The sequence below is a fragment of the Bradyrhizobium nitroreducens genome (genome assembly GCF_002776695.1).
In the GTDB taxonomy this organism is placed as follows: domain Bacteria; phylum Pseudomonadota; class Alphaproteobacteria; order Rhizobiales; family Xanthobacteraceae; genus Bradyrhizobium; species Bradyrhizobium nitroreducens.
This window is the reverse complement of the sequence record NZ_LFJC01000003.1, coordinates 6725122-6782792: the sequence shown is the minus strand read 5'-3', so window position 1 is coordinate 6782792 and position 57671 is coordinate 6725122. Positions and strand designations below refer to the sequence as shown.

General features: G+C 64.4%; 49 protein-coding genes and 1 pseudogene (2 of these 50 only partly in view). 24 read left to right on the top strand and 26 right to left on the bottom strand.

What is annotated here, in order from left to right:
• The 3 genes from TSA1_RS32240 to TSA1_RS32235 all read left to right on the top strand — a co-directional run.
• Positions 1–65, top strand: the 3' portion of a protein-coding gene (locus TSA1_RS32240; RefSeq protein ID WP_100179849.1) for a cupin domain-containing protein. It extends 484 nt beyond the left edge of the window; 65 of the gene's 549 nt are visible here — the last part of the coding sequence; the start codon falls outside the window, past its left edge; its stop codon occupies positions 63–65.
• Between the two features lie 186 nt (positions 66–251).
• A complete protein-coding gene (locus TSA1_RS40140; protein WP_174719170.1) occupies positions 252–404 on the top strand; it encodes a hypothetical protein in 153 nt (50 codons plus the stop codon).
• A 103-nt stretch (positions 405–507) separates the two neighbouring features.
• The gene (locus TSA1_RS32235; protein ID WP_100179848.1) at positions 508–2019 is read left to right on the top strand and encodes a lysozyme inhibitor LprI family protein; all 1512 of its coding nucleotides are present in this window, start codon (positions 508–510) and stop codon (positions 2017–2019) included.
• A gap of 72 nt (positions 2020–2091) precedes the next feature.
• On the opposite strand, the gene TSA1_RS32230 is transcribed toward TSA1_RS32235, so the two are convergent.
• The 3 genes from TSA1_RS32230 to TSA1_RS32220 are packed head-to-tail and all read right to left on the bottom strand — an operon-like array spanning position 2092 to position 5895.
• Positions 2092–4353 (bottom strand): xanthine dehydrogenase family protein molybdopterin-binding subunit, encoded by a 2262-nt coding sequence (locus TSA1_RS32230; protein WP_100179847.1) that lies wholly within the window; start codon positions 4351–4353, stop codon positions 2092–2094.
• On the bottom strand, positions 4346–5401 hold the full coding sequence (locus TSA1_RS32225) for an FAD binding domain-containing protein (protein WP_100179846.1): 1056 nt from the start codon (positions 5399–5401) through the stop codon (positions 4346–4348). Before TSA1_RS32225 ends, TSA1_RS32230 begins: the two co-directional genes overlap by 8 nt.
• A complete protein-coding gene (locus TSA1_RS32220) occupies positions 5398–5895 on the bottom strand; it encodes a (2Fe-2S)-binding protein (RefSeq protein ID WP_100179845.1) in 498 nt (165 codons plus the stop codon). The genes TSA1_RS32225 and TSA1_RS32220 overlap by 4 nt, the downstream gene beginning before the upstream one ends.
• Positions 5896–6145: 250 nt before the next feature.
• On the opposite strand from TSA1_RS32220, the gene TSA1_RS32215 reads away from it, so the two are divergent.
• Together TSA1_RS32215 and TSA1_RS32210 are read left to right on the top strand one after the other, a co-directional pair.
• Positions 6146–6781: a TetR/AcrR family transcriptional regulator gene (locus TSA1_RS32215; protein ID WP_100179844.1), complete on the top strand. Its 636-nt coding sequence runs from the start codon at positions 6146–6148 to the stop codon at positions 6779–6781.
• Between the two features lie 65 nt (positions 6782–6846).
• Entirely contained in the window at positions 6847–7254 is a 408-nt protein-coding gene (locus TSA1_RS32210; RefSeq protein ID WP_100179843.1) for a DUF4864 domain-containing protein, read from the top strand.
• Positions 7255–7257: 3 nt separating this feature from the next.
• Here TSA1_RS32210 and TSA1_RS32205 read toward each other — a convergent pair whose 3' ends face one another.
• Positions 7258–8145 carry a LysR family transcriptional regulator gene (locus tag TSA1_RS32205; RefSeq protein ID WP_100179842.1) on the bottom strand — a complete coding sequence of 296 codons (888 nt, stop codon included), beginning with the start codon at positions 8143–8145 and terminating at the stop codon, positions 7258–7260.
• Positions 8146–8252: 107 nt separating this feature from the next.
• Between TSA1_RS32205 and TSA1_RS32200 the strand changes: the two genes are divergently transcribed.
• Positions 8253–8669: a cupin domain-containing protein gene (locus TSA1_RS32200; protein ID WP_100179841.1), complete on the top strand. Its 417-nt coding sequence runs from the start codon at positions 8253–8255 to the stop codon at positions 8667–8669.
• Positions 8670–8675: 6 nt separating this feature from the next.
• Here TSA1_RS32200 and TSA1_RS32195 read toward each other — a convergent pair whose 3' ends face one another.
• A complete protein-coding gene (locus TSA1_RS32195) occupies positions 8676–9941 on the bottom strand; it encodes an MFS transporter (RefSeq protein ID WP_100179840.1) in 1266 nt (421 codons plus the stop codon).
• A 151-nt stretch (positions 9942–10092) separates the two neighbouring features.
• On the opposite strand from TSA1_RS32195, the gene TSA1_RS32190 reads away from it, so the two are divergent.
• The 8 genes from TSA1_RS32190 (at position 10093) to TSA1_RS32155 (ending at position 17420) form a co-directional block, all read left to right on the top strand.
• Positions 10093–10521 carry a hypothetical protein gene (locus TSA1_RS32190; protein ID WP_100179839.1) on the top strand — a complete coding sequence of 143 codons (429 nt, stop codon included), beginning with the start codon at positions 10093–10095 and terminating at the stop codon, positions 10519–10521.
• 73 nt (positions 10522–10594) lie between these two features.
• A complete protein-coding gene (locus tag TSA1_RS32185) occupies positions 10595–10879 on the top strand; it encodes a hypothetical protein (RefSeq protein WP_100179838.1) in 285 nt (94 codons plus the stop codon).
• A 9-nt stretch (positions 10880–10888) separates the two neighbouring features.
• On the top strand, positions 10889–12313 hold the full coding sequence (locus tag TSA1_RS32180) for a TolC family protein (RefSeq protein ID WP_100179837.1): 1425 nt from the start codon (positions 10889–10891) through the stop codon (positions 12311–12313).
• 13 nt (positions 12314–12326) lie between these two features.
• Positions 12327–13658: a multicopper oxidase family protein gene (locus TSA1_RS32175; RefSeq protein WP_100181452.1), complete on the top strand. Its 1332-nt coding sequence runs from the start codon at positions 12327–12329 to the stop codon at positions 13656–13658.
• A 32-nt stretch (positions 13659–13690) separates the two neighbouring features.
• Positions 13691–14143, top strand: a complete 453-nt coding sequence (locus TSA1_RS32170) for a cupredoxin domain-containing protein (RefSeq protein ID WP_174719169.1) — start codon at positions 13691–13693, stop codon at positions 14141–14143.
• A 16-nt stretch (positions 14144–14159) separates the two neighbouring features.
• Positions 14160–14462, top strand: a complete 303-nt coding sequence (locus TSA1_RS32165; RefSeq protein WP_100179835.1) for a copper-binding protein — start codon at positions 14160–14162, stop codon at positions 14460–14462.
• A gap of 321 nt (positions 14463–14783) precedes the next feature.
• Positions 14784–16925 carry a flagellar biosynthesis protein FlhA gene (gene flhA / locus TSA1_RS32160; protein WP_174719168.1) on the top strand — a complete coding sequence of 714 codons (2142 nt, stop codon included), beginning with the start codon at positions 14784–14786 and terminating at the stop codon, positions 16923–16925.
• 294 nt (positions 16926–17219) lie between these two features.
• Complete coding sequence (locus tag TSA1_RS32155; protein WP_100179833.1) at positions 17220–17420, top strand: hypothetical protein; 201 nt, start codon at positions 17220–17222, stop codon at positions 17418–17420.
• Positions 17421–17562: 142 nt separating this feature from the next.
• Here the strand turns inward: TSA1_RS32155 and TSA1_RS32150 are convergent, their stop codons facing one another.
• The 12 genes from TSA1_RS32150 to TSA1_RS32080 form a co-directional block, all read right to left on the bottom strand.
• A complete protein-coding gene (locus TSA1_RS32150; RefSeq protein ID WP_161497292.1) occupies positions 17563–23136 on the bottom strand; it encodes a calcium-binding protein in 5574 nt (1857 codons plus the stop codon).
• Positions 23137–23890: 754 nt separating this feature from the next.
• Positions 23891–24382 (bottom strand): toxin-activating lysine-acyltransferase, encoded by a 492-nt coding sequence (locus tag TSA1_RS32145; RefSeq protein ID WP_174719167.1) that lies wholly within the window; start codon positions 24380–24382, stop codon positions 23891–23893.
• 1061 nt (positions 24383–25443) lie between these two features.
• Positions 25444–25836: a hypothetical protein gene (locus TSA1_RS40800; protein ID WP_245448456.1), complete on the bottom strand. Its 393-nt coding sequence runs from the start codon at positions 25834–25836 to the stop codon at positions 25444–25446.
• A gap of 181 nt (positions 25837–26017) precedes the next feature.
• Entirely contained in the window at positions 26018–27097 is a 1080-nt protein-coding gene (locus TSA1_RS32120) for a zinc-binding dehydrogenase (protein ID WP_100179827.1), read from the bottom strand.
• 60 nt (positions 27098–27157) lie between these two features.
• Positions 27158–28099 carry a DMT family transporter gene (locus tag TSA1_RS32115; RefSeq protein ID WP_174719355.1) on the bottom strand — a complete coding sequence of 314 codons (942 nt, stop codon included), beginning with the start codon at positions 28097–28099 and terminating at the stop codon, positions 27158–27160.
• Positions 28100–28286: 187 nt separating this feature from the next.
• Positions 28287–29126 (bottom strand): aldo/keto reductase, encoded by an 840-nt coding sequence (locus TSA1_RS32110; RefSeq protein WP_100179825.1) that lies wholly within the window; start codon positions 29124–29126, stop codon positions 28287–28289.
• 8 nt (positions 29127–29134) lie between these two features.
• Complete coding sequence (locus TSA1_RS32105) at positions 29135–30031, bottom strand: SMP-30/gluconolactonase/LRE family protein (RefSeq protein ID WP_100179824.1); 897 nt, start codon at positions 30029–30031, stop codon at positions 29135–29137.
• Positions 30032–30212: 181 nt separating this feature from the next.
• Positions 30213–31298 carry a metallophosphoesterase family protein gene (locus TSA1_RS32100; protein WP_100179823.1) on the bottom strand — a complete coding sequence of 362 codons (1086 nt, stop codon included), beginning with the start codon at positions 31296–31298 and terminating at the stop codon, positions 30213–30215.
• Between the two features lie 253 nt (positions 31299–31551).
• Positions 31552–34254 carry a nitrate reductase gene (locus TSA1_RS32095; RefSeq protein WP_100179822.1) on the bottom strand — a complete coding sequence of 901 codons (2703 nt, stop codon included), beginning with the start codon at positions 34252–34254 and terminating at the stop codon, positions 31552–31554.
• Position 34255: 1 nt separating this feature from the next.
• Positions 34256–35473 carry an NAD(P)/FAD-dependent oxidoreductase gene (locus TSA1_RS32090; RefSeq protein ID WP_174719166.1) on the bottom strand — a complete coding sequence of 406 codons (1218 nt, stop codon included), beginning with the start codon at positions 35471–35473 and terminating at the stop codon, positions 34256–34258.
• A 10-nt stretch (positions 35474–35483) separates the two neighbouring features.
• Positions 35484–35912 carry a globin family protein gene (locus TSA1_RS32085; RefSeq protein WP_097659768.1) on the bottom strand — a complete coding sequence of 143 codons (429 nt, stop codon included), beginning with the start codon at positions 35910–35912 and terminating at the stop codon, positions 35484–35486.
• 136 nt (positions 35913–36048) lie between these two features.
• The gene (locus TSA1_RS32080; protein WP_100179820.1) at positions 36049–37428 is read right to left on the bottom strand and encodes an MFS transporter; all 1380 of its coding nucleotides are present in this window, start codon (positions 37426–37428) and stop codon (positions 36049–36051) included.
• 96 nt (positions 37429–37524) lie between these two features.
• Between TSA1_RS32080 and TSA1_RS39120 the strand changes: the two genes are divergently transcribed.
• Positions 37525–37737 (top strand): hypothetical protein, encoded by a 213-nt coding sequence (locus TSA1_RS39120; RefSeq protein WP_142252771.1) that lies wholly within the window; start codon positions 37525–37527, stop codon positions 37735–37737.
• Between the two features lie 30 nt (positions 37738–37767).
• On the opposite strand, the gene TSA1_RS32075 is transcribed toward TSA1_RS39120, so the two are convergent.
• The 3 genes from TSA1_RS32075 to TSA1_RS32065 form a co-directional block, all read right to left on the bottom strand.
• Positions 37768–38562, bottom strand: a complete 795-nt coding sequence (locus TSA1_RS32075) for an ABC transporter ATP-binding protein (RefSeq protein WP_100179819.1) — start codon at positions 38560–38562, stop codon at positions 37768–37770.
• Positions 38563–38575: 13 nt separating this feature from the next.
• Complete coding sequence (gene ntrB, locus TSA1_RS32070; protein ID WP_100179818.1) at positions 38576–39472, bottom strand: nitrate ABC transporter permease; 897 nt, start codon at positions 39470–39472, stop codon at positions 38576–38578.
• A 62-nt stretch (positions 39473–39534) separates the two neighbouring features.
• Positions 39535–40854 (bottom strand): CmpA/NrtA family ABC transporter substrate-binding protein, encoded by a 1320-nt coding sequence (locus TSA1_RS32065; RefSeq protein WP_100179817.1) that lies wholly within the window; start codon positions 40852–40854, stop codon positions 39535–39537.
• A 675-nt stretch (positions 40855–41529) separates the two neighbouring features.
• Here TSA1_RS32065 and TSA1_RS32055 point away from each other — a divergent pair.
• Both TSA1_RS32055 and TSA1_RS32050 read left to right on the top strand, forming a co-directional pair.
• Positions 41530–42369 carry a formate/nitrite transporter family protein gene (locus tag TSA1_RS32055; protein ID WP_100179816.1) on the top strand — a complete coding sequence of 280 codons (840 nt, stop codon included), beginning with the start codon at positions 41530–41532 and terminating at the stop codon, positions 42367–42369.
• A gap of 59 nt (positions 42370–42428) precedes the next feature.
• Positions 42429–44165 (top strand): bifunctional protein-serine/threonine kinase/phosphatase, encoded by a 1737-nt coding sequence (locus TSA1_RS32050; protein ID WP_174719165.1) that lies wholly within the window; start codon positions 42429–42431, stop codon positions 44163–44165.
• Between the two features lie 486 nt (positions 44166–44651).
• Here the strand turns inward: TSA1_RS32050 and fixK are convergent.
• The 3 genes and pseudogenes from fixK to TSA1_RS32035 all read right to left on the bottom strand — a co-directional run.
• Positions 44652–44729: pseudogene (fixK, locus tag TSA1_RS41215) on the bottom strand (nitrogen fixation protein FixK); the annotation flags it as partial.
• Between the two features lie 49 nt (positions 44730–44778).
• A complete protein-coding gene (locus tag TSA1_RS40795; RefSeq protein WP_168213562.1) occupies positions 44779–44943 on the bottom strand; it encodes a hypothetical protein in 165 nt (54 codons plus the stop codon).
• 145 nt (positions 44944–45088) lie between these two features.
• Complete coding sequence (locus tag TSA1_RS32035) at positions 45089–46006, bottom strand: intradiol ring-cleavage dioxygenase (protein ID WP_100179812.1); 918 nt, start codon at positions 46004–46006, stop codon at positions 45089–45091.
• A gap of 163 nt (positions 46007–46169) precedes the next feature.
• On the opposite strand from TSA1_RS32035, the gene TSA1_RS32030 reads away from it, so the two are divergent.
• Positions 46170–47444 carry a serine hydrolase domain-containing protein gene (locus tag TSA1_RS32030; protein WP_100179811.1) on the top strand — a complete coding sequence of 425 codons (1275 nt, stop codon included), beginning with the start codon at positions 46170–46172 and terminating at the stop codon, positions 47442–47444.
• 51 nt (positions 47445–47495) lie between these two features.
• On the opposite strand, the gene TSA1_RS32025 is transcribed toward TSA1_RS32030, so the two are convergent.
• The 3 genes from TSA1_RS32025 to TSA1_RS32015 form a co-directional block, all read right to left on the bottom strand.
• A complete protein-coding gene (locus TSA1_RS32025) occupies positions 47496–48815 on the bottom strand; it encodes a TRAP transporter large permease (protein ID WP_100179810.1) in 1320 nt (439 codons plus the stop codon).
• Positions 48812–49327, bottom strand: coding sequence for a TRAP transporter small permease (locus TSA1_RS32020; RefSeq protein ID WP_100179809.1), 516 nt, complete (start codon positions 49325–49327; stop codon positions 48812–48814). The genes TSA1_RS32025 and TSA1_RS32020 overlap by 4 nt, the downstream gene beginning before the upstream one ends.
• 86 nt (positions 49328–49413) lie before the next feature.
• Entirely contained in the window at positions 49414–50412 is a 999-nt protein-coding gene (locus TSA1_RS32015; protein WP_100179808.1) for a TRAP transporter substrate-binding protein, read from the bottom strand.
• 695 nt (positions 50413–51107) lie between these two features.
• Here TSA1_RS32015 and TSA1_RS32005 point away from each other — a divergent pair.
• The 6 genes from TSA1_RS32005 to TSA1_RS31975 all read left to right on the top strand — a co-directional run.
• Positions 51108–52565, top strand: coding sequence for a sensor histidine kinase (locus TSA1_RS32005; protein ID WP_100179807.1), 1458 nt, complete (start codon positions 51108–51110; stop codon positions 52563–52565).
• A 433-nt stretch (positions 52566–52998) separates the two neighbouring features.
• Entirely contained in the window at positions 52999–53937 is a 939-nt protein-coding gene (locus TSA1_RS31995) for a helix-turn-helix domain-containing protein (RefSeq protein ID WP_100181451.1), read from the top strand.
• Positions 53938–54033: 96 nt separating this feature from the next.
• Complete coding sequence (locus TSA1_RS31990) at positions 54034–54324, top strand: hypothetical protein (protein ID WP_100179806.1); 291 nt, start codon at positions 54034–54036, stop codon at positions 54322–54324.
• Between the two features lie 121 nt (positions 54325–54445).
• The gene (locus TSA1_RS31985) at positions 54446–55651 is read left to right on the top strand and encodes an NAD(P)/FAD-dependent oxidoreductase (RefSeq protein ID WP_100179805.1); all 1206 of its coding nucleotides are present in this window, start codon (positions 54446–54448) and stop codon (positions 55649–55651) included.
• Positions 55652–55683: 32 nt separating this feature from the next.
• Complete coding sequence (locus tag TSA1_RS31980) at positions 55684–56637, top strand: MBL fold metallo-hydrolase (RefSeq protein ID WP_100179804.1); 954 nt, start codon at positions 55684–55686, stop codon at positions 56635–56637.
• 202 nt (positions 56638–56839) lie between these two features.
• Positions 56840–57671, top strand: partial view of an MBL fold metallo-hydrolase gene (locus tag TSA1_RS31975; protein ID WP_100179803.1) — the 5' portion only. 86 nt of this gene lie beyond the right edge of the window; 832 of the gene's 918 nt are visible here — the first part of the coding sequence; it begins with the start codon at positions 56840–56842; the stop codon falls past the right edge of the window.

Sequence of the window (57671 nt, the reverse complement as noted above, 5' to 3'; positions counted from 1 at the left end):
GCTTCCGCTGCGTCGGTGGCAAGGCGTGCGAGGTGATCTCGGCCTGCACGCCGCCGACGTTCTGAGACGTAATCGGCCCATCCGTAATCGTACGAACACCGTTATCTTACGGTCCTTGAGCCATCTCAATTTCCGCGCACGCGACCGCTATATAATATGAAACGTAGCCGAGCAGCCTGGCGCAAAGGTGCTGAGGCTATGGCCCCGGACTCCTAGGTACTCCGGGGCCGCTTCGTAGCGGGAGCCAGCGCATGAAGATCACTCTTGCCAATGCCGAAGCCGTGCTCGACGAAGCCTTGCGCGACGCCGACAAGCTCCATTCGCGCGAGCTGCGCAAGGCCATCGCCGAGTACATCGAGATGCAGCGAGAAGCGGTCAAGGCCCTGCGCAGGAAGTTGCATTGATCGGATCGGCACGGGGGTCGACATTCCCGAGCCCTCCTGAACCTCGCTGACGCCGCGGACGACCAACGGACAGGCACGATCCCGCTCCAGCCAAGAGCCGCCAATGTTCGCCCCGTTTCGCCTCGCGCTCGTCACCGCGACGGCCCTGCTCGTTCCCGTCACCTGCCACGCCATGGACGATTTCCTCCGCGCCGCCAGCACTGCGCCGACCGCAATCACGCTATGCGGTAAGGCCAACGGCAACGGGAGTGCGATCAAGCCCGCCGCCTGTCAGGAAAGGGGCTACGACAGGCTCGTCGCCGCGATCGACAAATCCTTCGATGCGGCGCTCGCCAGGGCGCCCGTCAATATCCGGCCTCTGCTCAAGCGCGACGAGGCCTGGTTCAACGAGATGATCTCGCAAGCCGCCGACACCGTGCAGGAGGTCGACGAAGCCGAGCTGCGCGACAACTTTGCCGCGACGCTGCGCCAGCGCCAGGCCGCGCTCGACGAGATCGCCGGCGGCTTCGGGCGGAGCGGGTTCTCCGGCAAATGGGCCAACGCGTTCGGAAGCCTCACCCTCTCGCCGGATGCGAACGGCGTGCGGCACCTGACGATCGACATGCGGGCCTATTACGGCAGTGACAGGCATCGGCAATGCAAGCTGAGCACGACCGTGACGAAGGCCGGCAACTGGCTGAGCGGGTCGATCCAACTGCCGAACGCCGCGTCACCGGCAGGCCAGCAGCAGACCAAGCCGGCAAAACTTCCGGCGATCAAGCTCCGTCGCCAGGGCGAGACCCTTCGCGTCGTCATGATCGATGGCGACGATACGACCGAGGAAGGCGACGATTGCGACTATCTATGGCAGATCACCGGCACCTATTTCGCGAGCGGCACCTCCGGCGACGCCGACAAGACCGAGGCCTCGTTCGTCGCGCCGACTTTCGATTGTGTGCGTCCGGTGACCGCGACGGACGAAGAGATCTGCTCGGACCCCGATCTGGCCGAGAACGATCAGCGATTGAACCGCGCCTGGAAGGCGCTGCTGCCGCGGCTCGACGATGTGACACGGCGCGCGCTGACGGAAGACCAGCGCAACTGGGTGCAGGCGCAGACCATGCAATTCCCCGAATTTCTGCATCCGGCCTGGGAAAAGCGCAGCTCGGAAATGCACGCGACCGCCAGCGGGCGGGATCACGTCGATGCCCTCCAGCGCGAGCGGATCGCGCTGCTGGAAGGCTTCGACGACAAGCGCGAGGGCCTGCCCGGCATCTGGCTCGCCCACAACGCGATTCTGAAGGTCACCATCGACAAGACTGGCCGGCTGACCGCGCATGGGTGGAAATGGGATCAGGGCGATTGGAAGGCCGGCTGCGACTACGACATGACCGGCAAGATGGCGGGCGGCTCTTTCCGCGCCGACGAACAGCGCAAGAATCCCGATACGCTGGAGCGCGACCACGCCATGCTGGTCGTCAACCGTCTCGACGACGCATTCGCGAACAAGCGCACCGGCAAGGACACCGACGACGAGGCGAAGTGCAGGCGAAGGCTCGACAACTCCTCGACCGCCCGGCTGTTTCCGGCGCGCGCCTCGCCCGACATCGACAATTTCTCCGGCTCGATCCGCTAAGGCGCGATTGGCATCTCGGCGTATCGCGCTTTAGCGGCACCGGGCGCGGCGCGCCCGGTGCCGTGAGGCTGCTCAAAGCTGCGTCAGCAAATCCTCGATCCGGATCGGGAATCTGCGGACACGCACGCCGGTCGCGTGCCAGACCGCGTTGGCGACCGCACCGGCGCTGCCGGTGATGCCGATCTCGCCGACGCCCTTGATGCCGAGGGTGTTGACGTGCGGGTCTTGCTCCTCGACCGTGATCACGTCGAGCGGCGGCACGTCGGCATTCACCGGGACATGGTACTCGCCGAGATTGGCGTTCATGATGCGGCCGGTCCGGCGATCGGTTATCGCCTCCTCGTGCAGCGCAAAGGACATCCCCCAGATCATGCCGCCGAACAGCTGGCTCTGCACCATGCGCGGGTTGACGATGCGTCCGGCAGCGAAGGCCCCGACCATGCGGGTGACGCGGATTTGGCCGAGCTCGGGATCGACCTTCACCTCCGCGAACACCGCGCCATGGGCGTGCATGGCGTATTCCTCCATCGCGGCAGGGTTCGGCGCGCCGGTGCCGCGGGCCTCGACCTCGGCGACGCCCGCGCGTGCAAGGATCTCGGCGTAGCTCTCGCCGCGGCTCTCATCGTCACGACGGATCAGCCTGCCGTCGCGCGCGATCACACCGGTATTGCCGGCGCCGAACAGCGGCGAGCGCTCGTCACCGGTGGCGAGATCGGCGAGCTTTGCGATCACGGCCGCGCCGGCGCTGTGGATCGCAGCACCCGCGGTTGCCGTATGCGCGGACCCACCTGCGATGCCGGCATCGGGCAGGTCTGACGTGCCGGCCTTGAACGTGACGCGGTCGATGTCGAGACCGACCGCATCGGCCGCGATCTGCGCCAGCGCCGTCCAGGCGCCCTGCCCCATGTCGTGCGCGCCGATCTCCATCACGCCCGAACCGTCGCGCCGAATCGCCGCGCGCGCTTCCGCCTGGAACATCAGCGCCGGAAAGGTCGCGGTGCCCATGCCCCAGCCGACCAGCAGGCCGGCATCGTCGCGCATCTGCCGCGGCTGCGGCGATCGCTTGGCCCAGCCGAACCGCGCTGCCCCCTGCTCGTAACAGGCACGCAGTGCCTTCGACGAGAACGGCTTGCCGCTGATCGGCTCGACCTCGGCATAGTTCTTCAGGCGGAAGGCGAGCGGATCCATGCCGCAGGCCCAGGCCATCTCGTCGATCGCACTTTCCAGTGCGATCGACCCGGTTGCCTCGCCGGGCGCGCGCATGAACAGCGGCGTGCCCGTGTTGACGCGCACGGCGTCATGCGAGGTGCGGATCGCTGGCGCCGCGTAGAGCGTGTGCGAGGCATCGGCCGCAGGCTCGTAGAAATCGTCGAACATGCTCGACACGGTCCTGGCGTGATGATCGAGCGCAGTCAGACGTCCCTCGCTGTCGGCGCCGATGCGCAGGCGCTGGCGCGTCGGTGCGCGATGGCCGACCGGGCCGTACATCTGCTCACGGCGCAGCACCAGCTTGATCGGCCTGCCGACCAGCTTCGCCGCCATGATGCCGAGGACCGGCGGACCGCCCATGAGCCCCTTCGAGCCGAAGCCGCCGCCGAGGAAGGGACTGCGAATGTGGATCTTGTCGTGCGCGATACCGAACAGTTCGGCAATGCGCGCGAGCGAAAGCATCAGACCCTGGGTCGGCATGTCCACCGATAGCCTGTCGCCATCCCATTGAACCACGATCGCATGCGGCTCCATCGCATTGTGATATTGCGGCGGCGTCTCGTAAGTCGCGTCGATCCGCTTCTCGGCCGAGGCAAGGCCCGCCTCGACATCGCCGAGGTGATTCTCGGTGGGATTGCCGACACCGACGACGGGCGGCACGAAGCTCTCGCCGGCGTCTAGCCCGACCAGCGGAGGCAGCGTCTCGTAGCGCGGCGCCAGCAGCGCCGCACCTTCCGTCGCGGCTTCCAGCGTTTCCGCAATCACGACCGCGATGGGCTGGTTGGCGTAGCGGACCTCGTTGCTCTGCAACGTTTCCATCCGGAACACGAACGGATTGGTCTTGATCTCAGGGTCGATCGCCAGCTGCGGCTTGTGGTCGGGCGTCATGACATCGACGACCCCGGGATGGCGTTTTGCTGCGGCGACGTCGAGCGAGACCACTCGGCCATGCGCGATGCCGGAGACAGCGATCACCGCAAACAACATGCCGGGTGGGTGATTGTCGGCGGCATAGGTCGCCTGCCCCGTGACCTTGAGGACGCCGTCACGGCGGGTGAGCGGCTGGCCGATGTTCGAGCCGTGCCTGAGATGGGCGGGGGCGCTGGTGAGATTGAGCTCAGGCATGAATGGCTCCGGATGTCGAGGCAAAGGGAGAGGCCGGCAACGCCGGCAGACGCGCAGGCGTACCCGCGGCGGCAAGTCGCAGCGCGCGCACGACGATGCGACGCGCGAGCTCGATCTTGAAGGCATTGTCGCCGGACGGCTTTGCGTCGGTGAGCGCGCGCCAGGCGGCTTCCTGGAACGCATCTGCCGTCGGCGCGACACCCCTGAGCACGTCCTCCGCGGCGCGGGCGCGCCACGGCTTGGCGGCGACACCGCCGAGCGCGATCCGCGCCTCCGCGACCTTGCCGTTCTCGATCCGCAACGCGGCCGCGGCGGATACCACGGCGAAGGCGTAGGAGGTGCGGTCACGAACCTTGAGATAGCGCGCATGCGCGGCGAAGCCGCGCGCCGCAGGCGGCAGGCGCACCGCGACGACGAGATCGCCGGGCTCAAGCGCCGATTCACGCTCAGGCGAATTGCCGGGCAGGCGATGCAGTTCGTCGAGCGCGATCTCGCGACGGCCGCCCCTGCCCTCGATCTCGACGACGGCGTCGAGCGCGACCAAGGGTACGCAGAAATCGGAGGGATGCGTGGCGATGCAGCTGTCGCTCCAGCCGAGCACGGCATGGCCGCGGCTCTCGCCCTCGCGGGCATCGCAACCGCTGCCGGCCTCGCGCTTGTTGCAGCGGCTGGCGGTGTCGTAGAAATACGCGCAGCGCGTCCGTTGCAAGAGATTGCCGCCGACGGTGGCGGCATTGCGCAATTGTGCCGAAGCGCCGGAGAGCAGCGCCTCGGCGACGGCGGGATAGGTCTTCGCAAAGGCCGGATCATGCGCGAGATCGGCATTGCTCACCAGCGCGCCGATGCGCAACGAGCCGTCGGGAAGCGTCTCGATGGCATCGAGCCCGTCGAGATGGGTGACGTCGACCAGCCGATCCGGACGGCTGATATTGCCCTTCATCAGATCGAGCAGGTTGGTGCCCGCGGCGAGATAGGCTGCGCCCGGCCGGGCGGCGGCGACGACGGCCTCGGAGACCGTGGCGGGCCTGACATAATCAAACGGTTTCATGCCGAACGCCTCTGATTGGATTCGTCCATCTGCCCTTGCGCTTCGAGCACGGCATCGACGATTCCGGCATAGGCGCCGCAGCGGCACAGGTTGCCGCTCATGCACTCGCGGATGCGCTCGGGGTCGTTGCCGGCCTGCGCCTCCTGCATCATGCCGATCGCGCTCATGATCTGGCCGGGCGTGCAGAAGCCGCATTGAAAGCCGTCATGGGCGATGAAGGCGGCCTGCACCGGGTGCAGCTGGTCGCCGCGCGCGACGCCTTCGATGGTGAGGATGTCGGCGCCGTCATGGCTGATGGCGAGCGCGAGACAGGAGTTGATCCGCTTGCCGTCGACCAGGATGGTGCAGGCGCCGCACTGGCCGCGGTCGCACCCCTTCTTGGTCCCGGTGAGATGGAGGCGCTCACGCAGGAGATCGAGCAGCGTGACGCGCGGATCGTCGAGGACGAAGTCGCGCCGCGCACCGTTCACGGTGAGGCTGATGGAGTGGTTCATACAAGGCTCCGATCAGATATGGACATGAGTCATCGCGCAGCGCGCCACCGCCGTGGCCGCCGTCGATCCGCGCCGTCCGCACACAATGCGGAAGGCACATGAGCGAAGATACGGAGGCACCCTCCGCTTAACAAGGGTCGTCCGAAAATATTTGGAATTCGTCAAAAGACGCTGCGCTACCAACGCGATGCAGCCGGTTAAGGTTCGACAAGGGTTCAATCTAACCAATTCGTGATCTACATTGCCTGATATGGACGACCACGCCGACCACACCCGCAAGCCCCGCGCCGACGCCGTGCGCAATCGCGAGCGCGTGCTCGAAGCGGCGAAGGCCGTGTTCAACGCGGGCGGACCTGAAGCGAGTCTCGAGGCGGTGGCAAAACGTGCCGGCGTCGGCATCGGCACGCTCTATCGGCACTTCCCCACCCGCGAGGATCTGTTCGAGGCGGTGTACCGGCGCGAAGTCGAGCAGCTCAGTGAGTTGGCCGAGCACCTGCGAGGCGCCAAGGATCCGGTCGAGGCGCTGCGGCGCTGGCTGCAGTCCGCCGTCGAATTCGTCGCCACAAAAAAAGGCATGCTGGCCGCGCTGGCGCTGGCGTATCAGAGCTCGTCGGAACTTGCCGCTTTCTCGATGGACCGCCTGACAAAGGCGATCGGTTCGCTGCACGGGCGCGCGGTCGCGGCTGGCCAGATGCGCGCCGATATCAGCCCGGAGGACCTGCTGCGGGCGTTTTTCGGCATGTGCTACATGCACGACCAGCCGGGGTGGCAATCCTCGGTGCTGCGCCTGCTCGACGTGTTCGTCGATGGCTTGCGCCTGCAGCCGGCCGGCAAGGCCAGGGCGCGCGCCAAGCCGGCGAAACCCGCGGTGAAACGGAAGCGATAGGCGCCCGTATTACCTTGAGGTCATGCTAGGATCAGCATCGCCGGGATTTCAACGCGGAGCCTGTCATGCGCATCGCCGCCTTGCTCGTCGCCATCAGCCTCGTCTTCGGCTCGACCGCAGCCCTCGCCGACGATGTCGCCGCGGCCCAGGACGTCATCCGCGCCCAGGAGCAGGCTTTTGCGCGTGACGATGCGGCCACGGCCTATTCCCACGCCGCCCCGGCAATCAGGGAGATCTTCCCCGCGCCCGGTGCCTTCATGTCGATGGTGCAGAGCGGTTACGCGCCGGTTTATCGCCACAGGAGCTTCGAGTTCGGCGAGAGCAAGGTTGAAGGCGGCTGGATCGCGCAGCGCGTCCACATCATCGACGCCAACGGCGAAGCGTGGATAGCGCTGTACACGCTCGAGCAGCAGGCGGACGGCAGCTACAAGATCACGGGCTGCTCGCTGCTGAAGGCAGGACAGGCGGTTTAGGAATCATCCCGTCAGGATGGGCTTCAGCGCCTCGCGCTGGAGCACGATGAAGTCGAAGAACGCGGCGATCCGCGGCACGCGCCTGAGATCGGGATGCGTCAGGATGCGCCAGCTCCGCGTCAATTCCGGGAGAGCAAGCACGCGCACGAGGTCGGGCTCGGCGTCGCCGAGCGCGATCGGAAGGGGCCCGATTCCGACACCCGACTTGATCGCGGAGACGAGTCCGAGCACGCTGTTGATGCGCGCGGCCATCCTGGCGTCCGGCGCGACCTCCTTGAGCCATTTGACGGCACGGTGATTGGCCAGCGAATCGTCGAGGCCCACCAGCAGATGCCGACCGAGATCCTCGACGCGATCAGGCTTGCCGTGTCGTTCGACATAGTCGCCGCTGGCGTACACGGCCCAGACCGATTCCGCGATCTTGCGCCCGACCAGTTCATCGTCGGTGTCGCCTGAGCGGAAGGCGACGTCGACCTCGCCCTTGGAGAGGTCGAGATAGCGATCGCTCATCACGAACTCGACGCGGAGCGAAGGATGCTGGGCGTGAAAACTGTCGATCAAACCGGATTGAATCAACCGGGCGACGATCGGCTCCGGACAGGTGACGCGGATCGCACCCTTCATGTCCTGCTCAACATCGCCGGCCCGCCGCGTGAAGTCGACGATGGTGGCCTCGACGCGCTCGGCATAGGGCAGCAGCGCATGGCCGAACTCAGTCAGGCGATAACCGCTCTGCTGACGCGTGACCAGCATGCGGCCAAGCCGCCTTTCGAGCTCGTCGAGGCGGCGATGCACGGTCGACTGGCTGAGACCGAGCGCCTTGCCGGCGGCAATTGTGCTGCCGTGACGGGCGACCGCGAGGAAGTATTTGAGGTCATTCCAGTCGAACATGACGGGATTATGCACTTCTGCGGCCGCCACCCGCAATGTTGCGGCTCCCGGGCCGAAACGACCGCTCCTAGGCTGACGCCCATCCGATTTGCATTGGAGACCGGAAGATGCGCCCTCACCTCGCCCTCGGCACCGCAATCGCACTGGGCTGGACTGCCGCAGCCATCGCTCAGAGCCACGACGCGCATGGCATCGCCAAACCGAATCTGGTGTTGCAGCAAGTGGTTGAGGGCCTGCCGAAGGATGACAAGCAGTCGGTGCGGGTCATGACTGCGTCATTCAAACCGGGCGACAAGACCGTCTATCACACCCATCGTTTCCCTGTGACCGTATACGTCCTCGAAGGCGCCTTCACGCTGGAGCTGGCCGGCAAGGCGCCCCTCACGGTCAAGGCAGGCGAGGCGTTGGTCGAACCGCCGGGCGTGGCCATGACCGGCTACAACCGCACCGACGGAGAGACCAGGGTCGTCATCTTCTACGTCAGCGCGGTCGATACGCCTTTCCTCGACCCGCTCTCGCATTAGGGAGCGCTAGGTCGCAAAGCCCGGTCCGGTCTTGACCGAGCTCATCCGCGAGCGGATCAACAGCAGCACGACGATGCTGATGTTGAGCGCGTTCCAGGCCACACCGTTCGCGAACGCCGCGGCGTATGAGCCGGTGGCATCGAAGATGACGCCCGACACCCAGCCGCCGAACGACATGCCGAACACGGAGGCGAAGATCACGATGCCGACGCGGGTTGCAGCCTCGCTCGCCGGCATCGCCTCACGCACGATGATGGCATAGCTCGGCACGATGCCACCCTGGAACAGGCCGAACATCGCGGAGATCAGGTAAAGCGAGGTGAGGCTGTCGAAGAACAGATAGAACACCAGCGCAAAGCCCTGCGCCAGCGACCCCACCAGCAGCGTGCGGATGCCGCCGATCTTGTCGGCGAGATAGCCCGATCCGATCCGGCTGACGATGCCGCATGCCATCATCAGCGACAGCATCTCGGCGCCGCGCGCCACGCCATAGCCGAGATCGCCGCAATAGGCGACGATATGCACCTGCGGCATCGCCATGGCGACGCAGCAGGCGATGGCCGCGATCGAGAGCAGCACCGTCAGCGTGTTGGTCGAGAGCTTGAGATCGACCCGCGGCGGCGGCGCATTGGCATGATCGCGAACATGGTCGTCGCCCATTTGCGCGCGCAGCACGAGGACCAGAAGCGCCATCGTGCTCGCGCAGACGAGGCCGATGCCGATATGGGCGTAGCGCCAGCCGATCGTCTCGGTGCCCCAGCTCACGATCGGCGGCCAGATCGTGCCGGCGACATAATTGCCGCTGGCGACGATGGTCACGGCAAGGCCCCGATAGCGCTCGAACCAGTGCGAGGCTTCCGCCATCAGCGGCGCGAAGGTCGCCGACGTCCCGAGGCCGATCAGGAAGTAGGCCGCCACGAACTGCCAGAGCTGGGTCGATAGCCCCGCGAGCACATTGGCGACGCCGAGGAAGGCGATGCTGATCGCCATCGCCAGCACGATGCCGAACCGGTCGGTGATCTTGCCGGCGATCACGCCGCCCAGCCCGAAGCCGAACATCATCATCGTGAAGGCCAGCGACACCGCGCCGCGCGTGGCACCGAATTCGGTCTGAACGACGGGAAGCACGACCACGACCGCCCACATGCCGACGGCGCCGATCGAGCCGATCACAAGCGCAAGCACCAGGCGCACCCAGGCCTGACGGGAGTCAGGGGTGAAGGAAGCGGGTGTTTGTCCTGGATGCTTCGGCGCGTGCACGGGCCGGACCATGGCCCTCAGATCGCCAAAGGGTCAAGCATCGTGGCGCGATGTTGGGCATGCGCGGTGCACTGCGGTAATAAATTCTTGGCGAATGCGTCTTTTGCCATTAGTTTGCAATCAGCGTGTGCAACATTGCCGCGCGAGGGGCCTATTGGCGGAAATGTTGCTGCGATTGACGCGATCGATGCGGATCAGGGTGGGGCGCCTCGTTGCCCTCGCCTATCTGTTTTGCGTGCTCGCGCCGGCGGCAAGTCTCGCCTTGGGCAGCGGTCCCGCACCGTGCCTCGACGAAGCCCTCCTCGTCCCGGCGCATCACCAGATGTCAGCCGGTCATGGCGGGACCTCGCATGATCACGCCGGACCGCATGCGCATCACCAGACCGCGGCACAGGACGCACCCGCACCGCATCATCATGGCGGCAAGGGAACCGTGGGCCCGTGCTGTGCAATGATGTGCGTGAGCGCGTTGCCCGCCGATCTGCCTGTGGTCGCGACGCCGGTCCAGCCGACCTCCACCTGCGCGCCCGAGCTCGTGGCCAGCCTGCACAGCGCGGCACCGCCCCGGCACTACCGCCCTCCCATCGCCTGATCTGACGTAACGCTTTCGGGCCGTGCGCGCTTCTGCGCGCGCGAACCTGTGGTCTTGAGATCAGGGATGAATCATGCTGACGCTTTCCGGGGCGAAGTTCGCCGCCGCATCCGCGGTGCGCGGACGACACTGTCCATTCTATTGGTCGCTGCTGGGCGCACTTGCACTCGCGCTGTCCGGCTGCGTGCCGGCCACCACGCAAGTCGCGGCGGCCGATCCCGCCGATCCCTCGGCGAAGGTCGCACCAGTCGGCTACCGGTCGACCATCGCGCCCTACACCAGCCTGCGGCCCGCGACGCCGGCACCATGGCGGGGCCGCAACGACGCGGTGACGCCGCCGTCGAAGCAGGACCGGTAGGAGCGCGCCATGACACGCCATCTTGCGCAAGGCCTGCTCGTCCTCACCGCGCTCAGCGTCTCAGGCTGCGCCGCGTTCTCGCCCGACAGCGGCATGAGCGGGGTTTCCGAGCTGACGAGCCAGACCATCGACAAGGACGTCGCCTTCGTGCGGACGGCCGACGGCGCCGGCGCAGTTGACGCCCGCGTGCGCCAGCTCCTGGCGAAGACGCTCAGCGTGGACGCTGCCGTGCAGATCGCACTGCTCAACAACAAGGGGCTGCAAGCCGCCTATAACGAGCTGGCGCTGGCCGAGACCGACCTGGTCGAGCAGAGCCTGCCGCCGAATCCCGTGTTCTCGATCTCGCGACTCTCGGGCAATGGCGCCAGCGAGATCGAGCGCCAGGTGGTCGGCGACATCCTCGCGCTCGCCACCCTGCCGTTCCGCTCCGACATCGCCCGCGAGCGCTTCCGCGGAGCCCAGCTGCGCGCGGCGCTGGCGACGCTGCGGCTCGCAGCGGAAGTCCGCCGCGCCTATGTGTGCGCCGTTTCAGGCAACGAGATGGTGGCGCTGCTGACGGACGCGAAGGCGACGGCGGAATCCACCGCACAGCTCGCGGTCAAGCTCGGCGAGACCGGCTCGCTCAACAAGCTCGACCAGGCCCGCGAGCAGGTGTTCTACGCCGAGACCACCGCCGACCTCGCGACCGCTCGCCAGACCGCAACGAGCGCGCGCGAAAGGCTTGCGCGCCTGATGGGGCTGTGGGACGGCGGCCTCGACTTCCGTCTGCCCAACCAGCTCCCGCCGCTGCCGCGCCGCCCGCAGGCGCTACCCTCGATCGAGGCCGACGCCGTAGCCCATCGCATCGACCTGCAGATCGCGCGGCTGGAGCTGAACGCGCTGGCGAAGGCGCTGAACCTCACCGAAGCGACGCGGTTCGTGACCCTGCTCGACCTCGCCGGCATCTCCCGCCGCACGCAGGACCCCGAGGGCGCGCCGTTCCGCGAACGCGGTTTTGACGTGCAGTTCCAGATCCCGATCTTCGACGGCGGCGAGGTCCGTGTGCGGCAGGCGGCCGAGACCTACAATCTCGCCTTCAACCGCCTGACGGAGCGCGCCGTCAACGTGCGTTCGGAGGCCCGGGATGCCTACCGCACGTACCGGTCCACTTACGACATCGCCAGCCATTATCAGCGCGAGATCATCCCCTTGCGAAAAATCATCACCGAGGAGATGCAGCTGCGCTTCTCCAGCATGCAGGTCGACATCTTCGCGCTGCTGACCGAGGCGCGGCAGCGCCTGGCGTCGCTGCGCGGCGCCATCGATGCCAGGCAAAGATTCTTCCTCGCCCAGTCCGACTTGCAGACCGCCGTCAACGGCGGTGGTGCAGCTGCGTCCGGGGGCGACACGTCCACCACCATCGCCGCGGCAGCGCCTGCCGATGCCGGCCACTGACATGGAGACCTCAATGTTTTCGCGCCGAGGATTTTTAGGGAGCGCAGCGCTCGCGGGCGCCTCAGCCATCAGTGGCCGCGTGCAGGCGGCATCAATCCCTGAAGCGCCGCATATGGACAAGGTGGTCATGCAGCCGCCGCTGCATCCCATAGGCGGCCCCGATTATCGCCCCGTGGTCACGCTGAATGGCTGGTCGCTGCCGTTCCGCATGAATGGCGACTGGAAGGAATTCCATCTCGTCGCCGAGCCCGTGGTGCGCGAGTTCGCGGAAGGCATGAAGGTGAATCTGTGGGGCTATAACGGCCAGTCGCCGGGCCCGACCATCGAGGCGGTCGAAGGCGACAAGGTCCGCATCTTCGTCACCAACCGCCTGCCCGAATACACCACCGTGCACTGGCACGGCATGATCATCCCGAGCGGCATGGACGGCGTCGGCGGGCTGACGCAGCCGCACATCGAGCCCGGCAAGACCTTCGTCTACGAGTTCGAGATGAGGAAGAGCGGGACCTTCATGTACCACCCGCACTCCGACGAGATGGTGCAGATGGCGATGGGCATGATGGGCATGGTCGTCGTGCATCCGCGCGATCCCGGCTTCCGGCCGGTCGACCGCGACTTCGTCTTCGTGATGAGCACCTACCGCGTCGATCCCGGCACCTACCTGCCCCATGTCAACGAGATGACCGACTTCAACATGTGGACCTGGAATGCCCGGGTATTCCCCGGCATCGATCCCCTGGCCGTGCGGCTCGGCGACAAGGTGCGCGTGCGTATCGGCAATCTCACCATGACCAACCATCCGATCCATCTGCACGGCCACAGCTTCGCGGTGACCTGCACCGACGGCGGCTGGGTTCCGGAGAGCGCGCAATATCCGGAGACGACCACCGACGTGCCGGTCGGCGCCGTCAGGGTGTTCGACGTGCTCGCCGACAATCCCGGCGATTGGGCGTTCCATTGCCACAAGTCGCATCACACCATGAATGCGATGGGACACGACGTGCGCAACCTGATCGGCGTGTCGCGCAAGGATCTCGCCAAGGCGGTCGGCAAGCTCGCGCCGGATGCGATGGCGATGGGCTCGACCGGCATGGCGATGGGCAACATGGAGATGCCCGCGCCCGACAACACACTGCCGATGATGACGGGCACCGGCCAGTTCGGCCCCATCGAGATGGGCGGCATGTTCACCGTGATGAAGATCCGCGAGGACCTCGCGCGTGACGATTATCGCGATCCCGGCCCCTACAAATTCCCGCAAGGCACCGTCGCCTACGAGGTCGAGGCACCCGATGCGGCACCCGTGCGGGAGCCAGGCAAGCCAATGCACAAGATGAAGATGTGAGCGTTTCGATGAACCACCAACTGGAGATGACGATGAAGACCATCAAACTCGGCCTCGCGCTGGCTGCACTGTCGCTCGCGCCGGCCTTTGCACACGACAAGCACGCTCACGCGAATTTTTCGGCCGGCGAACCCGGCGATCCCGACAAGCCCGCGCGCACGATCGAGATCCTGCTCAACGAGATGGACTACTCACCGTCGAAGATCGAGGTCAAGCGCGGCGAGCAGATCCGCTTCGTGCTGCGCAATGTCGGCAAGGAGGACCATGAATTCCTGCTCGCCACACCTCAGGAGAATCTCGCGCATGCGGAGGAGATGAAGAAGCATCCGCACATGGAGCATGACGATCCCAACGGCGTGCGCCTCGCGCCACACAAGACGGCCGAGATTCTCTGGACGTTCAGCAAGCCCGGCACGTTCGAATTCTCGTGCCTCATTCCCGACCATCGCGACTACGGAATGGTCGGCCACGTCACCGTCAAGTAACGACAAGGAGCCTCCCATGAACCGCATCATCCGTTTCGCCGCTGCGCTGACGCTGACTGCCGGCTTGACCACCGCCGCCCTCGCGGCGGGGGCCGCCGCGATCAGCGGCGAAGTCAAAAAGATCGACGAGGGCGCCGGCAAGATCACGCTCAAGCACGGTCCCGCCAAGAGCCTCGGCATGGAGGAGCCCATGACCATGGTCTACCGCGTCAAGGACCCCGCCATGCTCAAGCAGGTGAAAGTCGGCGACAAGGTGACCTTCGAGGCCGAGGAGGCGGCTTCGGGATACACCGTGACTAAGATCGACAAGGCGAAGTAGCCTCCCCTGTCATTCCGGGGCGGTCCGCAGGACCGAATCCGGAATCTCGAGGTTCCGGGTTCGGCTCTCCGAGCCACCCCGGAACGACGACGTTTCCCCCCGAAACGCCCCATCCCGCCGCCTTCCCGCCCCCGCGTTAACCCTTTGCTAACCATACACCCGGCAAGAATTGCCGGGTGAAGTCGAGTGTCGTCGGCCGCGTAAAACGGGGGGATCCCTGTGGACGCCAGTGCGGTGCCTCACTTTCGGAACGGCGGCCCTTCGGCCGCCGCGCAGACGTTTGGGGCGCGCGGACGGCAGTCGCGCGGGGAGGCAGCTACCATGGTCGACGTCACCGCAGGACAGGGCGTAGGCAGCGCAAGACCGAGCATCCCTTCCCTCAACGAGATCGTCACCATCCTCAAGCGCGGCGACATCGCGCTGGCGCTGGGCATCCTCACCATCCTGGTGGTGCTGATCCTGCCCCTGCCCGCGATCGTGCTGGACCTGTTCCTGGCGATCTCGATCACGCTGTCGATCCTGATCCTGATGACCTCGCTGTTCATCCAGACGCCGCTGGAATTCTCCGCCTTCCCGACCGTCCTCTTGATCTCGACCATGCTGCGCCTGTCGCTCAACATGGCTTCGACCCGGCTGATCCTGTCGCACGGGCACGAGGGCACGGCCGCCGCCGGTCATGTCATCGAAGCCTTCGGCAGCTTCGTGATGGGCGGCAATTTCGTCATCGGCATCATCGTCTTCGCCATCCTGATCATCGTCAACTTCGTCGTCATCACCAAGGGTTCGGGCCGTATCGCCGAAGTCGCCGCCCGCTTCCACCTCGACGCCATGCCCGGCAAGCAGATGGCGATCGACGCCGACTTGTCCGCCGGCCTGATCGACGAGACGGTCGCCAAGCACCGGCGCAAGGAGCTGGAGGACGAGAGCGGCTTCTTCGGCGCCATGGACGGTGCCTCCAAATTCGTCCGCGGCGATGCCATCGCCGGCCTTTTGATCGTCTTCATCAACGTCGTCGGCGGCATGATCATCGGCGTCGCCCAGCAGGGCATGTCCTTCGCCGATGCGGGGCGCAGCTACACGCTGCTGACCGTGGGCGACGGCCTCGTCACCCAGGTGCCGGCGCTGATCGTCTCGACCGCGGCCGGCCTGCTCGTCTCCAAGGCCGGCGTCTCCGGCGCCGCCGACAAGGCGCTGATGAAGCAGTTCTCCGGCTATCCGCAGGCGCTCGCGATGTCCTCGGCGGTCATGCTGGTGCTGGCGGCACTGCCGGGCATTCCGACCCTGCCCTTCCTGGCGCTCGGCGCCGGCGCCGGCGCGCTGGCCTGGAACGCCCGCAACCGCAACCGTGTCACCGCCAAGGCCGAGGAAGCCGCCAAGGCTGCCCCGGCAGCAGGTCAGCCCGGCGCGCCGGGCTCCGCCGCGGCGGAGGAGCCGATCTCGGCCGCGCTCAAGATCGACGACCTCAAGATCGAGCTCGGCTATGCCCTGCTGCCGCTGGTCAATGGCCCCGACGGCACCGACCGCCTCACCGAGCAGATCAAGGCGCTGCGCCGCTCGCTCGCGATCGAGATGGGTTTTGTGATGCCGGCGGTCCGCATCCTCGACAACGTCCAGCTCGAAGCCAACACCTACATCATCAAGATCAAGGAGGTCGACGCCGGCACCGGCAAGATCTGGCCGAACCAGTTCATGGTCATGGACCCCGGCGGCAGCCAGGTGCAGGTGCCCGGCATCCACACCACCGAGCCGACCTTCGGCCTGCCCGCGACCTGGGTCGACGCCAGCCTCAAGGAGGAAGCCTCGCTCAAGGGCTACACCGTGGTCGATGCGGCCACCGTGCTCTCGACCCACCTCACCGAGCTGCTCAAGGCCAACATGTCGGACCTGCTCTCCTATGGCGAGGTGCAGAAACTGCTCAAGGAGCTGCCGAAGGAGCAGAGCGAGCTGGTCAAGGACATCGTCCCCGGCCAGGTCACGGTATCAGGCATCCAGCGCGTGCTGCAGCTCCTGCTCGCCGAGCGCATCTCGATCCGCGACCTCTCGACCATCCTCGAAGGCATCGCCGACTCGCTCGCCTTCTCGCGCAATCCCGCGACCATGGTCGAGCACGTCCGCGCCCGTCTCGCCCGGCAGATCTGCGCGCAAAACACCTCCTATGCCGGCTATCTGCCGCTGATCGCGCTGTCGGCGAAATGGGAGCAGGCCTTTGCCGAATCCATCATCGGCCAGGGCGAGGAGCGCAGCCTTGCGATGCAGCCCTCGAAACTGTCGGAGTTCATGACCGCCGTGCGCGAGGCGTTCGAGCGCGCGGCCCGCGAAGGCGAGGCGCCGGTGCTGGTCACCTCTGCGGCAATTCGTCCCTTCGTGCGCTCCCTGGTGGAGCGGTTCCGGGCCCAGACCACCGTGCTGTCGCAGGCCGAAATCCACCCCAGGGCGAGGCTCAAAACGGTCGGAAGCATCTGATTTGCCTTAAGAAGCCGTGTGTTTTTCGGCCACAGGCAAATGGTTTTTGAGTTCCCGGCACCCTGTGGACCAAACGCCCATAAGCACGCTGACAGGCACATTACAGCTTTGAAATAATTATCAAAAAGCACGCCTCGGGCTCGAATCCGATCGCGATCTTTCACGTCCATTCACGCTCTTGTGATGGCCTCTTGGGAACGAATCCCCCCAATACTAGGTTGTTGGGCACCGGAAGCATGAACCTGCCCAAATATGCAGGCGACTACTTCGGGTAGATGGCGGCAGGAGCCTTCCATGAACCACTCGATTTACAGCGCAGATCGCTCGACCCACTTGAAGATCGTGGTCGTGGCCCTCGTTGCAGGGATCACGGTGGCAGGCTTCGGCATTACGGCACGCACGGGTTCGGACGAAGGCCTGACCCAGACCGCCCGCGTCATCAAGGCCGGCAAGCCGGTCGTTGTGACCAGCGCGAATGCGTCCCTCGTTCGCTAAGGAGACATGAGTTTCAGGAATTCACGCGGCTCTTTACCAGCCCCCCAAAGTCGCCACGTGGATATGTAGACGACCCCAACCCCAAGTCGACTACAGAAAGCGCCCGCCCCCCACGGGCGCTTTCTCATGTCTGGGGTACGCCTCACGCGATATGCCAGTGATGGCTCGCAGCACTGGCGAGCAATTGATCCAGCGCCTGCGCGACGCCATGCCCTCCGTCGATCTCATGCCAACCTTCGGCGACGACCTCCGCAAGATGCGTGGACGGCTCATTCGCCGCTGTCCCGCTGGCGCCGGGACGATACGCGAACGACACGTCTGCGGCCGTACCCGTCGTACCGTCTTTCCAGACAAAGTTCGCCAGCCCGCTGATCGCCGAGCCATCGGCAAACGTCTGCGATGGTCCCTTGGGATCGAGGCCAATCGCGACAATGCCGATCGCATCCAGGCTCTTGACCTCGCCTGCCTGCGAGATGCCGTCACCATTGGCGTCCTGCCAGATCCGGAAGTCGCTCCAGCGGCTGTCGGCCGCATCGAGCTGACCATTGCGGTTGGTATCGAACACTTGCGCAAGCGCGGCCATGTCGGAGGTCGCGCCCGGCGCCCAGGCCGTGAACACGATCTCCTTGGTCTGGTCGATCACGCCGTCGGGCCCCGCACTGCCATTGGCACCGAGGTCGATCGCCAACAGAGCATCGCCGCTCGATACCCACGCCGTATGTTCGCGAACGCCTTGCCCGTCCATGTCGAAGGAAGCGGTAGAGTTGGACAGGGACACGAGCCCGACCCCGTTGCCGTCGAGGTCGAGCACGACGGGCGAACCCGTGATCACGCCGTCGCCGTTGAGATCCTGATGGAACGTCGCCTCCAGCGCCTTGAGCGAGGGATCGGTCCCGGTCACCTCGGGAGCGGCGGCAAGGGTCGTCACAAAATTGCCGTTGCTGTCCGTGCTCCAGATCGAGAACTTTCCGGTCGAGGAGTTTTTCCAGGCGACGTCATAGCCACCGCCCGACACCTGTTCGGCTGCAATCACCGAATAGGCACCATAATTGGCGGCAATGACAGGAGAGCCCTGATACTTCAGAACTTGGCCCGTGCCAGTGCTGGTGCTGAGCAGGTAATAGTAGCCGCTATACAGAACCGTGCTCGTCGAGCCGTTCAATTCGATCGAGGGCATGCCGACCGCGCCATCGCCATTGAGGTCCTGATGGAAAGCTGTCTCCAGCGCCTTGAGAGACATTTCCGTCGCCCCCAACTCGGGAGCCGCGCCAAGGGTCGTCAGAAAATTGCCGTTGCTGTCCGTGCTCCAGATCGAAAACTTTCCGGTGGAGGCGTTTTTCCAGGCGACATCATAACCCCCGCCCGCAACCTGTTCGGCAGCAATGACCGAGTAGGCTCCGTAGTTGGCCGCAACCACGGGCGTACCTTGAGACTTTAGAACAGGCCCGGTGCCGGTGCTGATACCGATCAGATAGTAGTTGCCGGCAGACAGGATCGGGCTGGTCGATCCGAGAGCTTCGATCGTGACGGGAACGCCGATCGTGCCGTCGCCGTTGAGATCCTGGTGAAGCGTCGGCTCCAGCGCCCGCAGGGAGGCGTCATTCCCCAGCACCTCGGGAGCCGCGCCGAGAGTGGTCAGGAAGTTGCCGTTGCTGTCCGTGCTCCAGACCGAGTAGTGCAGGTTCGCCGAATTCTTCCAGACCACATCGTAGCCGCCGCCCGCCACCTGCTCGACACCAATGATCGACCAGGTTCCCCAATCGGCCGCGACAACCGGAGAGCCTTGATACTTCAGGAACAGTCCGGTGACGCTGCTGACGTTGACGAAGTAATAAGCGCCACCTGACAACGTCAAGCTGGTCGCCCCGATCTGCTCGATCGGCGTCCAGACGCCGATCATGCCGTCGCCGTTGATGTCCTGATGGAAGCTCGGCTCGAGCGATTCGAGCTCGTAACTCGCGCCGCTGACGACGCCGCCGGTGCCATTGCCCACGACATTGCCGCTGCTGTCGGTGTTCCAGACCGTATACTGGTCCGTGCCCGGCAGGCGAATTGCAAGTTCGTATCCAAAGGAAGTCTGCTCCACGCCGAGGAGCGTCCGGCCCTCCAGCATGGTGGACGTGAACGGCGAGCCGCCGTATTTCAGCATCGGCTCGATGCCATTGGCATAGAAGTAGTAGTTCGTCCCGATCTGCATCAGGCTCGTCGACCCCGCGGTGTCGATCGTGGCAAAGCCGGCCGTCAACCCCGCGCGGGAGGAGAAGTCGAGCGCCGTGCCGTCGGCAAAAACGAACTTCTCGATCCTGTCGAGCGGGTCGAGCCAGTTCTGCAACGTGATCCGGTCGGACATCTGCGCGAGCGCCAGGCCTGGATTGGCGGGATCCTTGATCCCGACGATCATATCGTTGCCCGACAGCTGGAACACCACGTCGGAGAGCACGATGCCGGAAGCAAAGGCCAGCGCGTCGACGCCGCCGTCGAGATGACCTCCGTTTGTCCCCGTCTCCACGGTATGGTCGAAAATGGTGTCGATGCCGTCGCCGCGGCCGAACACGTAGGTATCGTTGCCACGCGCCCCGTTGAGACTGTCGGCCCCCTTGCCGCCGCGCATGACGTCGTTACCGTAACCACCATAGAGGTTGTCGTCGCCGGCGCCGCCGTCCATGAAGTCGGCGCTGCCGCTGCCGCTCATGACGTCATTCAACGCACCGCCGACCAGGACGACCTGGCCCGCCGCCGCGCCGTTGAAATTGTTCGGCATGTCGTCGCGGCCGAACCAGAAATTGCTGCCGCCCGCCGCGGTCACCATCTGGACGCCGTTGCTGATGGTGGACGAGGCCGGACCATGGTAACCGGCGGCGGCGAGGGCGTCGGAGAAGACGAGCTGCACCGTCTTGCCGGTGGCATCGTCCACCACGTCGGTGCGGCTCGCGAACACCGACAGAGCGCCGGGAATGTCGACATTGCCGGGGACGTGAATCGCGATCGTGATACTGCCGTCGCCGCCGTGCTTCACGGAGACGTCCGCGAGGCTGAAGCTCAGTCCCGCCTTGCGGACGGAATCCAGATAGCCCGTCACCATCCCGCCCAGGAAATCCACGGCGCCATAATGGCTGAGGCCGAGATCCTGCACGCGCGCGAAGGTGGCGGCCCAGCCTTCGGTGAAGGCCGTGTTCGGGTTGGCCGCGATCAGCGCGTTAATGACCTCGCGATTGTCCAGATAGCGCTCATAGTCCTGCGCCACCTGAAGGTCGCCCGCCAGCGTCAGCATGTCCGCGGCGTTGCCGTTGTGATGAGCACGCTTCATCAGCAGATTGCCGCCGATCGCCTCGGTGCCCTGCAGCAGATGCGGGGCGAACGACTGCACGGCTTCGTCAGCCGTACGGAAACGGTCGTAGTTCTGTCCTCCGTCGTAGGAGGTCTGGTACTGCACGCTCGTGCCGTTGCTGACGACCACGTAGCCAATCAGGCTCGATGCGATCCCGGGCCCGATCGCAACGCCGTCCACGGCGGACAGGTACGCGTTCGCCATCCCGATCGCGGCGTTGGCCATCGCGTCGGATACGCTGACGTCGCCGCCGTCCTGCACGTGGTTCAGGTTGGTGAGGTAGAAGTGCTCGCCCTGGACCACCGAATGATAGGACTGCGGATATTTGTCGCCTGCCCCGATCACATTGCCGACGAGAGTGCCGAGGAACGTGCCAAAGAAGGCACCGATCCCGGGAACGATCACGCCCAGCACGGCACTGAGGCCGATGGTGGTAGCGCCGATGATTCCACCAACGGCTCCGCCGATTTGACCGCCGATCGCACCGCCGAGGTTCTCGGCGTGAACGATCTGGGTCGCGAGTAGCGAACCGATCGAGCCGCTGACCGCCGACGTGGCGTTGGAGAAAGCCGAGGCCCAGTTGATCGCCGAGGTGCCAGCCGTGAACGACGTTTGAATGACCTGGTTCAGCACGCTGCCGGCATAGCCGCCGACGACCGTATTGAACAATTGCGCGCCGAAACCATCCAGCCCGAGTGCCGTGCCGAGCTCAGCGGTGAGGAACGAGGCGACCGAGCCAGCGGCCGCGCCGGAGATGCCGACGCCGAAATGGTCGAATGCCTGGGCAAAGTTGAAACCTGAAAGGTCCCCCTGCAGCGAAGCCGCAAGTGCAGTCCCAAGCCGCTGGCCGATATAGCCGCCGACCGTCCCGGCCGCGAGCTGCGCGAACGCATTACTGCCGGCAATCGAGCGCCCGATGGCGGAGCCGAAGATCTGCCCGATGGAGCCGCCGGCGGCGAGGACGTTGGGGTCGAGGGTTGCCGCAACGTTTGTGATGTTGCCGTTAGCGTCTTTGGAGATGCCAACCGTCGTGTAGGCGTGTCCTTCGCTGGGATCAAAAATGGTTACGTGGCTACTTCCATCCGCACTGTTCTGGATAATCTGATCAATTTCGCCATTTCGTACCATCGACGCGAACCAATTGTTCGCGTCCGCGGTGATGACGATCTTGTCGCCGTTCGACGTAAGGTATGGCGCAGTATACTCGCTCGTTCCGTCAATCTCTACATATTCTGTCTTTATGAAGGGAGCACCATCGACGATTGCGTTGACCAGCAGCTCTTGATCTGCCTCGGACCCACTGAATTCGTGTCCAAACTCGTGCTCGAACTCCTCCTGGCTAATCGCAATAGTCGGCGCACTTTGATTATGCACTCTAACACCGGCGGCAACGTAGGTGTTTAGATCCTCGACTTCAAAGTTATACGTCTTCCAACCTAACTCGACGCTAGGTGCCAAGGCCGCGGTACCGCTCGATTCATATCGTATCAGCTCTGACCGCTCGTAAAGATGCCCTGTTTCTCCCCACGCTATGCGTTTAGCCTCGACAGTCGCTAACTGACCAGTCGAGAGCACAATCCGCGCCGACGCCCCCTCCTCGCGAGCGCGTCGAATGGTCTCTCCGATTTCCGTGAACTCACCATTTGCCGTCAGGAACGCGTGCCCCGGAGTTACCGTCAACGCGCTGAAGCCGGCAGCGTCGGCATCGTCCCAGCAGCCTAATGTCGGCGTCAGTTCCAGCAGCTCGGTCGTTACATTCCGGAAGAGCCTTAAGACCCGCCGGGGCTGTAACCCCCCGAGGCCGTCAAAGGCCTGCACAACGTCCCCAACCTCAATTCTCTCGATTGGCTTGTAGTTACCATCGGCGAGCAGGATCGGCGTTCCTTTAACGAAGCATTGTTGTACCGGACCGGGGGTTAGTATCGGATGAGTAGGCTCGTCGCCGTGCCAAGCGGAGCTACCAAAGACGTTGTCATAATCTTGTAGGGACAACGTTCCAGAAACAGAACCTCCCTTCTGCAGAAGGTAGAGATTCTTAACGACCTCGCCTTGTTGTTCTAGATTCAGATTGCTCCATGGCGTGTCAGAGCTTACGGCCGACAAATCGTATAATTTCTGCCCCTGGAACAGTTGGTCGAAGAAGAGACTATTGGTCCTTTCTCCATGCTGATTTTGCCACACATGGGTCATCTCGTGCATGAATTCTGCTTGCAACACGAGGGGCGCAGTAGAGAAGTCCTCAGAGTAGGGACGAAACGCCATACCATGCGGCCAATATAAGGTCTCTCCGGTAGGGACCATGGGCGTGTTTTGCAACGGCATGAAGGACTGATCAGTGACCTTTATGGCGTCAACATCGATGCTCGCCCCGAACATCGATGTCACCATCGCACGCTCGCCCGCAGTCAAATATCTTTCAGCCATTTGAAGACCATTGCATTTCTATGGGGTAGCACCCCTGGAAGGATCGGCAATAAACTTAGTTCGGCGGAAGGCATCGGGCTCCCACGCCAGTCTCTTCTAACTGCCGTTCCGTCTCTGCCGCATATTCTGCGAAGCTCGGAATGACCCTTAGTGACACCCCGAGATCAAGGCACCCCTTGAATGATTGAGCGGTTCTGTAGCACTGCGCTACGCGCTCGCCCGCCGAGCCGAGGTTTAACCCCATTATCGAAGCTGGAACGTCTACGCGTGCAAAGTGTTGATTGCGGCTACCGATAGACGCCATCTTCAAAGGTTTCAGTGCGGCATATGCCGCGAGCGCGAGGACGTGCCGAAAAAATGACGCGCGATCACCTGCTCCCGGCGGAAGCATCCTGCCATTGATAGATTGGTACAAGAAAAAGCGAGCTTCTTGACTCCCATCTTTTGCTAATGGCCAGGCGATATCCCAAGCAGCGCGACATTGCCCGCCGGCTAACAACCCTTGTGCACGCTTTATTTCGGCCCCGTCATCGCCCCAAGCACTCGACACGACTAACGTCGCGAGACACATCAATGCCCCCAGCAAAGGCCAGATGAAGCGGGAGCGTCCCCAACCGCCCCAACGGAAACTACGATGGTGATGATTGGGCGAGCTTGCTAACTTGCCGGGCATGTCCTGCGCATTCATTCCGTCAGAAAGAGGATTCACCGGTGCACATCAGGAGCGTCCGATTTCGGTTCGCATCTCCGCCTCCCCCCCAAACGGCGCCACCACATCAACGATCCGCTTGTTCGCCCCGCTCTTCCACTCCGCCGGCGTCAGCCGCACATCGCCTGCATCGATCCGCTTCGCGACGATCTCGTCCGCCAGCGCCCAGAACGCGACTCCGATCGGCTGCTCGCCCTTGTAGAAGATCCGGAACTGCTGCAGCAGGATCGCCGGCATCACCAGCCATTCGAGGTCGCCGAGCGGGATCGCCTTGTGGCGGGGCGACTGCGTCATCAGCCAGGTGATTTCGCCGAGCACCTGCGACACGGTCTTCGGCGGCGGGGCCGCTTGTGCGGCGGCGGAAGCACCAGACTCGTTCGCCGCCTGAGCGCCGTTCGCGGGCGGAGCGCTGCCGGCCGCTCCACCGAGGCCGGCGCTCGCCTGCCCCGCTGCATCTGGCGTCGGCTCTTCGATCCGCTGCGCGGCTCCGGTCTTCGTCATCCGCTTCTCTCCACGCTTCGTCTTTCCAGTGCCCGGCATCGGCGGCTCCTCCTTGCGAGAAAAGCCGAAGTCTAGAGCACGCGGCGTCTCATGCACAGCACGGCCGGTTCGCGGCCGAGATGCGCTGATCAGTCCTGTCGTTGCGGAATGAATGGGAACTTCGCCGGCGTCGCGCGCCGCGAGAGTGCTCCCGATCTATGGATCGCCTGCCATTCCCAACCCCTGCGGGTGACGCTAGACGAAACAACCCGGACACATCAAGCAATAATTTGATGACGGAATTATCGGGACGTCGAGCGTGTGGATTTCGCCACGCCGGCGTCATGAAGGATGTTGCAGCGTGCCGCGTCACGAGAATGCCTGCGCTGTTGTGCGAACGCCGTGACGGAGTTTGAAGCAGCAGCGTCCCAACTCTCGTGTCCCGGACGCGCTGCAACGCTCTTGGCGTTGCTGCGCAGAGCCGGGACCCAGCAGGCCACGGCACACGCTGATGCATGGGCCCCGGCTCTGCAGCGCCCCGTCGAAGGGACGCTGCGCTGCATCCGGGGCACGAGAGCGGAGTTTGGGCGCGCCTGTTTCCGCTCGTCATTGCGAGCGAAAGCGAAGCAATCCAGAATCCCTCCGCGGAAAGATTCTGGATTGCTTCGTCGCAAGGGCTCCTCGCAATGACGGAGTGTGTGGCCACGGCGCGCCTCTCTCCCGTGTCCCGGACGCGCTGCAACGCCCTTCGCGTTGCTGCGCAGAGCCGGGACCCAGGAGGCCGCGGCATTCGCTGATGCATGGGCCCCGGCTCTGCAGCGCACCGCTGGAAGGAGCGCTGCGCTGCGTCCGGGGCACGAGACCTTTGTTCAACGGCACACATGATTGATCATCCTCGCGGCGGATTTCGCCCGAGCTTTGCCTGATCGCTTCGCCCTCTTGAATGGAGAGGGCGCAGGGAAGGCCGGGCGCCGGCTGGCACCCGCGGTCCACTGTGCGAATCCTGCGTGACAAGAAGCTGCACAGCGGCATACAGGTGCAGCCAGGACATCCCGGCCTTCCCTGCGCAGTGGGTTGACGGCTTATGTCGTGCTCTCCCCGGGGAGCGTTGCACTATTGCCCCCGTCGCCTTGCGGATGGCTGACGCGCTTGCCCGGTTGAGCAATGCACATCACCACAAGACTTGGCGCACAGACCCCGGGCGCCAGGACCACACGATTTTGCCGTACGCCGATCACACCGGTCGTGTGCGCGACGGCCTTGCTCACGGTGACCCGCCCTGCAAGACCCTTCGCGCCGATGCCATCGGCGTCCACCGCCGCCCGGCCCGCGTTCGTGACGATCGCGATACGCCCCTCTTCCTTGGGCCGGGATGCCGCAACACATACGCGATATCCGAATTTCGGTAAAGTGGAATATTTTTGGCGCCAGGCCTTGCCCCACCGCTCGCGTGTTTTGCCCGTCAGGCAACGCAAGGGCTTGTAGCCCGGGCTCCATCCACGGGCGCGGCCAACCTCTCCCGCCTGCGGGAGAGGTTGGCCACGGAGCGCCGGGTGAGGGTTCTCTCCAAGCTGGGACTCCCGATGCGGAGATATCCTCTCCCCGGCGCTCCCCCGCAAGCGGGGGAGGGAGCGCACCGCGATCGGAGCGACATGATCATCGCCAGGGCTGCACGATGATCTTGGTATGGGCTTCTGGATTGGCGAGGTCGGCAAAGGCCTTTGCGACGCCGTCGATGCCGACTTCGGCCGTCACCATGGCCGCGGCATCCACCTGCCCGTCCGCGATCAGGCGCAGCGACGCCGCGAACTCCTCGGGCGTGTAGCCGAGCACGTACTGGACGTTGAGCTCTTTCATGATGCCGAGCATGGGCTCGTTTCGGTCGTTCTCCATGCAGACGCCGACCACGACGATTTTGGCATCCCGCGGGGCGCCTTCGAACACCTGCTGCAACAAGCCGGGCACGCCGACGCATTCGAAGATGATTGCGGGCTTCAGTGCCGGCAGCATCGCCTGGAACGGAGGCCGCGCCGCCTTCTCCGCCTCGGACATCTGCGCGTGCTCGGCCCAGGTCGCATAGGGCTGCGACGCCTTTGGATCGACCACGATATCGGCGCCGAGCCTGGCCGCGAGCGCGCGCCGTGCCGGCGAATAGTCGGCGGCGATGATGGGATGCAGTCCCCTCAGCTTCAGCGCGGCGATCACCGCGAGCCCGACCGGGCCGCAGCCGATCACGAGCGGCACCTCGCCGCCGCGGATGTTGGCTTTCGCCACGGCGTGGACTCCGACCGCGAGCGGCTCGGTCAGCGCCGCGTGTTCCGGGGCAAGGCCGTTCGGCACCTCGAGCAGCAGAGCTTCGCTCAGCAGCATCGCCTCGGCATAGCCGCCGATATTGTCGTTGGAATAGCCGATGCCCTCGACGCCCTGAGGTGTCAGCAGCGCCGGCAGCGAGCAGACGCGCGTGCCCGGCTTGAGCTTGCGCGCTGTGCCCGGACCGTAGTCGACGATCTCGCAGCAGAACTCATGGCCGAACACGACGTCGCGGGTGAGGTCCATCGGCTTGCGGCCGGTCTTCTTCGCCATCTCCACCATGCGATGGGCGTGCTGGCGCGCGTGCAGATCGGAGCCGCAGATGCCGCAGGCGAGCGTCTTGACCAGCACCTGGCCGGGGCCCGGCTTGGGCTCGGCCATCTGGCCCACGACAATCTCACCGTCCCTGAAAATCGCAGCGCGCATTCGGCTCCTCCCCTGTTGTTGGGGCCGTTGATAGCACGAAGCGGGACGCGGCGACTTGCGTCAGGGGTTCGGGGAACGCTCTTCCAGCACCAGGAGCTGGGCGCGGCGGACGCGCTCGCGATGGGCGATGTAGAGACCGCTGGCGACGATGAAGGCGGCGCCGACGACGGTCCAGACGTCAGGGACCTCACCGAAGATGAAGTAGCCCAGAATGCTGACCCAGAGCAGCTGCGTGTAGGAGAATGGCGCCAGCACCGAGGCATCGCCATAGCGATAGGCCAGCACGATGATCCACTGTCCGACGGTCGAGGCAACGCCGATCACGATGCCGAGCCCGATCGCGGTCCAGCTCGGCGTCACCCAGACGAACGGCACCATCACGGAGAGGATGGCGACGCCGGTCAGCGCGGAATAGGCCATGGTTGTCAGCACGGCCTCGCGCCCGCTCATCATGCGCGTCAGGATCAGCGCGGCAGCCCAGCAGAACGCCGAGACGATCGGGAAGAACGCGGCAGCGTGAAACGCGCTCGTGCCCGGCCGCAGGATGATCAGCACGCCGGTCAGGCCGATCGCGGTCGCGATCCAGCGCCGCATGCCGACCTTCTCGCTGAGGAAGATGATCGACAGCGCCGTGACGAACAGCGGCGAGACGAAGCCGGTGGCGGACGCTTCCGCGATCGGCAGGAAGCTCAAGCCGGTGATGAAGAACAGCGAGGAGCCGAGCAGCGCGGCACCGCGCATCAGCTGCAGGCCGAGCCGCTCGGTGCGCATCGCATGGAGCGGCGAACCCGGCAGCATCACCGGCGTGAACATCAGCGCGAACGTGACAAAGCGAATCCAGGTGATCTCGATCGAGGGCAGGCTGGTCGAGAGATATTTCGCGGTGGTGTCGGAGCAGCCGAGGAAGATCGTCGACAGCAACACCAGCGCGATGCCCTTGAAGGGATGGTCGACTCGCGCAGGTGCGCGGCGAGCCTTCTGCTTCTTCTCCGGCACGGGCATGGGGATACTGTCGAGCCTTGCGGCTGCGGCGGGCGGCGGTGTCACGGCTGGAACCCGGGAAAATGCGAATCGAGAACGGTTGTAAAAAACGCCAAATGCGCCGCGTTCACAACTTCCGAAAACAGGATGCCGATATGCACTGACGTCCGCGCGCGTCAATGCTCCGTTAATAATGAGCGTTTGTGCACTACAGCATGGGCAGACTGCGCGGCTTCGGACCGCGCGGAAACGCCGCATCGAGCGCCGCAATCTCGTCTTTCGTCAGCACGAGGCTACCTGCCGCCGCATTCTCGGCGGCGTGTTCGGCAGACGAGGCCTTCGGAATCGCGAACACCGTAGTCGCACGGGTGAGGAAGCTCAGCGCGACCTGACGCGGTGTCGCGCGCCGCACCTCAGCAATGCGGGTAAGCACCGCGCCGCCCTTGCTGCGCGCATCCGGAAAATCGTCGTGCCCGAACGGCGAATAGGCGACGACGGCGACACCATGCTTCTCGCACCACGGGATCACCGCATGCTCGATCGCGCGTTCCTTCAGATGATAGAGCACCTGATTGCAGGCGATACGGCCTCCGCCGGCCACATCGAGGATCTCGTCAAGGTCGTCGGCGTCGAAATTGGAAACACCCCATGATTTGATCTTCCCTGCCGTCACGAGGTCCTCGAACGCAGCGACCGTGTCTTCCAACGGATAGGAACCGCGCCAGTGCAGGAGATAGCAGTCGAGACGATCCGTCTTCAGCCGCTTCAGCGAGCGCTCGCAGGCGGTGATGGTTCCGCGGCGCGAGGCGTTGCTCGGCAGCACCTTGGAAACCAGGAACGCCTCGTCGCGACGGCCCGCGATGGCGTCGGCAATGACGAGCTCCGCATCGCCATACATCTCGGCAGTGTCGATATGCGTCATGCCGAGATCGAGCCCGCGCTGAAGCGCGGCAATCGCGCGCTTGCGGTCGCCGTGGTCGAGATACCAGGTGCCCTGCCCGATCACGGAGACGCTGGCGCCGGTTTTGCCGAAGGAGTTTGTGTTCATGTTAGAGCTCACAGTCCGCCGATATCCGCCACCAGCACGCTGCCGGTCGACGACTCCGTGACATAGAGACGATCCTTGTTGGCGCCACCGATCGCGACGTTGGTGCAATTCGGTCCCGCGCACGATTTGATCCGCGCGATCAATTCGCCGTTGGGAGCGAACACGAAGACGTGGCCGAGCGAGGCGTGGCCGACGAACAGTCGGCCCTTGGCGTCCATCGTCATGCCATCGGGTCCGCTGGTGCCGAACAGCGAGCAGAAGCGGCCGACCTTGGACACACTGCCGTCCTTCATGAATGGCAGTCGCCACACTGCATTGTCACGGGTCATGGCGACGAACAGCACGGTTTCGCTGGGGTCAAGCACCAGGCCGTTGGGACTGATGCCGGTGTGAAGCAGGCAATCGAGCCGGCCGTTCGATGCCAGCCGGTAGACCCGGCCGCTTGCATCGTGCAGGCCGGTCTGGCCCTGATCCGTGAAATAGATGTCGCCGTTGGAGGCAAGATGCAGATCGTTGCAGCCGCGGAACGATTCCGAATTGCGCGCGGTCAGCACCGGCTTCACGCGGCCGGCCTTGGCGTCGAGCTCCATGATACCGTGCATGTAATCGGCGACCAGGATGCGACCGTCGGATCCGATCTTCAGCCCGTTCGGCCAGCCCTCATATTCGACCACGAGCGACCATTCACCATCGGGCGCGACGCGGAAGATGCGGCCGAACGGAATGTCGACGATGTAGAGATGACCGTCCCCGTCGAAGGATGGTCCCTCGATGAAGCTGTCTGTCGGCAGATTCGGCCGGTTGGCATCGGCCCAATCGGTCCGCACACCCTTGCGGCGGAACTTGTCGGGCATGGCGGAGAAGAGCTTGGTTTCGATAAGGCGCGGCGGCGTTTCCAGGTACATCATTGTTGTCGTGACTGTTCCCCTTAAAGAACGGAGCGCGCGTCAGCTTAAGCCACGATCCGGCGGGCGTCGAGGCAGACAGATCGGAGCAGCGCAGCGATCCCTCGCACCTTTGCAGCTGCACTTCAAGGATTCCATGACCATGGCCCGCGCAAGCCTACTCCAACGATGTCCGCCAAACTCAGGCTGGAGGCTTGCGATTGCAGCTCTCTTCGCCGACAGGCAACTCGACCTGCGGTCCGTCAACAGCAACGAACGACCATCTGTAGCCATCGCGATAAAGGATCAGCTTCAGGAATCCTCTGCTCTTGTTGGCAAAGCGCTCGCTCAGCGGATGCTTGACATAGGTGGAATACAACGTCGCGCCCCCGGTGCCGACGACGAACGAGCGCACACCTTTGCTGGCGTCCACCTTCCCCTTACCGCCAACCTTCGGAAACTGCTCGAGGTGATGGTCGTGCCCGGAAACCAGGATCGTCGCACCCTGTTCGTACAAGATCGGCATGAGCTGCGCGATCGGCTCATAGGCCTTCCCCTTTCCATGCTCACCTGAACTCGCGAAGAACGGATGCGTAAAGACTAGTACGCAACGGGCCGTTGATGCCGAAAGCTGTTCCTTGAGCCACTTCCTTGGATCGACGTCACTGCCGTAAAAATTCAGTCCGGCGAGTAGCCACCCCTCGCTGTTGGGAAAGCGGGTGACAAAGCTCAGTCTCTTGTCTTCCGCTCCAGATGGACTGCCCGCCCCGCTCTTCAGCTCCGCAATGCGCTGACCAAAGTACTCCCGGTAGTGCTTCACCGGCGTGAGTTTCTTGGCGGGCGTAATATCGTCGGAATAGTCGTGGTTTCCCGGTACGGGAAAGATACGGTTCTTATACACGCCCCATGTCGCGACGAAGCTATTGAAGCAGGACGCGTAAGTCCCGGGCTGCGCCTTCTGGTGTTTGTAATCCGCATAGGCCAGATCGCCCAAGGCCAGGATACCGAGCGGAATGTCCTTCGCGGCCTCGATCTCCTTCTGGATCTGCCCTGCCATCGCGGCATGCTTGTCGCCGGTCTGATGGCAACCCGTGATGTCGCCCGCGGCCAACAGAATTGCGATCGGCTCTCCGCTCGGGCTGTCGGCCCGGCAGACCGTCAGCCCCAAAGCGGTGAGGGTCGGCAGCAAGCAGCCGACCAACAGCGCCCAATTGCGAGGCCTCGTAGGGTTTGAAAGGACGTTGGCAATTCTTCGGAGCATCATCATCTCCAATAGCTCGCTGCTCACCCGGCAATCCGGGATTGCGTTAAATCGATTTGCAGAAATCGCGCTTAAGTTGAGCGATGACGCATCAACTTGCAAGAAGGAACGAGAAACGAGGAGACGGCGCGGCTGCGTCAGAATGTATCACGACCGTTGGAAAGCCCACTGAAGTGCGGGAAATCGCGCCGCTTCAACAACCCAAGCCACATTCCGGATTCGCGGCCGACAGCACGGCTGATTTGCTTCGCGCTATCGTGAGTCGGCGACGGCGGGATCTCTATCCCACCGCGCTCGCGACCTTCGACTGCCGCGCGGGCAGGTCCGTCGTCGCAATCAACCGCTTCAGCTCCGGGATGCACGACCCGCAATTGGTGCCGGCCTTGAGCTTGGCGCCGATCTCGGCGGCGGTGCGTGCGCCGGCCGCGATGGTGTCGCAGATGGTTCCGCGGCCGACGCCGAAGCAGGCGCAGACGATCGGGCCGGTCGACGCGGCGCCCTCGCTGGATTTGCCCGACAGCAGCATGCGACGCTGATCGTCGGTGACGTGGTCTGCGACGAACAGGCTCTTCACCACCTCCCAGTCGCCGGCGTCATGCGCGGGACCGACGAACAGGCAGGTCTCGATGCGATCGCCCACGAACGAGGCCGCACGATAGACGCCACCGCCGAGATCGCGGTAGTCCGCAACGTCCTCGCCGGCGACACTCGCGAGCCAGGCCGGCCAACGTGAAAGGTCCGCATTGTCGGCAAAGAGATAGCCGAAGCCGCCGGCGACGGTGACGCGGGTCCACAACAGGTTCGGCGGAAGCTCGAGCTGCTTGCGCGACAGCGCAAAGCCGCGGAAGACGAATTCGTAAGGCGCGATCGCGGCCGGCGTCGCCTTGGACTCCGGCTGCCCGGAGAACGGATCGGTGAACGACTGCACCAGCGCGCCGACGCGGCCGTGCGAGGCATTCATCGCACTCCAGTGGATCGGCACGAACAGCGTGCCGCGCTGCTGGCTCTCGCTGACGACCGCCTTCAGGATGCACTGCCCATAGTCGGTGGTGATACGGGCATAGCCATCATGGGCAATGCCGTATTTGCCGGCGTCGTCGGGATGGATCTCGACGAAAGGCTCCGGCAGATGCGCGCCAAGGCGCTGGCTGAGGCCCGTGCGCGTCATGGTGTGCCACTGGTCGCGGATGCGCCCTGTGTTGAGCCTAAGGGGGCGCGAGGCACTGGTCTCGCTACGCAGCGACGGCACCTCCGGCGCGACGAAGCGGCCCTTGCCGTCATTGGTGAAGAACCCGCCGTTCGCGAAGAAACGCTCGCCGGGCACCCCGCCTTCGCGCACGGGCCACTGCACCGGCTTCAGGGTGTCGAAGCCTTCGTCGGAGAGCGAGGTCAGCGCGCCAATGTCGAAATCACGGCTGCCATCGTTTTCGAAAGCCGAGAGCGCGGCATGCTCGCGGAATATCTCGGCGGCGGATTTGTAGTTGAAGCTGTCGCCGAAGCCGAGGCGCTTTGCGGTCTCGCTGAGGATCCACCAATCGGGGCGGGCCTCGCCGGGCGCCGGCAGGAACGAGCGCTGGCGCGAGATGCGGCGCTCGGAGTTGGTCACCGTGCCTGACTTCTCGCCCCAGGCCAGCGCCGGTAGCAGCACATGCGGGCCGGCCTCGACGGTGTCGTTGGAGAGCACGTTCTCGGAGACGACGAACAGCTCGAGCTTCTTCAGCGCCTCGCGCACGAAGTCCGCATCGGGCAGCGACACCGCGGGGTTGGTGCCCATCACCCACAGCGCTTTCACTTCGCCGCGGTTGATCGCCTCGAACAGCTGCACCGCCTTCAACCCCTCATGAGTGGCGATGCGCGGCGCCTTCCAGAACCGCCTGACGCGGTCGATGTCGGGCGGGGTGAAGCCCATGTGGGCGGCCAGCATATTGGCGAGGCCGCCGACCTCGCGACCGCCCATCGCATTGGGTTGGCCGGTGAGCGAAAACGGCGAGGCGCCGGGCTTGCCGATGCGTCCCGTCGCGAGATGGCAGTTCAGGATCGCGTTGACCTTGTCGGTGCCCTGCGCCGACTGGTTGACCCCTTGCGAATAGAGCGTGACGACCTTCTCGGTGGCGCGGAACATCTTGAAGAAGGCGGCGACGTCCCGCTCGGACAGGCCGGTGGCGAGCGCGGTCGCAGTGACGCTGCCGGCGATATTGCGCGCACGCGCCAGCGCGTCATCGAAACCCGACGTGTTCTGCGCGATGTAGTCATGGTCCAGTGCTCCGCTGTCGACGAGATGGACGAACAGGCCGGAGAATAGTGCGGTGTCGGTGCCGGGCTTGAGGCCGAGGAAAAGGTCGACGTCTTCAGCGGTGTCGGTGCGCCGCGGATCGATCACGATCATGCGCGCGCCGCGTTCTTGCCTGTTCTTCAGCATCCGCTGGAACAGCACCGGATGACACCAGGCCGCGTTGGAGCCGACGAAGACCAGCAAATCGGCCTGATCGAGATCCTCATAGCAACCGGGCACGGTATCCGAGCCGAAGGCACGGCGATGGCCGGCGACCGAGGACGACATGCAGAGCCGCGAATTGGTGTCGACGTTGGCCGTACCGACAAAGCCCTTCATCAGCTTGTTGGCGACGTAATAGTCTTCCGTCAACAGCTGGCCGGAGAGATAGAACGCGATCGCATCGGCGCCGTCGCGGGCCACGATGTGCTGCATGCGATGGGCGACGTGATCCAGCGCATCGCTCCAGGCCACGCGCTCGAGCACGCCCTTGCAGCGGATCATCGGATAGAGCAGACGTCCTTCGAGGCCAACGGTCTCCCCGAGCGCAGAGCCTTTCGAACACAGCCGGCCGAAATTGGCGGGATGATCGGGATCGCCCGCGATCGCGGCCCCGCCCTTGCCGTCGGGTGTCGCCAGCACGCCGCAACCGACGCCGCAATAGGGGCATGCCGTTCGGGTGGCACGGAGGTCTGGATCGATTGCCGTCATATCAAGCCGCTTTCGAAGGCAGCGCAAGCGCGCGGCCGAACATCATGTCGGCGCGGATCGCCGCCACCTTGTCGCGAGTGCGGATCAGCTCGAGATACCAGAGCGCATCGATCGTATCGCCGATCAGCACCGCGCCGGTGAGCCGGCCGTCAGTGATCACGAGCTTCTTGTAGGTGCCGCGCCTGCGATCGGTCAGCACCAGGCTCTCGCTGCCCTCGCCGCCCATGAAGTCGCCGGCGGAGAACACGCTGACGCCGGAGACCTTGAGGTTGGTCGAGACCACACTGCCCTGATAGGCGGCGGGTCGGCCGGCCAGATGCCGCGCCAGCACGCGTGCCTGCTCGTAGGCGGGCTCGACCAGGCCATAGCAGGTGCCGCGATGCTCGGCGCATTCACCGAGTGCGAAGATGTCGGGCGAGGAAGTTTGCATCACGTCGCTGACGACGACGCCGCGGTTGACCGCAATCCCGGCCTCCTTCGCCAGCGCGACGTTCGGCTTGATGCCGGCAGCGAAGATCACCGCATCGGCCTCGATGCGGCTGCCGTCCGCAAGCTCTACGGCCTCGACGTGACCATCGCCATGGATGCGGGCGGTGGAGGCGTTGAGCAGGATGCGGATGCCCTTGCGCTCGACCAGCGTCTTGAGCAGGTCGGCCGCGGGCGCGTCGAGCTGACGCTCCATCAGCCGGTCCATCAGATGCAGCAGCGTGACGGGCGCGCCGGCCTTGGCGAGGCCATAGGCTGCTTCAAGTCCGAGCAGGCCGCCGCCGACCACGACGACGCGCTTCTTCGCCGCGGCGAGCGTCAGCAAGAGATCGACGTCGCGGGTGTCGCGGAAGGTGTGAACGCCGGCGAGATCGGCGCCGGGCACGTTGAGCCGCAGCGGCGTCGAGCCGGTCGCGAGCACGAGCTTGGAATATTCCATGCTCTCCTCGCCCTCGATCTTCAGCTCACGGCGGCCGACATCGATTTCGGTGACGCGATAGCCGTAGCGGACGGTGACGCCGCGATGGCGCCACCAGTCCGCCGGCCGCAGCTCGATCTCGTGCGAGCCGGTCTCGCCGGCCAGCACGGATGAGAGCAGCACGCGATTGTAAGCGAGCCGCGGCTCTTCACCGATGACGGCGACCGCGTAGCGGCCGAGCGCGGTCTTGGCGAGCTCGTCGACCAGACGCGCGGCTGCCATACCGTTACCGACGATGACCAGCGGTTCACTCACGAGGCATCTCCTATTCAGCGGCCTGCGGCCGGGCGCCGTAGGCTTCGGACATCATGTAGCCGGACAGCACGCCGTAAGCGTCGGTCCAGGCCTTTGCCAGTTCGGGCGTCCACGCTTCGCCGAGACCCTTCTCCAGGGTCCACAGCAGCGTCGCGCCGACCACGGGATAGTGCTCGGCCATCGCGCCGTAGGCGACGTGACGCTTGGCGAGTGCGGAGGCCGCGGGAAGAATCGTCTCGAGGTTCGACAGGCCGCCCACGACGGCAGCGAGCATGCCCATCAACTTCTTGCGCTGCTCGGTCATGTCCTCGGGAAACATGGCGCGCACAGACGGCGCCACCTCGAACAAGCGATCGTAGAACAGCACCGCGGCCTGCTCCGATATCGGTGCGACCTTGGCGAAGCTCTGCTGGATGAGGGTGATCTGTTCGGGCGTCATGATGTGCTCCTGTCTGTCTCGGTTTGCCTTGGTGCGCGCCGTTGCGAACAAGGTTCATGGGTCAAACGTCATCAGAGAGTCTTCTCCCCGCGTACGGGGAGAAGCGACATTCGTGCCAAGTAACTTGCGCCAAGTGTCAGACCCTTGCTTCAGCAAGGCTTGAGGCGCCTTCGCCCTGCGGACTGCGACGCAGATAGAACCACCAGGTCAGAGCGAGGCAGGAGGCGTAGAAGCCGAGATAGATCGCGAGCGCGAGCTGCGGGCCGCCGGTCAAGGCGATCGACTTGCCAAAACCGGTCGGGATCAGGTAGCCGCCGACGGCGCCGATCGCGCCGATGAAACCAACCGCCGCACCGCTCTCGATGCTCGCCGTCTTCAGCGCAACCGCGCGCGCCGCATCGCCCTTGCCGCGCACCTTGAACAGGTTTTCTTCGCGGAAGATCGAAGGGATCATGCGGTAGGTCGAGCCGTTGCCGATGCCCGTCGTCACGAACAGGATCAGGAACATCGACAGGAAGCCGATGAAGTCCTTGTGCCCGACGAAGTAGAGCACGCCGACCGTCGCCGCCGCCATCGCGATGAAGTTCCAGAAGGTGAGGATGGAGCCGCCGATCCTGTCGGCGAGCCAGCCACCGAGCGGTCGCGACAGCGAACCGACGAGCGGTCCGAGGAACGCGATCGAGATCGTCACCGACGGGAACTGCGTCTTGATCAGCAGCGGAAACGCCGCGGAGTAGCCGATGAAGGAGCCGAACGTGCCGATATAGAGGTACGCCATGATCCAGGTGTGCTTGCGCTTGACGATGGCAAGCTGGTTCCGGACCGACGATTTCGCCGTGGTGAGATTGTTCATGAAGAACACCGCGCCGAACACCGCGATCGCGATCGGCAGCACCCACATCAGGCCGGCGTTCTGCAGGAACACGCCGTCGACCGGCGTGGCCTGGAACAGGTTGATGACGGCGAGCGTCATCAGGATCGGGGTCAACAGCTGCACGCTGGAGACGCCGATATTGCCGCCGGCGGCGTTCAGGCCGAGCGCCCATCCCTTCATCCGGTCGGGGAAGAAGAAGGAGATGTTGGTCATGCTGGAGGCAAAGTTGCCGCCGCCGAGACCCGCGGTCGAGGCGATCAGCAGCATCAGCCAGAACGGCGTGTCGGGCTGGCCCACGAAATAGGCCAGCGACAGCGTCGGGATGAACAGGATCGCCGCGCTGAAGATGGTCCAGTTGCGGCCGCCGAAGGTCGTGACCGCGAAGGTGTAGGGAAAGCGCATGAAGGCGCCGATCAGGCCCGGCACAGCGACGAGCTGGAACAGCTGGTCGGTAGTGTAGTGGAAGCCCGCCTGCGGCAGCTTGGTGGTGACGATGCTCCAGATCAGCCAGACCGAGAAGCCGATATGTTCGGCTACGATCGACCAGATCAGGTTGCGTCGGGCGATGGTCTTGCCGCCCGCATTCCAGAACGCCTCATCTTCGGGGCGCCAGTCTGAAATCCAAGTAGGATTCTTCGTCATTGAGTATCCCTTCCAGGCTCACCGCTGCGTCGTTGCAGGCTCTGCCTCCAGACAAGGAGGCGCGCTCCGAGGCATCACCCCGGTGGCGAGTTCACGATGCTGATTGATGATGTTGAGGGACGTCGTCGTTGGCGTCGCGCAAAGACGTTTCAATTTCCGTGCCAATTGCGCGCACGCTGGAAATTCAGGGATTTCAGGACGTTATTCGCATTGACCGAAATTGTTGCAGGGCTTTCTCGCACGCTTAATTTGCGATTCGCTCAATCCTTGTGCGACGCACAAGGATTGAGCGAGATGTCGATTATTTGAGCGCAGCTATTCCTCGCGTTAACGCCTGGTTTACGCGGCCTCAACGAAGCGATGACGCTCGTAGAGGAATTCGAGCACGCGCTGGCGGCACTTCAGATATGTGGTGTTGGTGGCGAGCTCGAGCCGTTTGCGCGGACGCGCGAGCGGCACCTCCAGCACCTCGCCGATGCGCGCGCTCGGCCCGTTGGTCATCATCACGATGCGGTCGGACAGCAGCACGGCCTCGTCGACGTCGTGGGTGATCATCAGGATGGTGTTGCCGAGCTTCTGATGCAGCGCCATCACGGAGTCCTGCAGATGCGCGCGCGTCAGCGCGTCGAGCGCGCCGAACGGCTCGTCCAGCAGCAGCACCTTCGGCTCCATGGCCAGCGCCCGGGCGATGCCGACGCGTTGCTTCATGCCGCCGGAGATTTCGTTAGGACGCTTGTCCCGGGCATGGGCCATCTGCACAAGGTTGAGATTGTGCATCACCCAGGCGTCGCGCTCGGCCCTCGTCTTGGTCTTGCTGAAGACCTTGTCGACGCCGAGCTTGACGTTTTCGTAGACGGTGAGCCACGGCAACAGGCTGTGGTTCTGGAACACCACGGCGCGGTCGGGCCCCGGCGAGTTCACCTCGCGGTTCTCCAGCAGCACGCCGCCGGTGGTGGCGCCCGTCAGCCCTGCGATGATGTTGAGCAGGGTCGACTTGCCGCAGCCGGAATGGCCGATGATCGAGACGTATTGCCCCTTCTCGATGGTCAGGTTGATGTCCTTCAGCACCTCCGTGGTGGCGGCGCCGCGGGTGAAGATCTTGTCGATGTGGTCGAGCTTCAGATAGGCGGTCATGTGTCCCTTCCCCTTAGCTTGTCGCGGTGCCGCGGGTGACGAACTTGCCGAGGCCCGCAATCAGGCGGTCGAGCACGAAGCCGACGATGCCGACATAGAACAGCGCCAGGATGATCTCGCTGATGTGCGAAGAGTTCCAGGCGTCCCAGATGAAGAAGCCGATGCCGACGCCGCCGATCAGCATTTCCGCGGCGACGATGGCGAGCCACGACAGGCCGATGCCGATGCGAAGGCCGGTGAAGATGTAGGGCGCGGCCGCCGGGATCATGATCTTGGAGAAGAATTCGAGCGGATTGAGCTGCACCACCGCGGCGACGTTGCGATAGTCCTGTGGGATGTTGCGGATGCCGACCGCGGTGTTGATGATGATCGGCCAGATCGAGGTGATGAAGATGACGAAGATCGCCGAGGGCTGGCCGTCGCGGAACGCGGCGAGCGACAGCGGTAGCCAGGCCAGCGGCGGAATGGTGCGCAGCACCTGGAACAGCGGATCGAGTCCGCGCATCGCCCAGACCGACTGCCCGACCAGCACGCCGAGCGCGATGCCGGCGATCGCCGAGAGCGAATAGCCCAGCGCCACGCGCTGAAGACTGGCGGAGAGATGCCAGAACAGCCCCTTGTCGATGCCGCCATGATCGAAGAACGGATCGAGGATCAGCTCCTTGGTGTCCTTGAACACTTTTGACGGCGGCGGCAGCGCCGAGCCGGCGCGGCGGCAGACCAGCTCCCAGACGAGTGTCAGCAGCGCGATCACGACCAGCGGCGGGATCACGCGCACCGCAGTCTCCCTTGCCATGCGCGCGTAAGCCTCGCTGCGCGGCGGGCGCTTCGGCGTCATCGCGACGACCGGCGCGGCGCTGGCCGCAGGCGTCGCGGTCTCAACCTCAATCTTCGTGGCAGGCATGTTCATCGCAATATCTCTCCGGCTTCCCAAGACGAAGCGGCCGCCTCGCGGGCGGCCGCAGGGCTGCATCAGACTTCGACGCGCTTGATCGCGAGCGACTTCAGATAGGCCGCCGGATTTTCGGGATCGAACACCTTTCCGTCGAAGAAGGTCTCCTTGCCGCGCGAGGTCGAGGTCGGAATCTCGGCAGCCGCAACGCCGAGCGTCTTGGCCGCATCCCGCCACATGTCTTCGCGGTTGACCTTGGCGATCAGCGCCTTGGTGTCGAAGTTCGCCTCATACTTGCCCCAGCGGATGTCCTCGGTAAGGAACCAGAGGTCGTGACTCTGGAACGGATAGGAGGCGTGATCGCGCCAGTACTTCATGACGTGCGGCGAGTTCTCGACCACCTTGCCGGGGATGCCGTAATCGAACTTGCCCGAGGTGCGGTCGAGCACGTCCTCGACCGGGCAGTTCATCCACTGTCGCTTGCCCATGATGGCGGCGAGCTCGGCCTTGTTCTCGGCCTTGTCCGCCCACTGCTGGGCTTCCATCACGGCCATCAGGAGCGCCTTGGCAGCCTTCGGATATTTGTCGACGAAGGCGGCGCGCATGCCGAAGGATTTTTCGGGATGCTTGTTCCAGAGTTCTCCGGTGGTGACCGCGGTATAGCCGATCTTCTGATGGATCAGCTGCAGGTTCCATGGCTCGCCGACGCAGAAGCAGTCCATGGTGCCGACCTTCATGTTGGCCACCATCTGCGGCGGCGGCACCACGATGGTCTCGATGTCCTTGTCGGGATCGATGCCGCCGGCGGCGAGCCAATAACGAATCCAGAGGTCGTGGGTGCCGCCCGGGAAAGTCATCGCGGCCTTCACCGCCTTGCCCGAGGCCTTCTTCTTCTCCAGGGCTGCCTTGAACGGCGAAGCATCGACGCCGAGCTTGAGGTCGGCATATTCATTGGCGACGGAGATGCACTGGCTGTCGAGATTGAGCCGCGCCAGAATGTACATCGGCGTCGGCTGGTTGTTCTGCGTCACCTTGCCGGCCGAGATCAGGTACGGCATCGGGGTGAGGATGTGCGCGCCGTCGATGCCGTTGCCTTCCGAGCCGAGCACGAGGTTGTCACGCGTGGTGCCCCACGACGCCTGCTTCTGCACGTCAGTGTCAGGCATGCCGTATTTGGCGAACAGGCCCTTGTCCTTGGCGACGAACAATGGGCCGGCATCGGAGAGCGCGATGAAACCGAGCTTGGCGCCCTTGACCTCGGGACCTGCATCCTGCGCGAAGGCGCCGGCGGGGAAATTCAGCTTGGCGGCGGCGAGAAGGGCCGCGGTAGAGCCGGCGGCTTTCAACAATTGACGGCGGCTGAGGCCAGTCTCGGAGGGCCGGCGAATGCGCTTGGTCATAGGCGGTGTCGTCCTTTGCGTCGTTGCGAATGATTGCGTCAGTGCGCACGAGCAGCCCGTCCGTCCGTGACGCCCGAAAAGGGCGCATGCGAACGCGCGACGGGGAGACCCCCGTTCGGGTGGCGTCAGCAAATCGGATGAGAAGTCTCGCGGGACGGCTTCAATGGCGTCGGCCTGGAACCATTCAAGCTTCATGCCAAGCGCGCCTCCGTCAAAAACGACGATTAATCAAATGCTTGCGGTTATCGCGCCAGACTACCGCAGATCCGTTCCGCACGCGGAATTTGCGGTCTGCTCAACAATTGTGCGACGCACAAACGTTGTGCAAGCGCTCAAGCAAAAGGCGGCAAGATGCGCCAAAGCAGGATCGCAGCAGGTACCATCCGATTGATATTGCTTGATCTTTCAGCCTCCCCGCCACGGCACGCAACTTGCATTTCCTTCTGCGTCAACGAAGACTGCGGTTTGCCGCATTATTGCAGCCTCTGGCGGCTGCAAACCGGAAGCTCAACTGCTTCGCGGCCCTCCTCGGCTCAGTCGTCGTGACGCGATTCCCAAGGCTTCCAGACCTCCCATAGCCCTCGTGTGCGGCAACCAGCCCGCACGACCCATGATGTTCAGCCGCGCTCTCGCCAGGGGCGTGTCGGTCTCACTTACGAAGCAAAGGAACCATTGATGTCGTATCTCGCGCCTTCGGAATTCGTCACCAAGATGGTGGATGCAGGCGAGTCCAAGATCTTCATGTCCACCCGGGATACCATCATCCGCGCCTACATGGCCGGCGCCATCCTGGCACTGGCGGCCTGGTTCGCCGTCACGATCAACGTCAACACCGGCCAGCCGCTGGTCGGCGCGCTGCTGTTCCCGGTCGGCTTCGTCATGCTCTATTTGCTGGGCTTCGACCTCCTGACCGGCGTGTTCGTGCTCTCGCCGCTCGCCTTGATCGACAAGCGTCCCGGCGTCACCTTCGGCGGCGTGCTGCGCAATTGGGGCTTGGTCTTCGTCGGCAACTTCGCCGGCGCCTTCACGGTGGCCTTCATGATGGCCTTCGTCACGACGTTCGGCTTCACGCAGGCGCCCGACAAGGTCGGCGCCGCGATCGGCAACATCGGCGAGGGCCGAACGCTCGGTTATGCCGCGCATGGTGCGGCTGGCATGGCGACGCTGTTCATGCGCGGAATGCTCTGCAATTGGATGGTCTCGACCGGCGTCGTCGGCGCCATGATCTCGACCTCCGTCCCGGGCAAGGTCATCGCGATGTGGATGCCGATCCTGGTGTTCTTCTACATGGTGTTCGAGCATTCCGTCGTGAACATGTTCCTGTTCCCGTCGGGCCTGATGCTGCACGCAAAGTTCTCGATCATGGATTATCTGATCTGGAACGAGATCCCGACCGTGCTCGGCAACCTCGTCGGCGGCCTCGCCTTCACCGGCATGACGCTCTACGCCACGCACGTCATGACCCTGCCGAAGCGCCAGGTCGACAAGGCCGCGAAGCCCCGCGTCGTCGCCTGAGCGAAACGTCTCGACAGGTGAGCCTCGCCCGCGCAGGGTGAGGCTCCTCTCCCCTGGTGATGACGATGACCCGCGGACTTCTGATTTCGGTCGGCCAGCACTCCGACAAGGGTCGCAAGCCCGTCAACCAGGACTTTCACGGCGTCCTCATTCCCGAGGAGCCGCTGCTCGGCCTGAAAGGCATCGCCGCGGTCCTTGCCGACGGCATCTCCTCTAGCAGCGTGAGCCAGATCGCCAGCGAGTCGGCGGTCAAGAGCTTCCTGATGGATTACTACTGCACGTCGGAATCCTGGACGGTGAAGACCTCCGCCCGCCGCGTGCTGGATGCCACCAATTCCTGGCTTCATGCGCAGACGCGCAAGAGCCAATATGCCTATGACCGCGACAAGGGCTATGTCTGTACCCTCAGCGCCATGGTCATCAAGGCGACCACCGCGCACGTCTTCCATGTCGGCGACTGCCGCATCTACCGCGTCGCGGGCAAGGCGCTGGAGCAGCTGACCGACGATCACCGCATCATCGTCTCGTCCGAGCAGACCTATCTCGGCCGCGCGCTCGGCATCAACCCGCAGCTCGAGATCGACTACCAGGCATTCGAGGTCGAAGCCGGCGACACCTTCCTGCTGGCGACCGACGGGGCCTATGAGTTCGTCGACGCGCGTTTCATCACCGGCGCGCTGACCGAGCATGCCGCCGAGCTCGACGGGGCGGCAAAGGCGATCGTCGAGGAAGCCTACCGGCGCGGCAGCGACGACAACATCACCGTCCAGATCATTCGCATCGACGCGGTGCCGCAGCGCGAGCCGGCCGGCATCTTCAACCAGACCTCGGAGTTGCCGCTTCCCCCGCTGCCGGAGCCGCGGGCGCTGTTCGACGGCTACCGGATCGTCCGCGAGATCCACGGCAGCAGCCGCAGTCACATCTATCTTGCCGTCGACACCGAGACCGAGCAGCCGGTCGCGCTCAAGCTGCCATCGGTCGATTTGCGCGACAATGCGGCCTATCTCAAGCGCTTCCTGATGGAGGAGTGGATCGCACGCCGGATCGACAGCCCGCACGTTCTGAAGCCGCTGTCACAGTCGCGGCGGCGCGGCTATCTCTATGTGGCGACCGAATTCGTCGAAGGCCAGACCTTGAGGCAGTGGATGACCGACAATCCGCGCCCGGATCTCGAAACCGTGCGGGGCCTCATCGAGCAGATCGCCGCAGGCCTGCGCGCCTTCCACCGCATGGAGATGCTGCATCAGGACCTCAGGCCCGACAACATCCTGATCGACAAGACCGGCACCGCGAAGATCATCGACTTCGGATCGGTCAGGGTTGCCGGCGTCGCGGAAGCGGCGCCGCCGGACGAGGCCGACGAGATTCTGGGCACGGTCCAGTATACGGCGCCGGAATACTTTCTCGGGCAAGGCGGCTCGCCACGCTCCGACATGTTCTCGCTGGCCGTGATCTGCTACCAGATGCTCACGGGCAAGCTTCCCTATGGCGCCCAGATCGCGAAGGTCCGGCGCAAGGCGGACGTGCGGAGGCTGCAGTACCGCCCGGCCGGCGATGACCGCAACGTGCCCGCCTGGGTCGACGGTGCGCTCAGGCGCGCGCTGCATCCCGATCCCTACAAGCGGCACGAGGACCTGTCAGAATTCGTCTTCGAGCTTCGCTCGCCCAATCCGGCCTATCTCAACACCCGGATCACGCCGCTCTTGGAGCGCAGCCCGCTGATGTTCTGGAAGCTGACTTCGGCGGCGCTGGCGTGCGCGGTGGTCGTGCTGCTGGCGCTGCTGCACGCGCGTTAGAGGATGAGATCGTGAGGCACAGACGGCGGCTGCTGGTGGCCAAGCGGGCGTATACGGCCGGTCAGAACAAAGCAGCCTGCCAAGAACTGTTCTGACTTCTTGCGCGGCGGCGACCGACGGGGAATGGGCGGCAGGGAAACCCGCGGCCAGCGTCTTCAGTCAGATTTGGTGCCAAACTTCGCAACTCTGCGGGCGTGCTCCCATAGCTCGACATCACTAAAGTCCGTCAGTTGCTCAGCGCGTGTCTTTGCCGCGTCATCGTCAACGCACTCAAGGTTGACGGCTTTAATGTGGTGGCCGTCTCGGGAGATAAGGTAGGCTTTATAGTGTGACATATCCGATGCTCCTTGATGGGCGGGAGCATGCAGCACTCTCTGTCACCGATAGTAGCCAACAACGGACGGTGATCGGACCAATGTGCTCAGGCTTTATGTTCAGAACGCGACCCAACAATGTTGCAATCGACAATCGGCGCCCAGCGGGCTTCTCCAATGTCAATCCAGGATAGTCGGCGATATCGCGACGGCTCATTGGGAGTCTCGATACTCCCGCCACACGCAAACGCAGGTTCCATTTCGAAAGGAAGCCGCAAACTGGATCAGAACGGCCCTGATCAGACGTTTGGCCAGTCGTGTGGCCTCTCGTCCTTGGCCTTTTCCTCGTCCAGGAGTCGTAGCAACGTTTGGTGCCGTGCTTCGTCGCGTGACGGGTCACCCTCACTGACGGCGATCAGCTTCTGATAACGTCTGATGTTTTCGTGATTGATGTAGTTTTGCATTGCCCCCTCCGACGGCCGGGTAGCGTGGTGCGCTGAGACGAACACTAGCTACCCATTGCGCAATCGGCGCAAGGCCTATGTTGGGCGAGAGAGAAATGCCTCAACGGCACTGCCCTTCCGATGAGCGAGGACCCTTGATCCGGCCTCACGCCGGCTCCGCCGTCCTGGTCCCCAGCGGCTTCGGCGCCATGCCGCCGCCGGGCTTGAGGTGGAATTCGTAGGTCATCAGGTGCCACGGCCCGCTCGCCTTGGTGCCGTCGGGCATCGCCGGGTCGTTGCGCGGCTCGACCTTGGCGATGAGGTCGTCCTTGACGCCGAACACGACGTCGGAATCGAGATATTTGTCGCCGTCCATGAAGACGTGGGTGATCAGCGGCTCGTAGCCCTTTGCGTTGACCAGGAAGTGCACATGGGCGGGGCGCATCGGGTGCCGTTTGGTCTGCACGATCATCTCGCCGACGGGACCGTCGGTCGGGATCGGATAGCTGCACGGCAAGATGGTCCGGAAGAAGAAGCGGCCGTCGCTATCGGTGATGAAGCGCGCCCGCGCCGAGGCGCCGACCTCGTCATAGTTCGGCTTCTGGGAATCGTAGAAGCCGTCGTCATCGGCATGCCAGACGTCGACCGGGACGCCCGCGAGAGGCTTGCCCTTGAGGTCGGTGACGCGGCTTTGCACGAACATCCGTTCGCCGGTTTGGTTGTTCGGCGAGATGTCGGTGCCGTGCGCGGTCACCTTGTGCTCGCCGACATAGAACGGTCCCAGCACGGTGGTCTGGGTGGCGCCCTCGCGGTCGCGATGGTTGACGGCGTCGACCAGCATGGAGACGCCGAGCACGTCGGACAAAAGGATGAATTCCTGGCGGGTATCGGTGCATTTCTGCCCGGTACGGGTCAGGAAATCGATGGCGTAATCCCATTCCTCGAAGGTGAGGCCGGTCTTGCTCACGTAATCGTGCAGCGACTTCACCAATTCCTGGAGCAGGAATTTGGCGCGCGGATTGGGCGTGCTATCGAAGCTCCTGACGACGGCTTCGGTGAGATCGGTCTCGTTGAACTGGGTCATAAGCGTTTGCCCTCGCGTTTTTCTCGTTGGCCCGATTGGGCTCTCTGGAAGCGTTCCAGGGGCGAGCCTACACCAGTCGGCGGGGCAGCGTTAAGCGCAACCGGCTTGGAATGAGGCCGCCATTTCGCTATCAACTTTCCGACAAAATCGCCCGGAGGAACTGATGCTCGCGCCCACCCCCGCCTCGCCCGAATCCGTCGGCATGTCCAAGCCCGCGCTCGACCGCATCGATGCGCATCTGAAGAGCCGGTACATCGATGCCGGCCGCTTCCCGGGCACGCATCTTCTGGTCTACCGCCGCGGCAAGATTGCGCACAGCTCGGTTCAGGGCTTTGCCGATGTCGAGCGCAAGCTGCCGGTCAAGGATGACACCATCTACCGCATCTATTCCATGACCAAGCCGCTCACCAGCGTCGCCTTCATGATGCTGGTCGAGCAAGGCCTCGTCGCGATCGACGAGCCCGTCGCCAAATACATTCCGGAATGGAGGGATCTCGGTGTCTTCGTCGCCGGCACCTACCCGGCCTTCCTAACCCGGCCGCCGTCCCGGCCGATGCTGATCGTCGACCTGCTGCGCCACACCTCCGGCCTCACCTATGGCTTCCAGCAGCGCTCCAATGTCGATGCCGCCTATCGCAGCGAAAAGATCGGTGAGGTCGAGAAATCAGGCACGCTGCAGACCATGATCGAGGGCCTTGCGAAGATCCCGCTGGAATTCTCGCCGGGCGAAGCCTGGAACTATTCGGTCTCGACCGACGTGGTCGGCTACCTCGTCGGCAAGATTTCCGGCATGCCGTTCGAGCAGTTCCTGAAGCAGCGGATCCTCGATCCGCTCGGCATGACCGACACCGATTTCCATGTCCCGGCCTCCAAGGCGCACCGCTTCGCCGCCTGCTACTCGGCGGACCCCGGCGGCGGCATGACCTTCCACGCGGGCCAGCGGCGCGAGGGCATGACGCTGCAGGACGATCCGACGACCAGCTCGTTCCTCTCGCCGCCCTCTTTCATTTCCGGCGGCGGCGGCCTCTGTTCGACGGTTGCCGACTATCTCACCTTCTGCCGCGCGCTGCTCAACGGCGGCGAGCTCGGCGGCGTCAGGCTGATCGGGCCGAAGACGCTGGCGCTGATGACCAGCAACCACATTCCGGGCGGGCGGGCGCTGCCGGAAGTGTCGCGTTCGCTGTTCTCGGAAGCGGCTTATAACGGCATCGGCTTCGGCCTCGGCTTCGCCGTGACGATGCGCCCCGCCGAAACGCTGATCGCCGGCAGCCCCGGCGAATACAATTGGGGCGGCGCTGCCACGACCTCGTTCTGGATCGACCCGGCCGAGGAGCTGATCGCGATCTTCATGACACAGGTGCTGCCGTCGAGCGCCTATCCGATCCGCCGCGAGCTCCGCAGCATGGTCTATGCCGCGATCACCGAGAGCAATCTGTAGCCGATCGCATCGATCCCGCGGCCGCCAGCCGCGGGATCGCCGCTCCGACGCTCATTTGAGCATCTCCGGCACGATCAGGCGCGGCAAGAACAGCGACACGCTCGGCCAGACGATGACCGCCGCGAGCACGAGCAGCATCGGGATCAGCATGATCACGGTGTCCTTCAACGCATAGCGCAGCCGCACGCCCGCGATCGAACAGGCGATCATCAGGCACAGGCCATAGGGTGGCGTCACCAGTCCGAACGCCAGCGACACGATGGAAATGATCGCGAACTGGACGGGATGGAGATCGACGGACTTGGCGAGCGGCTCCAGCACGGTGCCGACGATGATGATGGCCGGGATGGCGTCGAGGAAGCAGCCCACCACCAGGAAGCAGAAGGCTATGAAGAAGCCCGCGGCGACCGCCCCCATGCCCCAGGTCGAGACATTCGCCAAAAGCTCCTGCGGGATCTTGTAGTAGGCCAGCAACCAGCCGAACGCGCTCGCCGTGCCCACGCAGAACAGGGCAACGCCGGCGAGGCGCCCGGTGTCGAGCAGCGCCTTGTACAATTCGCGCAGGCCCGTCTCGCGATAGAAGAACGCGGAAAGCGCTACGGAATAGAGCACCGCGACGCAGGCGGACTCCGTCGCGGTAAACCACCCGAGCAAAATGCCGCCGACGATGATGAACGGCGTCATCAGGGCCGGTATCGACCGCCAGATCGCGCATCGCATCTCGACCCAGCTCGCCTTGGGATAGGTCGGGTAGCCGCGACGCACCGCGTAGATGTGCACCGTCGCCATCTGCGCGCCCGCAATCAAGAGGCCCGGCACGATGCCGGCAAGATACATAGCCGCAATCGAGGTCGAGATCAGCCCGCCCCACACGATCATCAGGATCGAGGGCGGAATGATCACGGCAAGCACCGCGGACACCGCGGTGATCGCGATCGAGAACGAAAGGTCGTAACCCTCCTTGGTCTGCGCATCGATGAAGATCTTGGACTGGCTCGCCGCATCCGCGGTGGAGGAGCCCGAGATGCCGGCGAAGAACACCGACAGCACGACGTTGATCTGCGCCAGCGAGCCCGGCCAGTGTCCGACCATCGAGCGGGACAGCGCCACCAGGCGGTCGGTGATGCCGCCGATGCTCATCAGGTTCGCCGTCAGCAGGAAGAACGGCACCGCAAGCAGGATGAATGAATTGTAGGCGTTGAAGGTCTCCTGCGCGAGCGTCATCAGCGACAGATGCGGTTCGATCAGCAGGATCGGCACGCAGGCAAGGCCGAGCGCGAACGCGACCGGCACGCGCACGATGAGCAGGCCGACGAAGACCCCGAACAGCAGCAATGCGGCCTGACCGGCGGAGAGTACATTGCCGCTCATCGCCGTGCTCCGACCAGGACGCGCATTTCATCGAGGATCTGTTCACCTGCGAAGACGATCCAGGTCACGCCGGCAACGGGCCACGCAACGTGAATCAGCCAAAGCGGCAGATCGGCCAGCTCCGACGTTCTGTTCCAGGCGAAGCGCGTAAACTCCAATCCGGCCACCACGAACACGAGTGCCAGCGCCAGTACGCCGAGACGCGCGAGGATCCGCACCGCGGCCTCTGACCGCCGCGACAGATCCGGCCACACGTCGACCTCGAAATGTTGCGCTTCCCGCACGCCCACCATGGCCCCGATCATGATGGTCCAGACGAACAGGAAGCGCGCCATTTCCTCCGTCCAGATGTAGGACGGTATGAAGGGCGTGTAGCGCGAGATGATCTGCAGCGTCACGGGAATGACGAGAATGCCGACGCAGGCCGCGAGGAGGATCTCCAGCAACTTCGCATAGGCCGCCGTGACGCGGCGCCACAGCGACGGTGCGGACGGGACGGGTATTTCGGACATTGGGGCTCCGTGCGGGCAGCTCATCCGCCACGGCCGGGCAAGAAGCGGGGCTTGCCCGGACATGCCGTCGGCGGATTGCAACAAGCTCAGGCGACGTTGATCTTCTCGAAAATGCCTTCCGCACCGATTTCCTTGGCGTAGGTGGCCATCACGGGGTCGGCGAGCTTCTTCATGGCGTCCCGCTCCTCGAACGGAACGCGCTTGAGCTTGCCGGCCTTCTCGAGCGTATCGAGCTTGACGACCTCTTCGCTCGACTCCAGCTGACGGCCGTAATCGCCTGCCTCCTTGCCGGCCTTCATGATCGCGTCCTGCAAATCCTTCGGCAGGGTCTTCAGCGTCTTCACCGAGAAGCAGATCGGCCGGATCGACACGGCATGCTGGGTCAGATTGAGATGTGGCGCCACTTCGTAGAACTTCATCGCTTCGACACCGGCCGCCTCGTTTTCGCCAGCCGATATCACGCCGTTCTGAATCGCGTTGTAGATCTCGTTATAGGCGATCACCGTCGGACTCATGCCGACTGCGGCAAAGGTCTTCGACCAGATCGGCGCGCCCTGTACGCGAACCTTGAGCCCCTTGAGATCGGCAAGGTTCTTGAGCGGCTTGTTGGCGAAGATGTTGCGGATGCCGCCGCCGGAATAACCGATCAGGACAACCTCGGCTTTCGCCGCGACCTCATCGGCGATCGGCGCCAGGATGTTGGCTTCAACCACCTTGTTCATGTGCTCGATGCCCTTGAACACGAAGGGCGCGTCGATGAACGGGGCCGCCTTGGCGAAGGTCGACATGTGAGCGGGCGAGACGATGCCGTAATCGACGGCCTTGCCTTGCGACATGTACTCGAAATACTGCTTCTCGAGGCCGAGCGAGGAGTTCTTGTGCAGGGTGAAATTGACGGGCTTGCCGTAATATTTCTTCACCAGCTCCTCGAACCGGATCAGCGCCCGATTGAAAGCGTGATCGTCGTTGAACTGCACGGCTCCGTTGAGCGTGATCGGCGCTTGCGCCCTGAGGATCGAGGGCGTGCCGATCACGGCCGCCGCGGTGGTCGCACCGAACCCAGCGAGAAATGACCTTCGCTTCATCGTCTCCCTCCCTTTGATGCTCCGTCCCTGTCGCCGGGGCGTGAGTGAAGCCGGTATGCGGCTTGCGAGAGAAGCGTATGAAAATCCCCGGCGGGACGGAAGTCATTTCGCCGGCGCTGAACGGACTCCTTCGTCGCAGGGCACCCCGCCACGACCTGTTGCACTGCAACTCGGGCCCCCGCGGGCGGGCGGTGAGACCACTTCCTTCAGATACGAAGACTTGCGGACCTGTGCGCTGCACGCACAGACCCGCTCGCCGCGTGCTGCGGGCTTAGTGCAGGTGGCCTCCGGTGATCGCGTGATGCTGGTGGATCCCGGCTCGCGCACGGTCGTTCAGGAGATCGATTGAGCACGGCAGGAGGCCGACCGCCTTGACGGCGGTCGGCTTCGCAGAGGTGATCGCATGATGTCGCATCGAGAGGCCCGGATCGCCGGGCTTGGCCTGGCGGCTGTCTACGCCATGTGTCTACGAGTGACCGCAATCAGCATGAGCTGACGCGCAGGGCGTGCCGGACGGAGCTGTAGAGTTCCGTTGCAGACGGCCCGCCAAATACGAAAATCGTGGCGTCCGGCAGGCCCCACCCGTATGGTCGGCCCAAAATCATAATCCGGCGCCGCTGCGCCCGGAACCGGGACGACCACGTTTGTCAAAGCTCACCCTGCCGGTCCGACTCGCTCTTCTGGTCACGGGAACGATGTTGCCGCTGATCGTCTTTGCGGTCGGTATCGCCGTCTACAACTACAGGCAGGACCGCGGCGATGCGACGCGCCGGGTGCTGGAGAACGTGCGCAGCATGCGTCTCGTCCTGGACTCCGAAGTTCAGCGCATGACCGGCGGCCTGCAAGTGCTCGCGCTGACCAATTCGCTGCGTAACGACGACTTCCAGAGCTTCCGCCGCATCGCGCTCGGCTTCGTCGAGCAGTATGGCAGGGGCGGCCTGGTGCTGATCTCCGATCGCAAGGGCCGGCTGCTGTTCTCCTCCGCGACGGAGGACACCGCAAGCCTGCCGGCGCGCGGCAATCTCGGGACCATCGAAAGAGTTTTTGCGAATAGATCGCCGCAATATTCCGACCTGTTCGTCGGCGCGATCAACGGACGGCGGGTGCTCACCGTCGAGGTTCCGGTGTTTCGCGACGGCGAGGTGATCTACGACCTCTGCTTCAGTCCGCCGATCAGCATCTTTCAGGAGCTTGTCGAGAAGCAGCGCCCCGACCAGCTCTGGACCGTATCCCTGCTCGACACCAAGAGCGTCGTATTCGCGCGCGTACCGAACCCGAGCGAGACGATCGGCAAGCAGGCCTCCGGCGTCCTATACGATGCGATGTCTCGCACGTCGGAAGCGACCCTTTCGAGCGTCTCGCTCGACGGGGTGGCGCTGTCCTCCGCCTTTACCAAGTCGCGCCTGACCGGCTGGACGGTCGTGGCCGGCGTCGCCGAGAGCTCGCTGATCGCGCCGCTCTGGCGCAACATCGCCATCACCAGCCTGATCGGCGGCATCCTGCTGCTGACCGGCCTCACCTTCGCGGTCAGGATGGCGACCACGATCGCGCGCGGCGAGATGCTGCACAATCTGCTGATCGACGAACTCAACCATCGCGTCAAGAATACGCTGGCCCTGATGCAGGCGATCGCCGTGCAGACCTTCCGCAGCGCCAGCCGCGACGAACGGACCAAGTTCGAGGGCCGGCTCGGTGCACTGGCCGAAGCTCATAATCTCCTGAGCCAGGAGAAATGGGCGGGCTCCGAGCTCCGGGATGTGATCGCCCGCGCGCTACAGCCATTCCTGCTGAACAACCCCGACCGCATCCGCATGGCTGGTCCCGCCGTGCCGTTGTCGCCGCGTCTCGCCGTGGTGCTGTCGATGATCGTGCACGAGATCGCCACCAACGCTGCGAAATACGGCGCGCTGTCCAACGAGTCCGGCCGCGTGACGCTCGACTGGGAGGTCATCACCGACGCCCCGAAGCCGCGGCTCCGGCTGATCTGGACCGAAATCGGCGGACCGCCGGTGACGGCGCCGGTACGGCGCGGCTTCGGCTCGCGCCTGATCGAGCGCAGCGCGCGCGACCAGCTCGGCGGCGAGGCGACCGTCGACTTCCTGCCGCGCGGCGTGGTCTGCACGGTGGTCTGCACGCTGGACGAGGCGCGCTGAACCAGCCGGAGTGACATCAGCGCCGATCATCGCCGATGCCGCACGCGCTCGCTAGAGCATTTTCGAGCGAAGTGGACACCGGTTCGCGTGAAGAAAACGCGTCAAAACAAGAATCTAGAGCTTCGGTTCTGATTCAATCGGAACCGAAGGTGCTCTAGAACGATGGCTATGTGACGGCCTGCTGCACCTTTTGTCATAAAACGTCTTTCACAAGATCTCCGTTCAAGGTCTCGCGCAACCCGGCGCCACCCATCGTGCATTTGCGAAAGCGCGCGCCTGCTTGGAGCAGGATCGGACAAAGCATGGCCGCTTGAGGAAAGACCCCAAGCCTTTGCAGCGCATAGAACCTGCGCCGCCCCGTATAAATACGGGAACCTGATCCACAACCTGAGCCGATCGGGAGGAGCACGCAATGATCGGGAGCACCACACTCATGCGCAATCCCTCACACAAGGGCTTGCCGGCCGCACCTGGCGCAGAGCCGGACAATGGCTCGACCTGCGAACGGCGCGCCGCCGATGCGGAGATGGCGCGGGTGCTCAGGACCGAACCGACTCGCGTGGCACTGGACTCCTCCGGCGCCGGGATCGCCCATTGGAAACACGATCCATTGCACGACGTCGTGGAGCCCATGAGCCACCACGTGATCATGGCGTACAACGGCATGATGCAGCGCATGGAGCGGCGGTCGGGAAAATCGGTTGCGATCGGGACGTTTCGCCCTGGAGTCGTGATCATCATTCCGGAGGGATCGAGCTCCCGATGGGACATTCCGAAGCCTGTCGATGTGGTCCAGCTCTATCTTCCGAATGCAACACTGAAGCGCATTGCCGACGAGGCCGGGACCACCAAGCCGGCCGACCTGCTGGAGCGGACGGCGCATCCTGACCCGATTACGTCCAGGCTGCTCTTGAGCGCAGCGGAGGCGCTCGGGGGCAACGGGGCCCTGGATACGTTGTTCCGCAATCAGCTGACGGATCTTCTGGCCACGCGCCTGCTGGTCGCCCACACTGGTTCGCCCCCCACGTTCCAGCCGACCATGGGTGGGCTGTCGCCGAAGGTCCTGCTCCGCGCGATCGAACGGTTGCGTTCGGACAGCGATGCGGACGTCTCGCTCGATGCGCTGGCGTCCGATGCCGGACTCTCGCGATTTCACTTCTGCCGGGCCTTCAAGGAAAGCACCGGGCTCTCGCCGCATGCCTGGCTGCGCCAGCACAAGCTCGAGCAGGCCATGAACATGCTGCGGGGGAGCGACGAAGCGATCGTCTCGATCGCCGCGGCGCTCGGCTATTCCTCGCAGACCGCCTTCGCCGCCGCCTTCAGGAAGCTGACGGGAGAAACGCCGAGCGATTGGCGCAGGCGCATGCGTTAGCAGCAATCTCGCGACAGGGACGGCAATCGCTCTGGGGCAATCGAATATCTGGTTCGCTAAACATCTGGCATCGCACGACGCGGACGGAGACCGACGATGGACTGGAAACACCTTGCGATCGCGCCGCGACGGAAAGCCGTCACGACCGCGCTGCTGTACGGGCTCTCGCTGACCGTACGCTTCACCCAGCCGACAGCCGAAGAAGCGCCGGTCCAGGCTGCGCAAAGCGTCAATCCCGCGACGTCGATCCTGATCAATCAGGGTTGGCTCCGAAAACCGATGGTGCCGGCAGCTTTGCGCAGCTGGCCATCCGGCCCGAGAAGCTGCCCGGCGGCATGTGAGGGCCCTGCGCTGCTGTCCTCTCTGCCGAACTGCACCGCGCCATAAGGCCCGGCGGTCTCCGTTTCACCTCTTCGCATCGTCGCCGATCGCGGCAGGCTCTGCCGACACCAGGCGGCGGCGACGACGTGCGCGCGTTCCGAGCCACCAAACCCAGGAGTCAAACCACATGCGACTGCTCGTCATCGGCGCCGGCTTTGCCGGCATGTACGCCGCCCTCTCCGCTGCCCGCCTGCGCGACATCCAGGGCGTTTCGCCTGATGATCTCCAGATCGCGCTGATCGCACCGGAGCCGACGCTGGTGGTCCGCCCGCGACTCTACGAGCCGAAGCCGGAAGCCCTGACGGCGCCGTTGCTCGATGTCCTCGAGGCGATCGACGTCGACTACATCCAGGGCAGCGCCGAGACCGTCAACACCGAGGCGCGGACGGTGCAGATCACGACTGCAAAGGGCGCGAAGAAAACTCTGTCCTACGACCGCCTGGTGGTCGCCACCGGCAGCCGCCTGTTCCGCCCCAACATTCCCGGCCTTGCCGAGCACGGCTTCAGCGTCGACTCGCTCGATGACGCGATCGCACTGGACAAGCATCTGCACGGTCTCGCCGACCGGCCGGCCGTGAATGGACGCGATACGGTCGTCGTCGCCGGCGGCGGTTTTACGGGCATCGAGGCCGCAACCGAATTGCCCGCACGTTTGCGCAAGATCCTCGGCAAGGATGCCAAAACGCGCGTGATCATCGTCGAGCGCAACAGCGCGATCGCGCCTGACATGGGTGACGGCCCCCGCCCCGTGATCGCGGAAGCTCTGCGCAAGCTCGGCGTGGAGACCCGGCTCGGCGCTGGCGTCGCCGCGCTCGACAGATCCGGCGTGACGCTGTCGACCGGCGAGCATATCGAAACCGAGACGGTGGTCTGGGCGGCCGGCATCCGCGCCGCGCCGCTGACGACGCAGATTCCCGCAGAGCGCGACAATTTCGGTCGGCTGCTGGTGGATCGCGACCTGCGCGTGCCCGCTGTCGCCGGCGTCTTCGCGACCGGCGATGCCGCCCGCGCGGCCTGCGACGATGCCGGCAATTATGCGCTGATGTCGTGCCAGCACGCCACGCGGATGGGCGCCTTTGCCGGCAACAACGCCGCCGCGGAGCTGCTGGGCGTTCCGACCAGACCGTACCACCAGAAGGCCTACGTCACCTGCCTCGACCTCGGCGAAGCCGGCGCGCTGTTCACGCGCGGCTGGGAGCGCAAGGTCGAGATGGTCGGCGACATCGCCAAGAAGACGAAACAGGAGATCAACACCGTCTGGATCTATCCGCCGAAGGCCGAGCGCGCCGCTGCGCTCGCATCGGCAGATCCGGAGCGCGTGACCAGTCTCTGAACATCAGCATGCGAGCAGAGGAGTCTTCGAAGATGAATCGGACGATCCGCAACACTCAGGAGGAGGCCAACATGAATCTGCACGAATTTGGACGTTTCGGCAGACCAGGACCCGACGAGCTCGTTCCGTCGCGTTATGCTCTGAAGGTCGGTGAGATCGACGTGATGGTGATCAGCGACGGCGTGCTGACACCACCCGCGGAGTCGATGGCCACCAACGCCGAGCCGGCTCTCCGGGGCGCGTGGCTGGACAACATGTTCCTGTCGCGGGAGGCGTTCGACTGGGCGCTGAACGAGGTCGTGGTGCGCAGCGGCGACCGGACCATACTGATCGACAGCGGGCTCGGAGCGGAGTACCCGGACTTTCCGCGGGCCGGGCAGCTGGGCCTGCGACTGCAGGCCGCCGGCATCGACCTGGAGTCGGTGACCGACGTGGTCCTGACTCACATGCACTTCGACCACGTTGGCGGGCTCCTCGTCGACGGCGTGAAGGAACGGCTGCGCAAGGATCTGCGGATCCATGTGGCGGCCGCCGAGGTCAAGTTCTGGGAGGCGCCCGATTTCTCCCGCACCGGAATGCCGCCGGCGCTCGCAGACCTGGCCCGGCGAGCATCCAGGCAGTTTGCCGATGAGTATCGCAACAAGTTGTGCACCTTCGAGCAAGAGCACGCGGTCGCGCCGGGAGTGGTCGTCAGTCGCACTGGTGGCCATACCCCCGGGCACAGCGTGGTCCGTCTTGCGTCCGGTGGCGACCGGTTGATGTTCGCAGGCGACGCCATATTCCCGGTCTCGTTCGACCACCCCGAGTGGCACAACGGCTTCGAGCACGATCCCGAGGAGGCGACCCGCGTCCGGATTGGGCTCATGCGCGAGCTCGCCGCGACCGGCGCGTGGCTGGTGGCCACGCACATGCCGTTCCCGTCTGTCGGCCGGGTCGCAACCGCCGGCGACCTGTTTCGGTGGGTGCCGGCCTGGTGGGACTACTGACCACTCATGGGACAACGACAATCACCGGATCGAGCGGCGACGCCGATGCCGACGCCTCGCCAGTCTCTGAACATCTCACCGGCATCATCCGCGCTTCGCAAAGCGGAGGCGCGGTCTTCCCCCAGAACTGAGCGCCAAGAGAGAGAGAGAAGAGGTTTTCAAAGATGAATCGGATGATCCACAACACTCAGGAGAAACAGACATGAACCTGCACAACACCTCATATCCCGTGTCATCGGGCCCCGAAGAGCTCGTTCCGTCGCGCTACGCGCTGAAGATCGGCGACATCGACGTGCTGGTGGTCAGCGACGGCGTGCTACCGTTGCCGACCACAATGCTGGCGCACAACGCGGCCCCAGCCGAGCGTGCGGCCTGGCTGCACGACATGTTCCTGCCACAGGACGCATTCGACTGGGCGCTCAATGCGGTCATGGTCCGCAGCGGCGGCAAGACCATCCTGATCGACGCCGGCCTCGGATCCGACCCCAACTTGCACTTGCCGCGCGCCGGTCAGCTGATCAAGCGGCTGGAGGCCGCCGGCATCGATCTGTCGTCGGTGACCGACCTCGTGCTGACCCACCTGCATATGGATCACATCGGCGGGCTGCTCGTCGACGGCGTGAAGCAGCGGCTGCGCAAGGACCTGCGGATCCATGCGGCCGCTGCCGAGGTCAAGTTCTGGGAAGCACCCGACTTCTCCCACACCAACATGCCGCAAGGTTTTCCGGATGCACTTCGAGCCACCGCCAAGCGGTTCGTGAAGGAGTATGGCAGCCAGTTGCGGACATTCGAGGAGACGCAGGAGATTGCGCCCGGCGTCATCGCTCGTCGTACCGGCGGCCACACCCCGGGGCACAGCGTGGTTCGCGTGGCGTCCGGCGGCGAGGCGCTGACATTCGCCGGCGACGCCGTGTTTGCGGTCGGGTTCGAACAGCCCGAATGGTACAACGGCTTCGAGCACGACCCCGAGGAGGCTGCGCGCGTTCGTGTCCGCCTGCTGCGGGAGCTTGCCGAGACCGGCGAGATGCTGGTCG

Bases quoted from the DNA above. Each gene is read 5' to 3' on its own strand.
- TSA1_RS32015 (WP_100179808.1), bottom strand. From the start codon at position 50,412: ATGAAGCGAAGGTCATTTCTCGCTGGGTTCGGTGCGACCACCGCGGCG.
- TSA1_RS31990 (WP_100179806.1), top strand. From the start codon at position 54,034: ATGGACTGGAAACACCTTGCGATCGCGCCGCGACGGAAAGCCGTCACG.
- TSA1_RS32175 (WP_100181452.1), top strand. From the start codon at position 12,327: ATGTTTTCGCGCCGAGGATTTTTAGGGAGCGCAGCGCTCGCGGGCGCC.
- flhA (WP_174719168.1), top strand. From the start codon at position 14,784: ATGGTCGACGTCACCGCAGGACAGGGCGTAGGCAGCGCAAGACCGAGC.
- TSA1_RS32165 (WP_100179835.1), top strand. From the start codon at position 14,160: ATGAACCGCATCATCCGTTTCGCCGCTGCGCTGACGCTGACTGCCGGC.
- TSA1_RS32115 (WP_174719355.1), bottom strand. From the start codon at position 28,099: ATGCCCGTGCCGGAGAAGAAGCAGAAGGCTCGCCGCGCACCTGCGCGA.
- TSA1_RS32235 (WP_100179848.1), top strand. From the start codon at position 508: ATGTTCGCCCCGTTTCGCCTCGCGCTCGTCACCGCGACGGCCCTGCTC.
- TSA1_RS32230 (WP_100179847.1), bottom strand. From the start codon at position 4,353: ATGCCTGAGCTCAATCTCACCAGCGCCCCCGCCCATCTCAGGCACGGC.
- TSA1_RS32150 (WP_161497292.1), bottom strand. From the start codon at position 23,136: ATGGTGACATCGATGTTCGGGGCGAGCATCGATGTTGACGCCATAAAG.
- TSA1_RS32075 (WP_100179819.1), bottom strand. From the start codon at position 38,562: ATGACCGCCTATCTGAAGCTCGACCACATCGACAAGATCTTCACCCGC.
- TSA1_RS32120 (WP_100179827.1), bottom strand. From the start codon at position 27,097: ATGCGCGCTGCGATTTTCAGGGACGGTGAGATTGTCGTGGGCCAGATG.
- TSA1_RS40795 (WP_168213562.1), bottom strand. From the start codon at position 44,943: ATGCAAAACTACATCAATCACGAAAACATCAGACGTTATCAGAAGCTG.
- TSA1_RS32190 (WP_100179839.1), top strand. From the start codon at position 10,093: ATGTTGCTGCGATTGACGCGATCGATGCGGATCAGGGTGGGGCGCCTC.
- TSA1_RS32030 (WP_100179811.1), top strand. From the start codon at position 46,170: ATGCTCGCGCCCACCCCCGCCTCGCCCGAATCCGTCGGCATGTCCAAG.
- TSA1_RS32050 (WP_174719165.1), top strand. From the start codon at position 42,429: ATGACGATGACCCGCGGACTTCTGATTTCGGTCGGCCAGCACTCCGAC.
- ntrB (WP_100179818.1), bottom strand. From the start codon at position 39,472: ATGAACATGCCTGCCACGAAGATTGAGGTTGAGACCGCGACGCCTGCG.
- TSA1_RS40140 (WP_174719170.1), top strand. From the start codon at position 252: ATGAAGATCACTCTTGCCAATGCCGAAGCCGTGCTCGACGAAGCCTTG.
- TSA1_RS32215 (WP_100179844.1), top strand. From the start codon at position 6,146: ATGGACGACCACGCCGACCACACCCGCAAGCCCCGCGCCGACGCCGTG.
- TSA1_RS32210 (WP_100179843.1), top strand. From the start codon at position 6,847: ATGCGCATCGCCGCCTTGCTCGTCGCCATCAGCCTCGTCTTCGGCTCG.
- TSA1_RS32155 (WP_100179833.1), top strand. From the start codon at position 17,220: ATGAACCACTCGATTTACAGCGCAGATCGCTCGACCCACTTGAAGATC.
- TSA1_RS32205 (WP_100179842.1), bottom strand. From the start codon at position 8,145: ATGTTCGACTGGAATGACCTCAAATACTTCCTCGCGGTCGCCCGTCAC.
- TSA1_RS32180 (WP_100179837.1), top strand. From the start codon at position 10,889: ATGACACGCCATCTTGCGCAAGGCCTGCTCGTCCTCACCGCGCTCAGC.
- TSA1_RS32105 (WP_100179824.1), bottom strand. From the start codon at position 30,031: ATGTACCTGGAAACGCCGCCGCGCCTTATCGAAACCAAGCTCTTCTCC.
- TSA1_RS32110 (WP_100179825.1), bottom strand. From the start codon at position 29,126: ATGAACACAAACTCCTTCGGCAAAACCGGCGCCAGCGTCTCCGTGATC.
- TSA1_RS32185 (WP_100179838.1), top strand. From the start codon at position 10,595: ATGCTGACGCTTTCCGGGGCGAAGTTCGCCGCCGCATCCGCGGTGCGC.
- TSA1_RS32065 (WP_100179817.1), bottom strand. From the start codon at position 40,854: ATGACCAAGCGCATTCGCCGGCCCTCCGAGACTGGCCTCAGCCGCCGT.
- TSA1_RS32055 (WP_100179816.1), top strand. From the start codon at position 41,530: ATGTCGTATCTCGCGCCTTCGGAATTCGTCACCAAGATGGTGGATGCA.
- TSA1_RS32145 (WP_174719167.1), bottom strand. From the start codon at position 24,382: ATGACGAAGACCGGAGCCGCGCAGCGGATCGAAGAGCCGACGCCAGAT.
- TSA1_RS32085 (WP_097659768.1), bottom strand. From the start codon at position 35,912: ATGACGCCCGAACAGATCACCCTCATCCAGCAGAGCTTCGCCAAGGTC.
- TSA1_RS32095 (WP_100179822.1), bottom strand. From the start codon at position 34,254: ATGACGGCAATCGATCCAGACCTCCGTGCCACCCGAACGGCATGCCCC.
- TSA1_RS31980 (WP_100179804.1), top strand. From the start codon at position 55,684: ATGAATCGGACGATCCGCAACACTCAGGAGGAGGCCAACATGAATCTG.
- TSA1_RS32225 (WP_100179846.1), bottom strand. From the start codon at position 5,401: ATGAAACCGTTTGATTATGTCAGGCCCGCCACGGTCTCCGAGGCCGTC.
- TSA1_RS32025 (WP_100179810.1), bottom strand. From the start codon at position 48,815: ATGAGCGGCAATGTACTCTCCGCCGGTCAGGCCGCATTGCTGCTGTTC.
- TSA1_RS32005 (WP_100179807.1), top strand. From the start codon at position 51,108: ATGTTGCCGCTGATCGTCTTTGCGGTCGGTATCGCCGTCTACAACTAC.
- TSA1_RS32035 (WP_100179812.1), bottom strand. From the start codon at position 46,006: ATGACCCAGTTCAACGAGACCGATCTCACCGAAGCCGTCGTCAGGAGC.
- TSA1_RS32170 (WP_174719169.1), top strand. From the start codon at position 13,691: ATGAAGACCATCAAACTCGGCCTCGCGCTGGCTGCACTGTCGCTCGCG.
- TSA1_RS32195 (WP_100179840.1), bottom strand. From the start codon at position 9,941: ATGGTCCGGCCCGTGCACGCGCCGAAGCATCCAGGACAAACACCCGCT.
- TSA1_RS31985 (WP_100179805.1), top strand. From the start codon at position 54,446: ATGCGACTGCTCGTCATCGGCGCCGGCTTTGCCGGCATGTACGCCGCC.
- TSA1_RS31995 (WP_100181451.1), top strand. From the start codon at position 52,999: ATGCGCAATCCCTCACACAAGGGCTTGCCGGCCGCACCTGGCGCAGAG.
- TSA1_RS32080 (WP_100179820.1), bottom strand. From the start codon at position 37,428: ATGACGAAGAATCCTACTTGGATTTCAGACTGGCGCCCCGAAGATGAG.
- TSA1_RS39120 (WP_142252771.1), top strand. From the start codon at position 37,525: ATGCTGATTGATGATGTTGAGGGACGTCGTCGTTGGCGTCGCGCAAAG.
- TSA1_RS32220 (WP_100179845.1), bottom strand. From the start codon at position 5,895: ATGAACCACTCCATCAGCCTCACCGTGAACGGTGCGCGGCGCGACTTC.
- TSA1_RS32020 (WP_100179809.1), bottom strand. From the start codon at position 49,327: ATGTCCGAAATACCCGTCCCGTCCGCACCGTCGCTGTGGCGCCGCGTC.
- TSA1_RS32200 (WP_100179841.1), top strand. From the start codon at position 8,253: ATGCGCCCTCACCTCGCCCTCGGCACCGCAATCGCACTGGGCTGGACT.